The organism is Brevibacillus sp. SAFN-007a (assembly GCF_051967035.1).
In the GTDB taxonomy this organism is placed as follows: Bacteria; Bacillota; Bacilli; order Brevibacillales; family Brevibacillaceae; genus Brevibacillus.
Map to the genome: position 1 here is coordinate 361183 of NZ_JBQCKK010000001.1, position 56020 is coordinate 417202.

At 56.1% G+C, this 56020-nt stretch carries 55 protein-coding genes, 1 pseudogene, 1 riboswitch and 3 other annotated features (2 of these 60 running past the window's edge); of the genes and pseudogenes, 35 read left to right on the top strand and 21 right to left on the bottom strand.

What is annotated here, in order from left to right:
- Window positions 1-729, bottom strand: the beginning of a protein-coding gene (asnB, locus tag ACTHO6_RS01815; RefSeq protein ID WP_440238715.1) for an asparagine synthase (glutamine-hydrolyzing). 1119 nt of this gene lie to the left of the window's left edge; only the first 729 of its 1848 coding nucleotides appear in the window; it begins with the start codon at window positions 727-729; the stop codon falls past the left edge of the window.
- A 133-nt stretch (window positions 730-862) separates the two neighbouring features.
- Here asnB and ACTHO6_RS01820 point away from each other — a divergent pair, with 133 nt between their 5' ends.
- From ACTHO6_RS01820 to ACTHO6_RS01870, 11 genes are all read left to right on the top strand, one after another.
- On the top strand, window positions 863-2614 hold the full coding sequence (locus ACTHO6_RS01820) for a LytS/YhcK type 5TM receptor domain-containing protein (protein WP_440238717.1): 1752 nt from the start codon (window positions 863-865) through the stop codon (window positions 2612-2614).
- Window positions 2614-3345, top strand: a complete 732-nt coding sequence (locus ACTHO6_RS01825) for a LytR/AlgR family response regulator transcription factor (RefSeq protein ID WP_440238719.1) — start codon at window positions 2614-2616, stop codon at window positions 3343-3345. Before ACTHO6_RS01820 ends, ACTHO6_RS01825 begins: the two co-directional genes overlap by 1 nt.
- Window positions 3346-3484: 139 nt before the next feature.
- Window positions 3485-3835, top strand: coding sequence for a DUF485 domain-containing protein (locus ACTHO6_RS01830; protein WP_440238721.1), 351 nt, complete (start codon window positions 3485-3487; stop codon window positions 3833-3835).
- On the top strand, window positions 3832-5358 hold the full coding sequence (locus ACTHO6_RS01835) for a solute symporter family protein (RefSeq protein WP_440238723.1): 1527 nt from the start codon (window positions 3832-3834) through the stop codon (window positions 5356-5358). Before ACTHO6_RS01830 ends, ACTHO6_RS01835 begins: the two co-directional genes overlap by 4 nt.
- A 134-nt stretch (window positions 5359-5492) precedes the next feature.
- Window positions 5493-7010 (top strand): solute symporter family protein, encoded by a 1518-nt coding sequence (locus ACTHO6_RS01840; protein WP_440239398.1) that lies wholly within the window; start codon window positions 5493-5495, stop codon window positions 7008-7010.
- A 44-nt stretch (window positions 7011-7054) separates the two neighbouring features.
- Entirely contained in the window at window positions 7055-7366 is a 312-nt protein-coding gene (locus ACTHO6_RS01845; protein ID WP_440238725.1) for a hypothetical protein, read from the top strand.
- Window positions 7367-7559: 193 nt separating this feature from the next.
- Complete coding sequence (locus ACTHO6_RS01850) at window positions 7560-8435, top strand: patatin-like phospholipase family protein (protein WP_440238727.1); 876 nt, start codon at window positions 7560-7562, stop codon at window positions 8433-8435.
- 122 nt (window positions 8436-8557) lie between these two features.
- On the top strand, window positions 8558-9619 hold the full coding sequence (locus ACTHO6_RS01855; protein WP_440238729.1) for an HD-GYP domain-containing protein: 1062 nt from the start codon (window positions 8558-8560) through the stop codon (window positions 9617-9619).
- 115 nt (window positions 9620-9734) lie between these two features.
- Window positions 9735-10604 (top strand): universal stress protein, encoded by an 870-nt coding sequence (locus ACTHO6_RS01860; protein WP_440238731.1) that lies wholly within the window; start codon window positions 9735-9737, stop codon window positions 10602-10604.
- Between the two features lie 154 nt (window positions 10605-10758).
- Entirely contained in the window at window positions 10759-11601 is an 843-nt protein-coding gene (locus ACTHO6_RS01865) for a deoxyribonuclease IV (protein WP_440238733.1), read from the top strand.
- Between the two features lie 51 nt (window positions 11602-11652).
- A complete protein-coding gene (locus ACTHO6_RS01870; protein ID WP_440238735.1) occupies window positions 11653-12054 on the top strand; it encodes a hypothetical protein in 402 nt (133 codons plus the stop codon).
- 86 nt (window positions 12055-12140) lie between these two features.
- Here ACTHO6_RS01870 and argS read toward each other — a convergent pair whose 3' ends face one another.
- Entirely contained in the window at window positions 12141-13856 is a 1716-nt protein-coding gene (gene argS / locus ACTHO6_RS01875; protein ID WP_440238737.1) for an arginine--tRNA ligase, read from the bottom strand.
- Between the two features lie 75 nt (window positions 13857-13931).
- Window positions 13932-14187 (bottom strand) — a binding site (T-box leader).
- A gap of 43 nt (window positions 14188-14230) precedes the next feature.
- Window positions 14231-14725 carry a hypothetical protein gene (locus ACTHO6_RS01880; RefSeq protein WP_440239400.1) on the bottom strand — a complete coding sequence of 165 codons (495 nt, stop codon included), beginning with the start codon at window positions 14723-14725 and terminating at the stop codon, window positions 14231-14233.
- Between the two features lie 79 nt (window positions 14726-14804).
- Here ACTHO6_RS01880 and ACTHO6_RS01885 point away from each other — a divergent pair, with 79 nt between their 5' ends.
- The gene (locus tag ACTHO6_RS01885; RefSeq protein WP_440238739.1) at window positions 14805-14963 is read left to right on the top strand and encodes a hypothetical protein; all 159 of its coding nucleotides are present in this window, start codon (window positions 14805-14807) and stop codon (window positions 14961-14963) included.
- A gap of 18 nt (window positions 14964-14981) precedes the next feature.
- Here ACTHO6_RS01885 and ACTHO6_RS01890 read toward each other — a convergent pair whose 3' ends face one another.
- Entirely contained in the window at window positions 14982-15089 is a 108-nt protein-coding gene (locus ACTHO6_RS01890; protein ID WP_440238741.1) for a YjcZ family sporulation protein, read from the bottom strand.
- Between the two features lie 203 nt (window positions 15090-15292).
- A riboswitch (SAM riboswitch) is annotated at window positions 15293-15393 on the top strand.
- Between the two features lie 118 nt (window positions 15394-15511).
- On the opposite strand from ACTHO6_RS01890, the gene metH reads away from it, so the two are divergent.
- Both metH and ACTHO6_RS01900 read left to right on the top strand, forming a co-directional pair.
- Complete coding sequence (gene metH, locus ACTHO6_RS01895) at window positions 15512-18958, top strand: methionine synthase (RefSeq protein WP_440238743.1); 3447 nt, start codon at window positions 15512-15514, stop codon at window positions 18956-18958.
- 43 nt (window positions 18959-19001) lie between these two features.
- Window positions 19002-20867: a bifunctional homocysteine S-methyltransferase/methylenetetrahydrofolate reductase gene (locus tag ACTHO6_RS01900; protein WP_440238745.1), complete on the top strand. Its 1866-nt coding sequence runs from the start codon at window positions 19002-19004 to the stop codon at window positions 20865-20867.
- A gap of 78 nt (window positions 20868-20945) precedes the next feature.
- On the opposite strand, the gene ACTHO6_RS01905 is transcribed toward ACTHO6_RS01900, so the two are convergent.
- The 3 genes from ACTHO6_RS01905 to ACTHO6_RS01915 all read right to left on the bottom strand — a co-directional run bounded on the left by ACTHO6_RS01905 (window position 20946) and on the right by ACTHO6_RS01915 (window position 24228).
- Entirely contained in the window at window positions 20946-21932 is a 987-nt protein-coding gene (locus tag ACTHO6_RS01905) for a phosphotransferase (protein WP_440238747.1), read from the bottom strand.
- 78 nt (window positions 21933-22010) lie between these two features.
- Window positions 22011-22625: a mismatch-specific DNA-glycosylase gene (locus ACTHO6_RS01910; RefSeq protein ID WP_440239402.1), complete on the bottom strand. Its 615-nt coding sequence runs from the start codon at window positions 22623-22625 to the stop codon at window positions 22011-22013.
- 82 nt (window positions 22626-22707) lie between these two features.
- Complete coding sequence (locus ACTHO6_RS01915; protein ID WP_440238749.1) at window positions 22708-24228, bottom strand: carboxypeptidase M32; 1521 nt, start codon at window positions 24226-24228, stop codon at window positions 22708-22710.
- A gap of 191 nt (window positions 24229-24419) precedes the next feature.
- On the opposite strand from ACTHO6_RS01915, the gene ACTHO6_RS01920 reads away from it, so the two are divergent.
- From ACTHO6_RS01920 to ACTHO6_RS01930, 3 genes are all read left to right on the top strand, one after another.
- Window positions 24420-26018, top strand: a complete 1599-nt coding sequence (locus tag ACTHO6_RS01920; RefSeq protein WP_440238751.1) for a peptide chain release factor 3 — start codon at window positions 24420-24422, stop codon at window positions 26016-26018.
- Between the two features lie 123 nt (window positions 26019-26141).
- Window positions 26142-27293 carry an MFS transporter gene (locus ACTHO6_RS01925; RefSeq protein WP_440238753.1) on the top strand — a complete coding sequence of 384 codons (1152 nt, stop codon included), beginning with the start codon at window positions 26142-26144 and terminating at the stop codon, window positions 27291-27293.
- A gap of 144 nt (window positions 27294-27437) precedes the next feature.
- Window positions 27438-29372, top strand: coding sequence for an AraC family transcriptional regulator (locus ACTHO6_RS01930; RefSeq protein WP_440238755.1), 1935 nt, complete (start codon window positions 27438-27440; stop codon window positions 29370-29372).
- Between the two features lie 53 nt (window positions 29373-29425).
- Here ACTHO6_RS01930 and ACTHO6_RS01935 read toward each other — a convergent pair whose 3' ends face one another.
- Together ACTHO6_RS01935 and ACTHO6_RS01940 are read right to left on the bottom strand one after the other, a co-directional pair.
- Window positions 29426-30235, bottom strand: coding sequence for a DUF817 domain-containing protein (locus tag ACTHO6_RS01935; RefSeq protein ID WP_440238757.1), 810 nt, complete (start codon window positions 30233-30235; stop codon window positions 29426-29428).
- Window positions 30232-31077 carry a sulfurtransferase gene (locus ACTHO6_RS01940; RefSeq protein WP_440238759.1) on the bottom strand — a complete coding sequence of 282 codons (846 nt, stop codon included), beginning with the start codon at window positions 31075-31077 and terminating at the stop codon, window positions 30232-30234. The genes ACTHO6_RS01935 and ACTHO6_RS01940 overlap by 4 nt, the downstream gene beginning before the upstream one ends.
- A gap of 96 nt (window positions 31078-31173) precedes the next feature.
- Between ACTHO6_RS01940 and ACTHO6_RS01945 the strand changes: the two genes are divergently transcribed.
- Window positions 31174-31782: a DUF502 domain-containing protein gene (locus tag ACTHO6_RS01945; protein ID WP_440238761.1), complete on the top strand. Its 609-nt coding sequence runs from the start codon at window positions 31174-31176 to the stop codon at window positions 31780-31782.
- A gap of 90 nt (window positions 31783-31872) precedes the next feature.
- On the opposite strand, the gene ACTHO6_RS01950 is transcribed toward ACTHO6_RS01945, so the two are convergent.
- A complete protein-coding gene (locus tag ACTHO6_RS01950) occupies window positions 31873-32118 on the bottom strand; it encodes a hypothetical protein (RefSeq protein WP_440238763.1) in 246 nt (81 codons plus the stop codon).
- A 169-nt stretch (window positions 32119-32287) separates the two neighbouring features.
- Window positions 32288-32725, bottom strand: a complete 438-nt coding sequence (locus ACTHO6_RS01955) for a DUF2621 domain-containing protein (RefSeq protein ID WP_440238765.1) — start codon at window positions 32723-32725, stop codon at window positions 32288-32290.
- 174 nt (window positions 32726-32899) lie between these two features.
- Between ACTHO6_RS01955 and ACTHO6_RS01960 the strand changes: the two genes are divergently transcribed.
- The 3 genes and pseudogenes from ACTHO6_RS01960 (at window position 32900) to ACTHO6_RS01970 (ending at window position 34893) form a co-directional block, all read left to right on the top strand.
- Window positions 32900-33274 (top strand): ATPase, encoded by a 375-nt coding sequence (locus tag ACTHO6_RS01960; protein ID WP_440238767.1) that lies wholly within the window; start codon window positions 32900-32902, stop codon window positions 33272-33274.
- A 98-nt stretch (window positions 33275-33372) separates the two neighbouring features.
- Complete coding sequence (locus ACTHO6_RS01965; protein WP_440238769.1) at window positions 33373-34335, top strand: tetratricopeptide repeat protein; 963 nt, start codon at window positions 33373-33375, stop codon at window positions 34333-34335.
- A 169-nt stretch (window positions 34336-34504) separates the two neighbouring features.
- A pseudogene (locus tag ACTHO6_RS01970) lies at window positions 34505-34893 on the top strand (VOC family protein).
- 89 nt (window positions 34894-34982) lie between these two features.
- Here ACTHO6_RS01970 and ACTHO6_RS01975 read toward each other — a convergent pair.
- The 3 genes from ACTHO6_RS01975 to ACTHO6_RS01985 are packed head-to-tail and all read right to left on the bottom strand — an operon-like array spanning window position 34983 to window position 37571.
- Entirely contained in the window at window positions 34983-35789 is an 807-nt protein-coding gene (locus ACTHO6_RS01975) for an ABC transporter permease (protein WP_440238771.1), read from the bottom strand.
- Window positions 35770-36573 carry an ABC transporter ATP-binding protein gene (locus tag ACTHO6_RS01980; RefSeq protein WP_440238773.1) on the bottom strand — a complete coding sequence of 268 codons (804 nt, stop codon included), beginning with the start codon at window positions 36571-36573 and terminating at the stop codon, window positions 35770-35772. The genes ACTHO6_RS01975 and ACTHO6_RS01980 overlap by 20 nt, the downstream gene beginning before the upstream one ends.
- A 5-nt stretch (window positions 36574-36578) precedes the next feature.
- On the bottom strand, window positions 36579-37571 hold the full coding sequence (locus ACTHO6_RS01985) for an ABC transporter substrate-binding protein (protein ID WP_440238775.1): 993 nt from the start codon (window positions 37569-37571) through the stop codon (window positions 36579-36581).
- A gap of 132 nt (window positions 37572-37703) precedes the next feature.
- Between ACTHO6_RS01985 and rnz the strand changes: the two genes are divergently transcribed.
- From rnz to ACTHO6_RS02000, 3 genes are all read left to right on the top strand, one after another.
- Window positions 37704-38663, top strand: coding sequence for a ribonuclease Z (gene rnz / locus ACTHO6_RS01990; protein WP_440238777.1), 960 nt, complete (start codon window positions 37704-37706; stop codon window positions 38661-38663).
- A 167-nt stretch (window positions 38664-38830) separates the two neighbouring features.
- Window positions 38831-39442, top strand: a complete 612-nt coding sequence (locus ACTHO6_RS01995) for a YczE/YyaS/YitT family protein (RefSeq protein ID WP_440239404.1) — start codon at window positions 38831-38833, stop codon at window positions 39440-39442.
- A 130-nt stretch (window positions 39443-39572) separates the two neighbouring features.
- Window positions 39573-39662 (top strand): YjcZ family sporulation protein, encoded by a 90-nt coding sequence (locus ACTHO6_RS02000; RefSeq protein ID WP_007785194.1) that lies wholly within the window; start codon window positions 39573-39575, stop codon window positions 39660-39662.
- 81 nt (window positions 39663-39743) lie between these two features.
- Here ACTHO6_RS02000 and ACTHO6_RS02005 read toward each other — a convergent pair whose 3' ends face one another.
- Window positions 39744-39983, bottom strand: coding sequence for a stage VI sporulation protein F (locus ACTHO6_RS02005; protein ID WP_440238780.1), 240 nt, complete (start codon window positions 39981-39983; stop codon window positions 39744-39746).
- Window positions 39984-40174: 191 nt separating this feature from the next.
- Here ACTHO6_RS02005 and ACTHO6_RS02010 point away from each other — a divergent pair, with 191 nt between their 5' ends.
- Entirely contained in the window at window positions 40175-41110 is a 936-nt protein-coding gene (locus ACTHO6_RS02010; protein WP_440238782.1) for a S8 family peptidase, read from the top strand.
- An 80-nt stretch (window positions 41111-41190) separates the two neighbouring features.
- Here the strand turns inward: ACTHO6_RS02010 and ACTHO6_RS02015 are convergent, their stop codons facing one another.
- Window positions 41191-41517, bottom strand: coding sequence for a hypothetical protein (locus tag ACTHO6_RS02015; protein ID WP_440238784.1), 327 nt, complete (start codon window positions 41515-41517; stop codon window positions 41191-41193).
- Between the two features lie 71 nt (window positions 41518-41588).
- Here ACTHO6_RS02015 and ACTHO6_RS02020 point away from each other — a divergent pair, with 71 nt between their 5' ends.
- A complete protein-coding gene (locus ACTHO6_RS02020) occupies window positions 41589-42041 on the top strand; it encodes a DUF188 domain-containing protein (protein ID WP_440238786.1) in 453 nt (150 codons plus the stop codon).
- Window positions 42038-42706 carry a phosphatase PAP2 family protein gene (locus tag ACTHO6_RS02025; protein WP_440238788.1) on the top strand — a complete coding sequence of 223 codons (669 nt, stop codon included), beginning with the start codon at window positions 42038-42040 and terminating at the stop codon, window positions 42704-42706. Before ACTHO6_RS02020 ends, ACTHO6_RS02025 begins: the two co-directional genes overlap by 4 nt.
- Before the next feature lie 5 nt (window positions 42707-42711).
- Here ACTHO6_RS02025 and ACTHO6_RS02030 read toward each other — a convergent pair whose 3' ends face one another.
- Window positions 42712-43596 carry a LysR family transcriptional regulator gene (locus ACTHO6_RS02030; protein ID WP_440238790.1) on the bottom strand — a complete coding sequence of 295 codons (885 nt, stop codon included), beginning with the start codon at window positions 43594-43596 and terminating at the stop codon, window positions 42712-42714.
- 133 nt (window positions 43597-43729) lie between these two features.
- On the opposite strand from ACTHO6_RS02030, the gene ACTHO6_RS02035 reads away from it, so the two are divergent.
- Window positions 43730-44947, top strand: coding sequence for an MDR family MFS transporter (locus ACTHO6_RS02035; protein ID WP_440238792.1), 1218 nt, complete (start codon window positions 43730-43732; stop codon window positions 44945-44947).
- Window positions 44948-45256: 309 nt separating this feature from the next.
- On the opposite strand, the gene ACTHO6_RS02040 is transcribed toward ACTHO6_RS02035, so the two are convergent.
- The gene (locus ACTHO6_RS02040) at window positions 45257-46690 is read right to left on the bottom strand and encodes an amino acid permease (RefSeq protein WP_440238794.1); all 1434 of its coding nucleotides are present in this window, start codon (window positions 46688-46690) and stop codon (window positions 45257-45259) included.
- Between the two features lie 218 nt (window positions 46691-46908).
- A complete protein-coding gene (locus ACTHO6_RS02045) occupies window positions 46909-48321 on the bottom strand; it encodes a sigma-54 interaction domain-containing protein (protein ID WP_440238796.1) in 1413 nt (470 codons plus the stop codon).
- A 94-nt stretch (window positions 48322-48415) separates the two neighbouring features.
- On the opposite strand from ACTHO6_RS02045, the gene ACTHO6_RS02050 reads away from it, so the two are divergent.
- The 3 genes from ACTHO6_RS02050 (at window position 48416) to ACTHO6_RS02060 (ending at window position 50155) form a co-directional block, all read left to right on the top strand.
- Entirely contained in the window at window positions 48416-48556 is a 141-nt protein-coding gene (locus ACTHO6_RS02050; RefSeq protein ID WP_440238798.1) for a hypothetical protein, read from the top strand.
- Window positions 48531-49742 (top strand): ornithine--oxo-acid transaminase, encoded by a 1212-nt coding sequence (locus ACTHO6_RS02055; protein ID WP_440238800.1) that lies wholly within the window; start codon window positions 48531-48533, stop codon window positions 49740-49742. The genes ACTHO6_RS02050 and ACTHO6_RS02055 overlap by 26 nt, the downstream gene beginning before the upstream one ends.
- Before the next feature lie 275 nt (window positions 49743-50017).
- Window positions 50018-50155 (top strand): sporulation histidine kinase inhibitor Sda, encoded by a 138-nt coding sequence (locus ACTHO6_RS02060; protein WP_440238802.1) that lies wholly within the window; start codon window positions 50018-50020, stop codon window positions 50153-50155.
- Between the two features lie 157 nt (window positions 50156-50312).
- Here ACTHO6_RS02060 and ACTHO6_RS02065 read toward each other — a convergent pair whose 3' ends face one another.
- A complete protein-coding gene (locus ACTHO6_RS02065) occupies window positions 50313-50816 on the bottom strand; it encodes a hypothetical protein (RefSeq protein ID WP_440238804.1) in 504 nt (167 codons plus the stop codon).
- A gap of 271 nt (window positions 50817-51087) precedes the next feature.
- Here ACTHO6_RS02065 and ACTHO6_RS02070 point away from each other — a divergent pair, with 271 nt between their 5' ends.
- From ACTHO6_RS02070 to ACTHO6_RS02085, 4 genes are all read left to right on the top strand, one after another.
- Window positions 51088-52257, top strand: a complete 1170-nt coding sequence (locus ACTHO6_RS02070; protein ID WP_440238806.1) for a MalY/PatB family protein — start codon at window positions 51088-51090, stop codon at window positions 52255-52257.
- A gap of 106 nt (window positions 52258-52363) precedes the next feature.
- Window positions 52364-53296, top strand: a complete 933-nt coding sequence (gene glsA, locus ACTHO6_RS02075; RefSeq protein ID WP_440238808.1) for a glutaminase A — start codon at window positions 52364-52366, stop codon at window positions 53294-53296.
- Between the two features lie 93 nt (window positions 53297-53389).
- Window positions 53390-53671 carry a YlaN family protein gene (locus ACTHO6_RS02080; RefSeq protein WP_440238810.1) on the top strand — a complete coding sequence of 94 codons (282 nt, stop codon included), beginning with the start codon at window positions 53390-53392 and terminating at the stop codon, window positions 53669-53671.
- A gap of 102 nt (window positions 53672-53773) precedes the next feature.
- Window positions 53774-54014 (top strand) — a binding site (T-box leader).
- A gap of 41 nt (window positions 54015-54055) precedes the next feature.
- Window positions 54056-54305: a binding site (T-box leader), on the top strand.
- 57 nt (window positions 54306-54362) lie between these two features.
- The gene (locus tag ACTHO6_RS02085; RefSeq protein WP_440238812.1) at window positions 54363-55703 is read left to right on the top strand and encodes a sodium-dependent transporter; all 1341 of its coding nucleotides are present in this window, start codon (window positions 54363-54365) and stop codon (window positions 55701-55703) included.
- A 92-nt stretch (window positions 55704-55795) separates the two neighbouring features.
- On the opposite strand, the gene cax is transcribed toward ACTHO6_RS02085, so the two are convergent.
- Window positions 55796-56020, bottom strand: the end of a protein-coding gene (gene cax / locus ACTHO6_RS02090; protein ID WP_440238814.1) for a calcium/proton exchanger. The gene runs 819 nt beyond the window's last position; the window shows 225 of its 1044 coding nt (coding positions 820-1044); its start codon lies off the right edge, out of view; the stop codon is at window positions 55796-55798.

The following is a 56020-nucleotide window of genomic DNA, read 5'->3' on the forward strand; positions in this document are numbered from 1 at the left end:
TCTGACACGCGCTGTCGTCGTGTCCAGATCGTCGGTGTGCGGTCGGCTCTCCAGTTGCCAGTATCGTTCCTGTTTGACCCGGTCGCGTGTGACGGTGAGGAAGCAACCCGGTCGTACCTCGTGCACGTTGTGGAACACGCCGTGACCCGGCGTGCGCGCGGGGCTGATGCCAAACACTTCCGCCAGCCCTTCCCGCGACAGCTCCGGCCGTACGTCGGGGTGTGCCAGCAGCGCTTTTAACTCGGAAGCGAGCAGAAAGGAGCTGCCGCGTTGCGCGTAAAACAGCGGTTTGACCCCCATCCGGTCGCGTGCGACAAACAGATGCTGTGCCCGTTCGTCCCAGATCGCAAAAGCGAAAATGCCGTTCAGTTTGGAAAGGCAGCCTATGCCCCATTCCAGGTACGTATGTAACAGCACCTCTGTATCGGAATGAGACTGGAAGGCATGCCCGCAGGCGAGCAACTCCTGCCGCAAGTCCTCCGTATTGTACAGTTCCCCATTGTAAATGATCGTGCAGGCATGTTCGCTTTTGAGAGCCGTCATCGGCTGTTGCCCGCCAGCCGGGTCTACCACGACGAGTCGGCGATGACCGAGGGCGGCCTGTGGAGTCAGCCAAAAGCCTTCGGCGTCCGGTCCGCGATCCGTGAGGCACCGGGTCATTTTTTGCAGGACCAGACGCTCCTGGGAAAGGTCTTTTTCCCAATCAATCCAACCTACGATTCCACACATCTTCCCATCACCCTTCCCATGAAGCATTGCACACTCAGCGTATGCAAAAAGCCCAGCTTGATTGTCTGTCCAGCAGGGAATTGCGAGCAAAACGCTGAATTTATAGAAGATTTCCAAAAAACAGGAGGAAGCCGTGGACAATCTCACGCTGCTGCTCATCGAACGGATGGGCATTCTCTTGACGCTCGGATTCATTCTGACAAGAATTCCGCTGTTCCGCCAGTTGCTCGATCGGGAGTTGCACCTTGGAACCTCCATCGCCTTTTCGATGATGTTCGGCTTGTTCGGCATCGCGGGCACATATGCAGGCGTGGTGGTTCGCGGAGGAGGGTACATCCCGAGCTTTTGGATCTTTCCGCTTGCAGGGGAGGAGATCGTGGCGAATTCCACGCTGGTCGGCGTCGTAATCGGAGGACTTCTGGGCGGGCCGATGGTCGGGCTGGGCGCGGGAATGATTGCCGGGATGCACTTGTATCAGTTGGGCGGGTTCGCCGCCGTTCCCATGGGCTTATCCGTTCCGCTCACCGGACTGTTGGCTGGCTATGTGGCGCGGTTTTTTTCGCAGGAGCGGGTGATCTCGCCCTCCAAAGCGCTATTTATCGGCATGTTTGCTCCCGTGATCCAGATGTCGCTGCTGTTGATTATGTCGGGACCGCCGGAGCTGGTTCGCACGATGGTCAATGTCATCGGCATTCCGATGGTGCTGACGAACAGCATTTCGATTGCCATTTTTACGACGATGATTCGCGTCGCCCTGCAAGAAGAGGAGCGCTCCGCTGCCTTGGAGGCGGAGCGTGCGTTCACGATTGCCCAGCGCATTTTGCCGCAGTTGAAGATGGGGCTGACGCCGCAGACAGCGCAGGCAGCGGCGCTCGTGCTGCAACGCGAGGCGAAAGCGATCGCGGTAGCCGTGACGGATCGGGAGCGCGTGCTGGCCCACGTCGGGGCCGGAGCCGACCATCACTTGCCCGGAGAAACGATTCAGAGCGATCTGGAGCAGCGTGTGCTGGCCAGCGGCTCGATTGGCAAAGGCGTGGGCCGGGAGCTGCTCGGCTGCAAGCGCAAGCAATGTCAACTGCAAGCCGCCATTCTCGTCCCAATCAAGGAAGGGGGGAGCGTCGTCGGCCTAATCAAGCTGTATTTTCGCCGTCCCCAGCAAATCGGCAAAGTCCAGGAGGCATTGGCAAAAGGGCTGGGCAACCTCATCTCCAACCAGCTGACGCTCTCGCTCGCCGAGCAGATGAAGGGACTGATGAAGGACGCGGAGCTGCGGATGCTGCAAGCGCAAATTCATCCGCACTTTTTGTTCAATACGCTCAATTCGATCGTGACCTTGATCCGGATCGACCCGCAGCTTGCCCGTCATATGACGATACAGCTAGGCGTATTCATGCGCTTTAATTTGAAGCTCACGTCAAGTGCGCTGGTCACGGTCGGCCAGGAGCTGGAGCACCTGCACGCTTATTTGGAGATTATCCGCATCCGGTTTTCCGAGCAGTTCGCCGTGCATACGTCGGTCGATCCCGGCGTGGAAGACGCGCTCATGCCCCCCGGCACCTTGCAGCCGCTGATTGAAAACTGCATCCACCACGGCTTGCGCGACATGGGAGCAGGCGGGGAAATCAGCCTGCGCGTAAAGCGGCAGGGCCATGCCGTCGTGTTCACCATCGAGGACAACGGCAGAGGGTTTCCGGAAGAGCTGCTTCCTCTCCTGGGCAAAATCCCGATGGAGCGCAAGGAGGGAAACGGTATCGGGGTTCACAACGTCAACCAGCGGCTCATCAGCCTGCAAGGTCCGGATGCCCAGCTGCATTTTGCCAACAGACCTGAAGGCGGCAGTTCCATTACGTTTGCGATTCCCATTCAAAAAGAGGTGAGTGCCTGATGCCGATTCGCATCATGATTGCCGAAGACGAACGACTTGCACGCGAAGAACTGAGCTACTTGCTCCAGCAGGAGGGGGATGTCGAACTGCTTCCTTTCGCAACCAACGGCCGAGAACTGCTGGAAATGGTCGACGAGCACGAGCCGGACGTCGTGTTTCTCGATATGAAAATGCCGGAGCTGGAAGGGGCACAGGCAGCGAGAATGCTGGCCGCCCGCAAGCCGCAGCCGCTCATCGTCTTCTGTACGGCGTATGAGACGTTTGCCGTAGACGCCTTCAAGCTGAACGCCGTCGATTATTTGCTGAAGCCGACGGAGCCGAAGCGGCTGGTGGAAACGATGCAGCGCATCCGCGAGCGATTGGTCAAGCCAAAGCAGGAGCCTGCTGCCCCCAAGCGCTCCAAGCTGCTTGTGGAGGACAACAGCCGGCTGGTCGTCATCGACCCGGATACGATCGTCTACGCGGTGCGCGAAGAACGGCTCGTGCGCATCATCACCCAGACCGATACGTATTCCACGCGGATGACGCTGACCCAGCTTGTGGAGAAGCTCGCCGGCTACGATTTTTTCCGTACGCACAAAAGCTATCTGGTCAACTTGCGCTATGTGAGCGAACTGGAGCCGTGGTTCAACGGCGCCTACAACCTGCTGCTCAAAGGCGGCGAAGCGAAGACGCGCATTCCCGTGTCCCGAACCTCGGCCAAAGACTTGCTGAGACGCCTCGAAGAATGAGGCGTTGCAGATCGCGATGCAAAATCAGCCGTTGGCGCACGCCCCCGGACATCTTGCGCGAAAAGCCACACGAACAGAGCAGGATTTCCTACAATAGAGGAAGCGCTTACAATTTTTGTTTGTAGAGGGGGAGGTTCCAATGAGCAAGCCGCTTTCGGTGCCGAACGCACAGGGCCAGAAGCAGGATAGCAGTGATTACACAGCGATCATCCAATCCGACACCTTCAAGGAGCTGTTGCGCCGCAAACGAGCGTTCATCCTGCCATCTTCCATTTTTTTCTTTGTGTTTTACTTTACGTTACCGATCTTGACCTCCTACTTCACCGTGCTCAATCGACCGGCGATTGGCGCGATTTCGTGGGCGTGGGTGTTCGCCTTTGCCCAGTTCATCATGACCTGGGGCCTCTGTATTTTGTACACCAAAAAGGCCGCGCGCTTTGACGAGCTGGTGGAGAAAATCAAGCAGGAGACAGGGGGCAGGGGTGAATGAATGTAACGGCCTTTCTACTTTTTTTGGCGATTGTTCTGCTTACGCTGGTGATTACGTATTACGCTTCCAAGCGGACGAATACGACCAGCGAGTTTTACACCGCGGGCGGCGGTCTGACCGGCTGGCAAAACGGACTCGCGATTGCAGGCGACTACATGTCTGCCGCTTCGTTTCTCGGAATTGCCGGAATGATTGCACTAAGCGGATTTGACGGCTTTTTTTACAGCATCGGCTTTCTCGTCGCCTACCTTGTCGTTTTGTATCTGGTAGCGGAGCCGTTGCGCAACCTGGGCAAGTACACGATGGCGGACATGATTGCCGCGCGTTTTGACAATAAGCAGGTACGTGGTGTGGCCGCGCTGAACTCCATCGCCATTTCGATTTTTTACATGATCGCCCAGCTCGTGGGGGCGGGGGCGCTAATCAAGCTGTTGCTCGGGTTGGAGTACACGACCTCTGTTTTGATTGTAGGGGCGCTGATGACGGTCTACGTCGTGTTTGGCGGCATGACGGCAACCTCGTGGGTGCAAATTGTCAAAGCCGTGCTGCTCATGGTCGGCACGTTTATCATCTCGCTGATGGTCTTTGCCAAGTTTGATTTCAACCTGATGACGATGTTCGAACAGATGAAGACGGCGACGCCGCTCGGGGAGCAGTTTCTCAATCCGGGCAACAAGTTCAAGGTCGGGCTGGACACGATCTCGCTCAACCTGGCGCTGGTGCTGGGAACGGCCGGGCTGCCGCACATCCTGATTCGCTTCTTTACGGTAAAAGACGCGACGACGGCCCGCAAGTCCGTCGTCTACGCCACTTGGGTGATCGGCCTGTTCTACATCATGACGATTTTCCTCGGCTTTGGCGCAGCGGCGTTTGTAAGAGCGGAAAACATGGATGCGGCCGGGAACATGGGCGCTCCGCTGCTCGCCCAGGCGCTCGGCGGCAACTTCCTCTTTGCCTTTGTATCCGCCGTGGCCTTCGCGACGATTCTCGCCGTCGTGGCCGGACTGGTGCTGACAGCCGCCTCGGCGTTTGCCCACGATTTTTACGGCCATGTCATCCGCCAGGGCAAAGCGACGGAAAAAGAGCAAATGAAGATGGCGAAGTGGGCTTCGGTAGGGGTGTCAATCGTGTCCATCGTGCTTGCGCTGTTTGCCCAAAGTTTGAACGTGGCGTTTCTCGTCGCCCTTGCCTTCGCCGTTGCGGCCAGCGCCAACCTGCCTGTCATTTTGTTCACGATCTTCTGGAGAAGGTTTAACACGACAGGGGCGGTCAGCGGCATGCTGGTCGGGCTGTTCAGCTCGCTGATTCTCGTGGCTTTGAGCCCCAACGTCTGGAATCCGGTTGCCGGAAAAGCGATTTTGGTCGGAGAAGCGCTGTTCCCGCTGCCGAATCCGGGAATCGTCTCCATCCCGCTCGGGTTTTTGGCCGCCTGGATTGGCACACTGCTGTCCAGCTCGCGCAACGATGCGAAGTACGATGAAATTTTGGTGCGGGCGAACACAGGAATAAAGGACTCGGCGTAGAAGCAAATACGCAAGGAAGCTCCTGCCAGACTAAAAGGCTCAGGGTGATCCCTGGGCTTTTTCGTTTGGCGCGGGGAAAGGAGAGCGGGTCCGTGACGACGATCATTTTCTTTTTGGCTGTCATCATCGGGACGATGGCGATTACGTATTCGGCTGCCAAGCAGACGGGCACGACCAACGAGTTTTACGCCGCCGGCAACCGACTGACCGGTCTGCAAAACGGCATTGCCATTGCGGGCGACTACATGAGCGCGGCTTCGTTTCTCGGCATCGCCGGGACGATTGCCATGTACGGCTTTGACGGTTTTGTGTACGCCATCGGGTTTTTTGTCTCCTATCTGATCATTTTGTTTCTGATCGCGGAGCCGCTGCACAACCTGGGGCGCTATACGCTCGCCGACGCGATTGCCGTCCGCTTCGACAGCCTGTGGCTGCGCGGGGTGGTCGCCTGTACGACGCTGTTGATTACGATTTTTTACATGATCGCGCAGCTCGTCGGAGCAGGGGCGCTCATCCACTATTTGCTCGGCGTCCACTACGATACGGCGGTGATGATCGTCGGCAGCCTGATGACGTTTTACGTCGTCTTCGGCGGGATGGTCGCGACCTCGTGGGTGCAGATCGTGAAGGCGATTTTGCTGCTGACAGGGACGCTGATCCTCAGTCTGATCGTCTTTTCCCGCTTCGGCTGGAGCTTGTCGGAGATGTTTTCCCACGTGAGTACGATTACGCCGTGGCAGGAGCAATTTTTGCATCCGGGCAACCAACTGAACGAGCCGCTGGAGACGATCTCGCTGCATCTCGCCCTGATTCTCGGCACCGCCGGGCTGCCGCACATCATTTCCCGCCTGTTTACGGTCAAGGATGCGGTGACTACCCGTTCCTCGATTTACACGGCTACGTGGGTGATCGGCGCGTTTTATTTGCTGACGATTTTCCTCGGCTTTGGCGCAAGCGCCTTCGTCGGCTATGAGGCGCTGAAAAACGTCGGCTTTGGCGGCAATTTGACGGTGACGCTGCTCGCGGATGCGCTCGGCGGCGAATTTTTGATGGCGTACATCGCCGCAGTCGCCTTTGCCACGATTTTGGCCGTGGTGACCGGGCTGGTGCTGTCCGCCTCGTCCGCTTTTGCCCATGACGTCTACAGCCATCTGATCCGGCGTGGGCTGGCGTCGGAAAAAGAACAGGTCGCCATGGCCAAATGCTCGTCGGTGGCCGTCGGCTTCGCCTCCATCTGGCTGGCGATCGGCGCGGAAAAGATGAACGTTGCGATTCTCGTCGGCCTGACCTTTGCCGTCGCCGCCTCGGCCAATTTGCCGCTCTTATTGTTTACGCTGTACTGGCGACGCTTTACCGTGCGCGGGGCGATTTGCGGCGTCTTGACGGGGCTAATCGCTTCCGTCGCGCTTGTCGTGGCCGGACCGACCGTGATGAACCCGGAGACGGGCTTGATTTTGGCCGAACCGCTTTTTCCGCTGACCAACCCCGGTTTGATCTCGATTCCGCTCGGGTTTTTGGGCGCTGTGCTCGGCACGCTCTTGGATTCCCGCAAGCCTGAAGCCGAAGCGCACTACGATCTTGTGCTGCTCCAGGCGTTGACGGGCATCCGGGCTTCACAGGCGCGGGCGGCGCGCCAGGCGGATTCTGCATAAAAATTTGTTCCTGCTCCACCCTAAAGGGGAAGGAGGAGAGGACATTGGACCGGAAAAAGGAAGCAGACGCCGTTTCCCCCGATCAGCCTGACGTGTACGAGCGGGCGCGAATGGCGCTGAACGAGTTGATCGCTGAATTGTGCGAGGTCTTGGACGAGGACGATCCGGAGCCGTTCAAGCGAAAAGGATATGAGATGATCGGGCACTATTTTCGCCAGCCGGTCCATACGGGAGATTTGACCTTGATGGTTGCCTCGGTGCTTTCCGACATTCTCTACAAGCTGGAGTTGACTCAGCAAGGAGAGGACGTCACCATGGTGGGCGATGAATACAGCGTCATGAAGAAAGAAGAGTAAGAAGCGGCGACCCCACTGTACGGGTCGTTTTTTTGTGCATGCCTGATTTTCGGATACGCGCGACCTGATTTCTGTCCCATGGCGTGGAAAAAGGTAGGGATCTTTCCGCTGGCCACTTTTGGCACCGCAGAGCCTGTATGAACCGTGCCCCAGCCAATCATACTAGCCGTAATGACAACAGGCGGGTGATCCCATGGAAAAGGTCGGTCTCGTTCTGCAAGGAGGGGGCATGAGAGGGATTTACACCTCGGGTGTCCTGGATTATTTCATGGAGCAGGGGCTATACATTCCCTACGTCATTGCTGTATCGGCAGGGGCTTGCAACGGAGCGGCTTATCTCGCCAGACAGCCGGGGCTGGGCAAAACGATGCACACCAAGTACATTCGCGATTCGCGTTATTTTCACGCCTGGAACCTGGTGAAAAGACGGCCTCTGCTCGGCATGGACTTCATATTCGACGAGCTTTTGCAAAGGGTGGAGCCGTTTGCCCTGGACCGGTTTTGGGCGGCGGAGGAGGAATTTGTCGTCGTGGCCACCGATTGTGCGACCGGGGAAGCCGTCTACTTTACAAAGAACGAGTGCGACAATCTGTTTCAGGTCATTCGCGCTTCCTGTAGCCTGCCGTTTGTCTCCCCGAAGGTCAACATCAACGGACGTCAGCTTTGGGACGGAGGAATCACCCATCCGATTCCGCTGCAAAAATCGCTGAATGACGGGAACGAACGCCATGTCGTCATTCTGACTTCCTCCCAGTCTCCCGGTTGGGTGACGCGCAATATGTGGCGCGTGGAGAGGCTGTTCGCGGGGGGTAGCCAGATCGGGCAGGCTCTCATTCGCCATTTTCGCGTGTTTTTGGAAGCCACGCAGCAAGTCAGACAGTTGCAGCAGGAAGGAAAGGCGTTTGTCATCGCGCCGCCGACGGGCACCTATATGCGGGGATTTGAACGCCGCCAGGAAAAGCTGCTTCGCTACTATACGCTCGGCTATGAAGATGCCCGCGCCTGCTTTTCCGACTTACTCGACTGGCTGGGGAAGGGAAAGCAGCAGGACACGGGCCGGGCTGAATAAATCACGCCAGAACGACCTCCTATGTGTGCGGCACGGTTCGTAAAAACTTCTGCGAAACAGGTTTTTGCCAGACGTAGAGAGGGAAAAGCATCAGGGGAGAAGGAATCAGGAGGATTGACCCCATGAGATATGTGAGCGTGGATCAAATTGAGCCTGGAGATGTGCTGGCTCGCAGCATTTATACAAGCGAGGGCTTGACGCTTTTGCAGAAAGGGGTACAGCTGACCGTCGGCATGATCAATAAACTGCGCCGTTTTGGCGTGACGATGCTCAGTATCAAGGACCCTTTTTTTGAAGAAGCGAAGGAACAGGAGGTCGTGACAGAGACGACGCGAAAAGATGCCATTCGCAATTTGTCAGGGGCGATTTCGTGCGTGCAGTCCGGAAAGGATTTTGATGTGCGCGGCATTCAAAAATCTGTGGGCAACATCGTCGAGGAAACGCTGCGCAATCGCAAGGTGCTTTTGAACCTGGGGGAAATTCGCACGGCGGACAACGCCCTGTACATCCATTCGCTCAACGTCTGCATGATGGCTACCGTGATGGGCGTCGGTCTTGGCTACAGCACCGCTCAACTGAAAGAGCTGGCGATTGGCGCGCTCTTGCATGACATCGGCAAGCTGGCGGCGGACAAGGAAGCGCCTGCCTACCAGAAAAACAGCGGGACTCATCACCATACGTGGGCAGGGTTTGAAATCTTGCGAAAAAAGCACGAAATGAGCATCGTGTCTGCGCATATTCCTTTGCAGCACCACGAATGGGTTGACGGAACGGGGGTTCCCCGCGGACTCAGCGGTGACGAGATCCATGAGTTCGCCAAAATCGTGGCGATCTGCAATGATTACGACAATCTGATCTCTCCGCTTTCCGAGGAAGAGGAGACGCTGCCTCCCTACGAGGCGTGCGAGCGAATCATGGGCTTGGCGGGAAAGCGCTTCGATCACAGAATGGTCATCCACTTCTTGCGCTCGATCGCCCTGTACCCGATCGGCACGTCGCTCAAGCTGAGCACAGGCGAGGTCGGCGTCGTCATCGACCAAAACCGTGGTCTGCCCGCTCGTCCGGTCGTGCGGGTGATCCGACGGGAGCAGCAGGCGAATCGGCGGATGACGGACGATCACGAGATATGCGATATCGATCTCGGTGCGGAACCTACCATTTTTATCGTGGGCGTATTGGAATAAAGATCAGGGAATTCCCCTACATACATAATCAGGGTGGCAAGTCTACAATAAAAGGAGGCGAAAAGTCGCGGAATTCGACTTTTTGCGACGATGAAAGTGGAAAGGGCGTGTCCGTATGTCCCGTATTCTCGTACCGGTAGATTTCTCTGCACAGTCCATCCAGGCGGTTCGCTTTGCTCTTGCGTACGCCAAAGATAAGCATGAACTGATCCTGCTTCATGCCATTCCTCCGTTTCCATCGCGCAATGTCGTCCGCAAGCTCGGCCAAAAGAGCGTGCAAGATTTTCAATTGGATGAAGCGAGAGAAGACTTGAAAAAGTTTCTGACGATTGTCGAAGAGGCAGGAGTCTCTTACGAATTGGAAATCGAGTTTGGAGAGCCGCATGAAGTGATTGCCAAGTACGCGGCAAGAGGCGAGCATGCCGCGATTGTCATGGGCACGCACGGATACGGCCGGATCACCGGATTCCTGCTGCAAAGCGTCAGCTATCCGACGATTCACGATGCACAGCTCCCTGTCTTCCTCATTTCCGAGGAGACCGATGCCAGCCGCTTCCCCTGGCAAAAAGTGCTGATTGCCGTGGACGGCTCGGAGCAGGCGAAAAACGCGGCGCGAAAAGCGATTGCCTTGAGCCAGGACATTCCGGGGGTTTCCTACCTGCTCTTGAGCGTGGTGACGCCTCCTGTCGCTTATACCGGTGTGTATGGCGCAGGTTGGGAAGACACAGCGACGCTGGGCAAATGGGGCAAAGAAACGGTGCGCACTTGCGAGGAAGTGCTGGAGGCGGCGCAGATTCCGTACGAAAGCAAGGTTGTGATCGGGGACCCGGCGACAGTGATTCGCCAGACTGCCGAAGAGGAGCAGGCAGGTCTGATCGTGCTCGGTCACCACGGGCTTGGCGGCATCGCAGGCACGCTGCTTGGCAGCGTGACCTTCAAAATGATTCACCGTACGAAAACACCGCTTTTGATCGTCAAATCATAGGCTCATTCATGAACAGACAAGCTGTCCGTACTCCGGGCAGCTTTTTTGTACGCGCCGCGCGGATCGGAGTCTGACACTCGCTTGGCGGCCTGACGATTGAGAAGGAAGGGCGAGGGGAAAAATGGGGGAAAGCGAGCGAAGGGGCGAGGAACGCATGAAAATCGGGTGTCACGTCAGCATCCGCCACGGCTATACAGAGGCGGCGAAAACCGCGCACAAGGAAGGGGCTGCTTCTTACCAGTTTTTTCCGAAAAACCCGCGCAGCCTGGGGGTCAAACCGTTTGATCGGGCTGATGCGGCAGCTTGTCGCGCTTTTTGCCAGGAACACGCCTTGTTGTCGATTGCCCACACAGCTTATCCGGTCAACCTCTGCGTGGAGGACGGCGAGCTTGGCGAGGCGACTGTGCGATCGGTCCGCAACGATTTGGAGATTGCCGAGGCGTGCGGGGCGCTTGGCGTGGTTGTCCATTTCGGACAGTACAAAGGAACAGATGTCCTTGCCGGATACAAGCGAATGATTCAACGGGTCAATCACATCCTGGACGGCTGGGACGGACAGGCCAAGCTGCTGATCGAAAACAACGCCGGACAGGGCAACCGGATGGGCACGACGCTGGAGGAGCTGGTGCAGGTGCGGCAGCTTTTGGCCGAGCCGCAGAAGGTCGGGTTTTGCTTCGATACGTGCCATGCGTTTGCCAGCGGGCTGTGGGACGGAAAAAACTGGTGCGAGGTCGTGCAGCGGATGGAGGAACTGGACTATTTGCCCTATTTGTCCGCCGTGCACTTGAACGATTCGGTCTATCCAAGCGGATCGTTTCGCGATCGGCATGCGCGGATAGGAACGGGGAGGATCGGGGACGCGGCTTTTGCCGAGCTGTTGCGTACGCCGCAGTTGCAGGGCTTGCCGCTTGTCCTGGAGACAGCACGGGGATCAAGCGGGGGTCATCGCGAAGAAATCAGCCACGTCCGTCGCCTGGCGAACGATTGGCAGGCTTGACCCGATTGTGGTACAGTGTGAAAGGATGTGGTCAACGAGGGAGGGGTACCTATGGCAAAGCGGATCAAAGTAACGATCCACGATTTTGCTGCGCTGAAAGAGAATTTGAACAACCCGGAGGAACTGGCTCTCTACGAAGCAGCCAACGGGAAGATATACGATGCCGACATCCAGCATGACGGCTACGCGATCGTCGATGTGACAGAGGACGACTACATCGAGCTGGCGCCAGGCGAGTATCAGCTGATGATCGAGGAGTGGACAAACGCCGGACAAATCGGTGAGTGGACGCTGCAAACGAAGTCGGACCCCGCGGACGACACCGCGCTGTTGTACCGGAGCGTCGATGCGTCGGGGCAGGAAGTGCAGCCGCCGCAGTCGCTGCCGAAGCAAGTGGTGGAGCTGGTGGCGAAGACCTGGTTCGGCAAAGCGCCAAAAAAGATCGAGGACTAAGACAAAAAAGCCGGAGCCTCCTGAGAACAGGAAGCTGCCGGCTTTTGTTCTAGCAACCACGGATGGATGAACGGAGCAGGAGGGTGCTACATTTCCTCCGGCGCAGCCAGGCCGAGCAGGCGCAGCCCTTCCTTCAGCACAACCACCACTGCTGCCACGAGCTGGAGGCGGGAGGCTTTCACGTCTTCTTCCTCCGCCAGGATTCGGACGTTGGCGTAGAACTTGTTGAACGATTGGGCGAGGTCGATGACGTACTTGCCGATTTGCGACGGGTCAAACTGGTCGGCGGCCCGCTCGATCACTTCCGGGAAGCTGTTCAGCAAGGTGATGACCGCCCATGCCTCCTTGCTGTCCAAGGCACCCGGAACGAGGCTCGCTGCCGCTTGCGGCTGGTAGTTGCCCTTGCGCAAAAGCGAGCAGGCGCGGGCGTGCGTGTATTGCACGTACGGTCCGGTTTCGCCCTCGAAGGTGAGCATTTCTTCCCAGGAGAAGTTGATGTCGTTCAGGCGGTAGTTTTTCAGGTCGTGGAAAATGACAGCGCCGACCCCGACCTGACGGGCCACTTCCTCTTTGTTTGCAAGCGTCGGGTTTTTCTCCTCGATCACTTTTTGCACATCGGCAATCGCTTGCGCCAAAACTTCCTCCAGCAGGACGACCTTTCCTTTACGGGTGGACATTTTTTTGCCGTCCTTGAGCATCATGCCGAATGGAATATGATGCATGTCTGCCGCCCAGGCGTAGCCCATTTTTTCCAGTACCTTGTAAAGCTGCTGGAAGTGAAGGCGTTGCTCGTTTCCAACGACGTAGAGCGCTTTGGCGAAGTCGTAGGTCTCGTGGCGGTAGAGGGCCGCAGCCAGATCGCGCGTCGCATACAGCGTCGCCCCGTCCGATTTTTTAATCAGGCACGGCGGCATGTTGTACTCGTCGAGGTTGACGACCAGCGCGCCTTCCGATTCTGTCAGCAGACCTTTTTCCTCCAGCAGGGTGACCACGCGATCCATCTTGTCGTTGTAGAAAGCTTCGCCATGCGTGGAGTCGAAGGAGACGTTCATCAGCTCGTAGATTTTCATGAATTCCTTGAGCGATTCGTCGCGGAACCATTTCCACAAACGCTGGGCTTCCTCATCGCCGTCTTCCAGCTTTTTGAACCACTCGCGGCCCTGGTCTTCCAGGCTAGGGTCGTTTTCCGCTTCTTCGTGGAAGCGCACGTACAGGTTGAGCAATTCCTTGATCGGATCGGCTTTTACTTTTTCCTCGTCTCCCCACAGACGGTACGCGACGATCAGCTTGCCGAACTGTGTGCCCCAGTCGCCCAAGTGGTTGATGCGCACAGGCTGGTAGCCGCGTTTTTCCATGATGTTCGCAATCGCGTTTCCGATCACGGTAGAGCGCAGATGGCCCATGGAGAACGGCTTGGCGATGTTGGGAGAAGACAGGTCGATCGGCACGTTGCGGCCCTGCCCGACCTGGCTGCTGCCGTAGGCGCCGCCTTGCTCAAGGATCGTTCCGATCACTTGGGTGGCCACGCTTTCCTGGTCGAGAAACAGGTTGACGTACGGTCCGACCGCTTGGGCAGAGCGCAGCGGCGTTCCCTGGATTTTTTCGGCCAGCTCTGTGGCGATCATCGGCGGCGCTTTGCGGAGCGCTTTGGCCAACTGGAAGCAAGGGAAGGCGATATCTCCCATAGCGGGATTTGGCGGCGTTTCCAGCATGCCGTATACGGTTTCTTGCGGGAAGGTGTCCACACCCAGTTCGGTGAGGGCAGCGGCGATTTTTTCCGCCACTTGATGCTTGTAACTCATTGTGATTCTCCTTTCCAAATGGGAAAAAGCTCAGGTCCGCAAAAGACAACAAAAAAACCTCGACGTCTCCTGGATCAAAGAGACGAGAGGTTCTGCTCCCGCGGTGCCACTCTTGTTGTTTTTGCCTGCATGCGAGTGTCAGGCAAAAACCGCTTTGTGCTGCTGTAACGGGCAGACCCGGCAAGACCCTACGCGATCCAGACTCGCTTGGCTGGATGTTCAGGCCGCATCTCCGAGGGGCGCTTCCTCACAGGGGTCGGCGTCGGGCTTCCACCATCCCCGACTCGCTACAGCCTCATTCCAGGAGTACTATCCTCATCAACGATTCGCTTGTTTATCTAGCATTATAGCCGTTTTTGCTGCCCGGATGCAACTTACTCTTCGGTTTTTTTCAAAATCTTGTCGAGTTCGGCGAAATATTGCTTGGTCAGCTTTTCTTTTTCCTCCGCGCTCATATTTTCCGCGTTCATCCACTGCTGCTTGTAAAGCTCCAGCTGCTCCACCATCGCCAGTTCGGCAGCCGCTTCCTCTTCCAGATCGTAATTCTCGGACGGATCAAACGGAATCAGGCGATTGTCGTTGCCGCTGCGCAGGTAGGGGGATCGCCAGTTGTCCGGGAAGCGGTACGGCTGCTCGCCGAACAACAGTCCCAGGACGTCATCCGAGTCAATCGGCAGGAAGTGGTCGTAGTCGTCTCTGCGGCCCCCTTCCGACAGGTTGATGTGGGACAAAAAGTAGCGCAAATAGTGGTCGCCTGTTGCGGTATGCTTGACGATTGAGTAGGTTTCAAATTCGGAGGTTTCCAGTACTTTCACGGTCTCGATACAGGACAGGAATTCGTCCTTTTCGCGAGCGAACAGAGTGTCCATCATTGATCGTTCCTTTCATGGGTTGGGGTAAGCCTCATGATAGCAAAAGCCTTTCTTTCTGACAATGAAGGCATGTCCGATGAGCAAGTCAACGAGCAGACGCCACCACCTGCTTGCCTGTCACATGGCTGTAGCTTGTCTGTTTGGGCAAAGACGGCGTGAGCGGGCAGGCTTCCTGGCGGCAAGCGACATGAAAAAAGAGGCTATCCCTTCAAGCAGCAGCCTGGGAGGGGGATAGCCTCTTCCTGTCATTTACTTAGCAGTCGTCGTTCGAACACCCAATAATGACCAGCAGGATAAACAGTACGAGCACCAGTGCGAAGCTGTCTCCAAAGATGCCATTTCCGCAGTACGATGTACTCACGTTTGTTCCCCCTCCTTTCCGTTATGCTACAGTCTATACACATACGCACAGATTGGCGTGGGCGGATGCCCGGTAAGAGCAAAAATGGGCGCGAAAGAGCGGGAAGAGCGCGAAGAATAGACAAATTCTCAATTGACGAAGACTTTTCGCGGTGTTAAGATACTTTCAAACCTGAAAGTCAAAAATGGAATAACATGGTACAACTCTTATCAAGAGAGGCAGAGGGACTGGCCTGATGAAGCCTCGGCAACCGGTTAAAATCCGGTGCCAATTCCAGCAAAGCTACGGCTTTGAAAGATGAGAGGATGGTTCAGGCGCAAGTGTATCCGCGGACAAATCCTCTTCTTTCTCAGGAAGAGGATTTTTTGATGCAAAAAAACGGCTGAGAATAAACCGACGCAAGGGAGAAAAGGAGCACGTCAATGAAACCCACTTTTCGCGAACAGCTTTCCCGGAAAATTCTGATTCTGGACGGTGCGATGGGCACCATGCTGCAGCAGGCGAACCTGACCGCCGATGATTTTGGCGGCGAGGCCTACGACGGATGCAACGAGCTGCTGAATTTGACCAGACCCGATGTGATTCGCTCCATCCATGAAAAATATTTGGAAGCGGGCGCGGACATCGTGGAGACCAATACGTTCGGGGCAACCTCGGTCGTGCTGGCCGAGTACGACGTGGCGGACAAAGACCTGGAAGTGAACATCGCCGCCGCCCGTCTGGCGAAGGAAGCCGTCGATGCCTACTCCACAGCGGAATGGCCGCGCTACGTGGCAGGGGCCATGGGACCGACGACGAAAACGCTCGCGCTGACAGGCGGCGTCACGTTCGAGGAGTTGGTCGAGGCTTACTACCGGCAGGCAAAAGGGCTGATTATCGGCGGCGTCGATGTCCTGCTGCTGGAGACGTCGCAGGATACGCTGAACGTCAAGGCAGGCGGGATCGGCATTCGCCAGGCGTTTGAAGAGCTGAAGGTAGAACTGCCGGTGATGCTCTCCGGAACGATCGAGCCGATGGGCACGACTCTGGCCGGACAAAACATCGAAGCGTTCTACGTCTCGCTGGCGCACCTGAAGCCCGTGACAATCGGCCTGAACTGTGCGACAGGGCCGGAATTCATGCGCGACCATTTGCGCACCTTGTCCGGCTTGGCGCAATGCGGGGTGAGCTGCTATCCGAACGCGGGGCTGCCGGACGAGAACGGGCATTACCACGAGACGCCGCAAGGGCTTGCCGCGAAAATGCGCGCGTTTGCCGAGCAGGGGTGGCTGAACGTGGCAGGCGGCTGCTGCGGAACGACTCCGGAGCATATCAGAGCCATGGCGGAGGCGCTCAAAGACTGCAAGCCGCGCCAGGCCGTCCGCGAGGCCGTCAGTGCCGTTTCCGGGATCGAGGTGGTCTACGTTGAGGACGACAACCGTCCACTGCTGGTCGGAGAGCGCACAAACGTCATCGGCTCGAAAAAATTCCGCGACCTGATTGCAGCGGGGCAGTACGAGGAAGCGTCCGACATCGCCCGCGCCCAGGTGAAGCGCGGGGCGCACGTCATCGACACCTGCCTGGCCGACCCGGATCGCGACGAGTATGCGGACATGGAGAAGTTTTTGCCCTTCGTCGTGAAAAAGGTCAAGGCTCCGCTCATGATCGACTCGACGGACGCGAAAGTGATGGAGCTTGGCTTGCGTTATTCCCAGGGAAAAGCGATTCTCAACTCGATCAATCTGGAGGACGGACTGGAGAGATTTGAGGAAGTGGCGCCGCTGATTCGCAAGTTCGGAGCGGCCGTCGTCGTCGGAACGATCGAGGAGGCCGGGATGGCGATTACCCGCGAGAAAAAGCTTGCGGTCGCGAAGCGCTCGTACGACATATTGGTCAACCAGTACGGCATTCCGCCGCAGGATATCATTTTTGACCCGCTTGTCTTTCCCGTAGGGACGGGGGATGAACAATATATCGGCTCCGCGCGGGAGACGGTGGAGGGGATTCGCCTTATTAAAGAAGCGATGCCACAGTGCAAGACGATTCTCGGCATCAGCAACGTTTCCTTCGGTCTGCCCCCGGCGGGACGGGAAGTGCTGAACGCGGTCTTCCTGTACCATACGACACTCGCCGGACTTGATTTTGCCATCGTCAATACGGAGAAGCTGGAGCGCTACGCTTCCATTCCGGAGGAGGAGCGAAAGCTGGCGGAAGCGCTGCTGTTTGAAACCAACGACGAAACACTGGCGGCCTTTACGGAGTTTTACCGCCAGAAGAAAAAGGAAGTGCGCGTGGAAGCTTCCACGCTGACGCTGGAAGAGCGACTGGCCCGCTATGTGGTGGAAGGCTCAAAGGACGGACTGGTCGACGATTTGAAGCTGGCACTGGAAACGTACACGCCGCTGGAAATCATTAACGGTCCGCTAATGGCCGGGATGGAAGAGGTCGGCCGGCTGTTCAACGGCAACCAGCTCATCGTTGCGGAAGTGCTGCAAAGCGCGGAAGTCATGAAAGCCGCCGTTTCGTTTTTGGAGCCGTTCATGGAAAAAAAAGATTCCGCGTCCAAAGGCAAAATTTTGCTGGCGACCGTCAAGGGCGACGTGCACGATATCGGCAAAAATCTGGTGGAGATCATTTTGGCCAACAACGGCTACCACGTTGTGAACCTGGGCATCAAGGTGCCGCCTGAGCAACTGATTGACGCCTGCCGCAAAGAGAAGCCGGATGCGATCGGCCTGTCAGGGCTGCTGGTAAAATCGGCCCAGCAGATGGTCATTACCGCCCAGGACTTGCGTGCCGCGGGCATTGACGTACCGATGATGGTCGGGGGAGCGGCGTTGACCCGCAAGTTCACCTCCAACCGAATCGCGCCCGAATACCGCGGGGTTGTGCTGTACGCCAAAGACGCGATGGACGGCCTCGACCTCGTCAACCGCCTGCAAAACCCGCAGGAGCGGGAGCGGCTGATCGCAGAACAGCAGAATCTGGTCGAAGCGGCTGCGGCCGCACAGCCTGTCGTGCAGGAGAAAAAAGCGCCGCTCCCGGCGCGTTCGGCTATCAGCAGAACGGTTCCGATCCACCTGCCGCCGGATTGCGACCGCCATGTGCTGCGTCAGTACCCGATCAGCCACTTGCAGCCGTACCTGAACTTGCGCATGCTGCTCGGCAAGCATCTCGGCGTGCGCGGCAATGTGGAAAAGCTGCTCGAAGCGGGCGACGAAAAAGTGCTGGAGCTGTACGGCATCGTCGAAGCTCTCTTGCAGGAGGCGAAGCAGCACGGAACGATTCGCGCGCATGGAATCTACCAGTTTTTTCCTGCGCAAGCAGACGGTAACGACATTCTCGTCTACGATCCAAGCGATCACAGCAAGGTGCTGGAGCGGTTTTCGTTCCCGCGCCAGCCGGAAGAGCCGTATCTGTGTCTGTCTGACTTCTTGCGTCCGGTAGAGAGCAAGGAAATGGATTACGTCGGCTTTTTGACTGTGACGGCAGGAGGCGGCATCCGCGAGCGTTCGACCGAACTGAAGGAGCGCGGCGACTACTTGCGCTCGCACGTCCTGCAAGCGCTGGCTCTGGAGCTGGCGGAGGCGTTCGCCGAGCGGATTCACCACATGATGCGCGACGTCTGGGGAATTCCGGATCCGGCAGAGATGACCATGCTGGAGCGCTTCGGCGCCCGTTACCAGGGCATTCGCGTATCGTTCGGCTATCCGGCTTGCCCGAACCTGGAGGATCAGGCGCAGCTGTTCCGTCTGCTGCGGCCGGAGGATATCGGCATTCAGTTGACAGAAGGCTTCATGATGGAACCGGAAGCTTCTGTATCCGCGATGGTTTTTGCCCACCCGGAAGCGCGTTACTTTAACGCGGGTCCGTCGGTGTTTGAAGGATAGACGATCAATCGTCGATATGAAAATTAGGAGAGAAGGGATTGAGTTGACGACGAGCAAGAAAGACTTACGCGCGTATTTGCAAGATCACCTGCTGGTCGGAGACGGAGCCATGGCAACCCAGCTGCATGCGCTGGGTGCCCCGGTTGGTGTCAGTTTTGAAGAATTGTGTATATCCAACCCGCGCGTGGTGCATGAGGTCCATGCGTCGTACTATCAGGCAGGGGCGCGTCTCTTGGAAACGAATACGTTTTCGGCGAACCGGGACGCGCTCAGCCGCTACGGCCTGGAGCACAAGGTAGCGCGGATCAACCGCCTTGCCGTGGCCATTGCCCGCGAGGCGGCCCAGGATGATGCGTATGTAGCAGGCAGCATTGGCTCGATTTTGGCCGGGCGAGTCAAGAAAAAGGTACTGGATGAGTATCGGGACCAATACGAGGAACAGGCGATTGCCCTCCTGCACGCCGGGGTAGACGCGCTGATTTTGGAGACGTTCCTTGATCTGGAGGAGCTTTTGCTCGCCGTCGAAGTCATCCGTCCGTTGACCGATGTGCCGGTCATCGCCCAGCTGGCCACGCTGGAGGTAGGGCGGACGCGCGACGGCTACTCGCTGACGGATGCGTTTCCCCAACTGAAAAAAGCAGGAGCCGATATCATCGGGCTGAACTGTCGGGTGGGACCGGCTGAAATTTTGCGCTCGTTTGAAAGTACGATCTTCCCGGACGATTCGCTGCTGTCGGCGTTTCCCAACGCCGGACGGCTGGGAATGACGGATGGGGAGTACGCCTTCAAGTCGTCTCCCGACTATTTTGCCGAAAGCGCCTTGCGCTTGCGCGACCAAGGGGTTCGCCTGATTGGCGGCTGTTGCGGAACCACTCCTGCGCACGTGAAGGCGATGGCAGACGCGCTCGCCTCGCAACAGCCGAAAGCCCGCGTGAATCCGCCGGTTGCTGCGAGAGAGCGCCCGCACATTTCCGTGGTCAGCACCCGTGAGCGGGAAAAGCCAAGCATTGTGGAACGGGTAAAAACAGGCACCACGATCATCGTCGAATTTGACCCGCCGCGCGATCTCGACGCCGAGCAGTTTTTGGACGGCTGCTGCGAGCTGCACAAGGCAGGGGCGGATGCGATTACGCTGGCAGACAACTCGCTTGCGACGGTGCGGATGAGCAACATGGCTCTCGGGGCGCTGATGAAAAACAAGCACGGGATCGATCCGCTGCTGCACATTGCCTGCCGCGACCGCAATCTGATCGGGCAGCAGTCCCATCTCATGGGACTGCACGCTCTCGGTATCGACCAGATTCTCGTGATTACCGGCGACCCGTCGCGCTTCGGCGATCTGCCAGGGGCCAGCTCGGTGTTCGATGTCACGTCCTTCGACCTGATCCGCATGGTGAAGCAGTTGAACGAAGGCGTTTCCTTCTCGGGACGTCCATTGAAACAAAAGGCCCAGTTTATCGTTGGCGCAGCCTTCAACCCGAACGTCCGCAACATGGCGGCAGCCGTTGCCCGGCTGGAAAAGAAAGTCGAGGCAGGGGCCGATTATATCATGACCCAGCCAGTATACGACGTCGAATCGATTCGGCTGGTACACGAGGCGACCAAGCACATCGGGGTTCCGGTCTTTATCGGAATCATGCCGTTGACCAGCTCCCGCAATGCGGAGTTTCTGCACAACGAAGTTCCGGGCATCAAGCTTTCGCAAGAGGCGCTGGAGCGGATGAAAAAGGTGCAGGGTCCGGCAGCCAGACAGGAAGGAATCGCCATCGCAAAAGAGCTGATTGATGCGGCCGTCCGCTATTTCAACGGCATCTACCTGATTACGCCCTTCAACTACTACGAGATGGCTGCGGAACTGATTGCCTACGTGCGCCAGCAGAGCGCTCTGCTCAAAACGGCCCAGCCCTAGAAGGCTCCCGCTGCCACCCGCTTTTTCACCCTCTGGCCAACAGGCCCTCGCTTCAGACACAGGCAAAGCCCTGGTCGTTTACGCGAGGGCTTTTAGTTGGTCGAGCATGTACGCGGTCTTCAATGCTTCGCGTGTGCAAAATTGGTGAATGGCCGCCGCATCCATCTGCTCGTACTGCTTCATGCGCAAAAAGCGTTCCAGCATGTGCGGAAAGGCGAGATCGACAAACAGCAGGTGCAGCTGCTCGGTAGACAGCGGATTTTCTTGCAAATAGCCGCGCAGCAGGGAGACAAACAACTGCTCGTTCCAGTCCCCCTTCTTGCGCATGGCAAGCGAAAGCACGCGGCTGATGTCTTTGGAAGGAAAGTCGTAGCGGACATCTTCCCAGTCGATAATCGCGATCCGTTTGTTGCGTGCGAGCAAATTGCCGTTGTTGAAATCGCCGTGGCAGAGAAAGTGCCTGTCAAGTGGCGTTTTTTTCCACTTGGCGAAATAGGCGGACGACTTCAACTGCTCCCGTGCCGTCTCTCCGGCCTGGCGAAAATAGGGGAGGTACTCGACGATTGTGGAGAAGCGCGGCTTCTGTTTGTCTTTGTGCCGTTGTTCCCACTTTTCCAGGGCGGCCAGGTCTGTTTTGTATTCCTCCGACCATGTGGGGGCGCCGTTGTACAGCTCGCCGTGCTTGGAGGTAAAGCCGAGCGAGCTTTTGTGAAACCGCCCCAGCACAGCGCCGACCTGCTCCAGTCTGGCGGGCGAGTTGTAGGCGATTTTCGGCCAGGACAGCCACTGATGGAGGACGAACAGATTGCCTTTCCAGACGATCGAACGCTTGCTGCTTTTCGTCCGCTGAATACCGGGGATGAGGATGCCCTTTTTGCGCAAATACGCTTCGGCATTCAGGATGAAATGCTGGCGCTCTTTCGGCAAATATGAGATTTTGCCGATGAATTTGCCTATAGAGGTATCGAAAAAAACAACGAGCGATTTGGGCGTTTCGCGAAGCTTTTCGTGGTGCGATACGGTCAGGGCGTATTTTTGCTCGATCTTGCGGATGAGGTCGTTCATCCGGTTTGCGCCTCCCTTGCGTGTAAGAACGTACGATTATCGTACGCCCGAGGGAGCGCGGAGTTGACACAAACCGGCTCAGTCGCGCGGCACAGGCAGCGGATGCCAGTTCTTTTCCCGCAAAAAGGCGCTAAGCTCGGCGAATCTGGCGATTTTCTCCGCGCGCGTGTAGGACGCATTGGCGCCACTGGTGGACGGGATCACGAACAAATAACTGCCCGCCCAGTCCGTGGTGCCGAAAGCTTTTTCCGGCTGCAAGCCGAGCGAGACAGCCGCTTTCTTTTGGCCCGTGGCATGGCGAAAGGCGGTGATCCCGTTAAAGCAGATGACGCGCGGGCGATAGGTCTGGATCATCTGCACGAACTGCTCGGCCCCTGTCGCGAAGTCGTCGCGGGTGAGGTCTTGCGACGAGCGGGTAGGGCGCGAGACGAGATCGGTGATGCCGTAGTCGTATTCCAAAAGCAGGGCGGTTTCCTCCGGGCGCAACTGCCGGGGAGTAAGCCCGCCTTCGAACAGGCCGCGCCAAAACAAATTCGCCGGGTTCGCGTAGTGGAAGCCGGCCGTTGCCGAGACGCGGCCGGGATTGATGCCGCAAAACAAAACCGCCAGATTGCGGCGGATGTAGGTCGGCAGCCATCGTTTTGTAAAGTCGGCCAAGGCGATTCCCTCCGTTTTTTCCCCATTGTAGCACATCCAAGAATGCTTGCCGAAGCACGCACGAGTAGCGGTCATGAAAAAAGCGCTCCCGGATCGGGAACGCTGTAGGTACAACCTGTTACAGTTTGTAGATGTCGGTATATTTTTTCTCCAGATAATCCATCAGGTACGTGGCGTTGGTGCCCTCCCCGGTGATCGCTTGCACCAGTTCGAGCGGGCTTTTCATTTTGCCGTGCTGATGAATGTTTTCTTTGAGCCAAGCGCGGATGGGCGCGAAATCTCCGTGCGCCACGAGTTCCTCGAAGCCTGCGATCTCGTTTTTCATCGCATGAGCAAACTGGGCGGCGTACACGTTACCGAGCGAATAAGTAGGGAAGTAGCCGAAGCTGCCGCCGGACCAGTGCACATCCTGGAGGACGCCCAGCGTGTCGGTTGGCGGCTCGACACCCAGGTATTCCTTCATCTTTTCGTTCCAGAGCTGCGGCAGATCGGCCACCTGGATCGTCTGGTTGATGAGTCCTTTTTCGATCTCGTAGCGAATCATGACGTGCAGGTTGTACGTCAGTTCATCGGCCTCGGTGCGGATGAACGACGGGGTCACCGAGTTGACAGCGCGGTACAGGTCTTCCGCCGTCACGCCTGCGAACTGCGTCGGGAACGCTTTTTGCAGATCACCGAAAAAGTGCTTCCAGAACGGCAGGCTGCGCCCGATCATGTTTTCCCAGAAGCGGGACTGCGACTCGTGAATGCCCATCGAGGTGCCCTCGCACAGCGGGGTAAACAGCAGCTCCGGGTTGATGTTTTGCTCGTACATGGCGTGGCCCGCCTCGTGAATGCAGCTGAACAAGGCGGAGTTGAAATCGTTTTCATCGTAGCGCGTTGTGATGCGGACATCGCCCGGATTGAAGGTCGTGCAGAACGGATGCACGCTTCTGTCCATCCGGCCCGCCTTGAAGTCGTAGCCGATTTTCTCCAGAACGTAGCGGCTGAACGCTTCCTGCTCGGCAACAGGGAAGTTTTTGCGCAAGAACGAGGTGTCCGGCTTGTGCGGGGAGTCGGCGATCGCCTGGACCAGCTTGACGGTTTTTTCCCGCAAGGTGGCGAAGATCGGATCGAGCTGATCGACGGTCATGCCCGGCTCGTACAGGTCGAGCAAGGTGTTGTACTTGTTCTTGCCGTCGTGTCCCCAATAATCGATGAACGCCAGCTGGAAGTTGACGATTTTCTCCAGGTACGGCTGGAACATGGCAAAGTCGTTGTTGGCCCTGGCTTCTTCCCACACCGTTTCCGCCTGGGAAGTCAACACGACAAACTCCTGGTACTGGGCTGCCGGAATTTTTTTGTTGCGGTCGAACTCTTTTTTGCATTCGAGTACGGTGTGGCGGGTGATGTCATCGAGCGCTTCCAGCGCGGACGGCTCGCTCAGCTCGGCGAGAAACGCTTCCATTTCCGCGGACGTCGCCAGCTTGAACTGTTCGCCAGCCAGCACGCCGATGATTTCGGAGCGGGCATCCATTCCTTTGCGGGGAGCTTGTGTCGCCTTGTCCCAATGCAGGACGGCGAGCGCCTGGTTGTAGCTGGTCATTTTTTTCACATAGGCCCGAAAATCGGCCGCGCGTGTCTCGAGATTCGTCGTCATGAAGTTCCTCCTATTTGCTTGATGTGCATAGCTAGGTAATGAATATGTATGACATGCATTCAAAAAAATTTTACTACATACTATTATAACGGCTTGCAGAAAAATTACTAGGTGGATGCAGGGCACATTTGTCGGTATAATCGTAGAGGAAAACAATCAGGCATCTTATTTGCGATGACAGGAGAATGAAAATGAGTCAAACCAACCCCCAATGGGAACATGAGATAGCAAAACGCCGTACCTTTGCCATTATCTCCCACCCGGATGCGGGCAAAACAACGATGACGGAAAAGCTGCTCTACTACGGCGGAGCCATTCGCGAGGCAGGGATGGTCAAAGGGCGGAAAAACTCCAAGCACGCCACCTCCGACTGGATGGAGATCGAGAAAAAGCGCGGAATCTCCGTGACGTCCAGTGCGATGGACTTTGAATACAAAGGGCACCATATCAATATTTTGGACACTCCCGGTCACCAGGACTTCAGCGAAGACACATACCGCACCCTGACCGCCGCCGATGCCGCTGTCATGATTATCGACGTGGCCAAAGGGGTGGAGGCGCAGACGATCAAGCTGTTCAAAGTCTGTCGGATGCGGGGCATCCCGATTTTTACGTTCGTCAACAAGCTCGACCGCCACGGGAAGGACCCGTTTGAGCTCTTGGAAGAGATCGAGCGCGTGCTGGGCATCCGCTCGTACCCGATGAACTGGCCGATTGGCATGGGCAGCTCCTTCAGCGGGGTCTACGACCGGATGAAATCCCGCGTCGAGCTGTACCAGAACAACACGCAGCACGAAGAAATTTCGTTTTTCCCGGTCGAGGGAGCAGAGGACCCGCTGATCGGCGAGCGCGTCGGTCAGGAGCTGTGGCAGCAGTTGCAGGATGAAATCTCCCTGCTCGACGTCGCCGGGGACGAATTCGATCCCGAACTGATCGCCAAAGGACAGCTGACACCCGTATTTTTCGGCAGTGCGATCAACAACTTCGGGGTGCAGACCTTCCTGGACAACTTTTTGCAAATGGCGCCAGCCCCTTCGGCGAAAAAGAGCAATATCGGCCTGATCGATCCGTACACGAATCCGTTTTCCGGCTTCATTTTCAAAATCCAGGCCAACATGAATCCGGCGCACCGCGACCGCATCGCCTTTTTGCGCATCTGCTCCGGCAAGTTCGAGCGGGGCATGTCCGTGAAGCACGTGCGTCTCGGCAAAGACATCAAGCTGGCTCAGCCTGTGCAGTTCATGGCGCAGGATCGTGAAATCGTCGAGGAGTCGTTTGCTGGCGACGTCATCGGCTTGTTCGACCCGGGCATTTTCCAGATCGGCGATACGCTTTGCGTCGGCCAATCGTTCGAGTACGAGGAAATGCCGCACTTCTCGCCGGAGTTTTTCTCCAAGGTGATGGTGAAAGACGCGATGAAGCACAAGCAGTTCCAGAAAGGCATCATGCAGCTGACAGAGGAAGGGACGGTACAGTTGTTCCGCACCTATCCGATGGAAGAACTGATTCTCGGCGTAGTCGGCGTCCTGCAGTTCGAGGTGCTGGAATACCGTCTCAAGGCCGAGTACGGAGTCGAGATCGTGCTGACGAGAATGCCGTACCAGATCGCCCGTTGGCTGGAAGGCGACAAGGCGGCGCTCGACGCCGTGAAAAACAAGACGGTTACCGACCGTTATGGACGCCCGGTGATGCTGTTTGAAAGCGAGTATCAGCTGCGGGTCGCCATGGAAAAGTATTCGTCGATCAAGTTCCACGAAAGCTCGCTCGGCTTGAAGGCGACACAAGCGTAACCGACACAAAAGAGCAGGATCTCGCGCAAGCGGCGGGGTCCTGTTTTTCTTTTCCGATCCTACTTGGACGACTCCCCTCATATACTGGGACAAAGACGGGCGGGATGAGAGGAAGGGAATGTCGTGAGGGTTCTGTTGTTGGTCGTGTTGTTTCTCGTTGCCTTCGACATGCACGCACAGACGCCGCTATTGGCGCCGTACTTGAATATGTTGGGTGTGTCGGCCGCCATGATCGGCTTTGTGCTGGGCGGCTATGCGGTCAGCAATCTGACCGGAAATCTGTTCGCGGGTCCTTTTCTTGATCGGTTTCCGAAAAAGTGGTTTATCGCCGGAGGCTTGATTCTGGCCGGGTTTATGCTGATTGGTCAGGGCGTCGTGACGCATACGGGCGGTTTTTTTGCTTTTCGGCTGTTGCTTGGCTTTGTCATGGCTTTCGTCTCTCCCGCTTGCTCGGCCATGCTGGGCGAGACGGGCAGAACAGCGCTTGAACAAGGCGAAATCATGGGCAAAAAAGGACTGGTGCTTACGACAGCGGGGATTGTGTCGCCTGCGGTCGGCAGCTTTTTTGCCGTTCAGTTCGGCTACGGCCAATCGTTTGTCATTCTCGGTTACATCATGATCGTTGCTGGCGTGTTTTCCTGGCTCGTGCTTCCGGCCAAAGTGGCTGGCGGCGGCGTTCCTGCCAAGCCGTTGCCCCAGGCGGAAGGGCGGCAGCGCCTGCTGATGATTCTGGAAAATCGTCTGCTGTACCCGGCTTTTTTGGGCGGGTTTGCGATTATGTACGCGCAAGGGACGATCATTTACGAGGTGCCGCTGCTCGTGCAAAAGCAAGGAATGTCGCCAGCCGTGACCGGCATATTGTTCAGCTTGAAAGGTTTGGGGGCGCTGGCGATTCTCTGCCAGTTCTGGCTGCACAAAGTCCCGGCGGAGACGCGCGGCTTCGCCGGACTCGGGGTGCTCAGCGCGCTTCTGTACATGCTGGCGCTCGGGGTGGCGATCCCGATTCAGGTCATGATGTTTTTGTTCGGCGCCTGCTTCGGCATGCTGTTTCCGACGTTTGCCACGATCTTGACGGTACATTCGCCGCGCGAGCTGTACGGCAGCGTGTTCAGCATCTACTCGGCGGTGCTGTCCGTCGGAGCAGTGCTGAGCCCGGTCATCGCGGGCTTGTTGGGGAATTGGCATCATTCGTACTTTATTGCCTTCTTCGTCACGGCAGGAGTGTGTTTGATTGGCGGGCTGCATCGGTTGTTGCTGAGCGGGGTGACGCGCTGAGAGAGCTGTTTCGCACCGCGCCGCTGGCAGGATCCGTGGGTTGATCGGGGGAGCAAATTCCCTTATAATACCGATGTGTTTTTTGAAAATTATTCTCAATGAGAAGCAAACGGCTACGGATGCGAATAGGCAGGTGTCATTTGGGTGAGGGAACAGGATAACAAAAAGATCAAGGATCTGGTTGCGCTGTGGACGAATGCCGCCGTTCACGTCATCGACATACGCCAGTTTGCCTTGCAGGCGCAAGAGACGTGGAGCAGCTACCGCCTGCCGACCTCCAGCTATTTTTACGCTTGCAAAGGACAGGCGCGAGTGTGGCTGGACGGACGCGAATATGCGGCAGACCGCTTCCTGCTGCTCCACGGCGGCAAAGGGGCGGTGCTGGATTTGCAGCCGTCTGAAGAGGGGATTGTGTTTTATCTCATTTTGTACAAAGCAAAGGGGATGCTGCCTCAGCAGGGCAAGCGTCACCTATTGATAGACCGTTCCGATCTGTTTCAGCTGCCGTACGGCTTTGTTCCGCACGAGCCGACGGTATTGTTCCAGCTGGTGGCGGCCATGTCCCGCGAATGGGACGCAAACGAGCGGCTGCGCGTCAAAGGGACGTTTTTGCAATTCGTCCACGAAGTCTTGCAGCAGTTGAGCCGGCAGGACTTGTCGCAAGCCCGGCAGCCGCTTGCCAAGCAGGTCGTCCGTTACCTGGACGAGCATTACACGACGCGGGTTTCTTTGGAGAGCCTCGCCGAGCAGTTTTGCTACAGTGCCCGCTACCTGACCCGTCTGGTCAAGGAAGAAACAGGCCACAGCCCGATCGACTACGTGATCTCGCTGCGAATGGAAAAGGCGAAGGAGCTGCTTGCCCAAACAGACGCGACCATGCAGGAAGTAGCGGCTGCTGTCGGGTATCCGGACGTGCTCTATTTCAGTCGGTTGTTCAAAAAGCATACCGGGATGACGCCGAGCGCCTTTTCCAGGCAGGCTCGGACGGCCCCTGCCGTTCCGGATCGTCTATATGGAAAGTCCGGATTGTCTATTGTGGACGAGAAGCGGGAAAGCTATAGTGTTAACGATAATCGTTATCAACGAAGCTTTGGGGGGATCGTTCGCATGAACAAAAAATCAACGCGCCACATGGCAACTCTCTTCATGGTCAGTCTCGCACTGCTCGTGAGCGCGTGCTCTGGCACGGCAAGTCCGACACCGCAAGCCGGGGGGAGCGTACAAGAGCAGGCCGGAGCGGCCCAGCGCGAATTGACAGACGGGTTGGGCAACAAAGTGACGGTACCTGCGCATCCACAGCGGATCATCGCTTCTTACCTGGAAGACCATCTGGTGGCGCTGGGCGTGAAGCCGGTCGCCCAGTGGTCGGTCGGCAAAGGCGACGTGCAGGGGTATCTGCAAAAAGAACTGGCGGGAGTTCCGGCGATTCCGTACGACCTGCCGCCTGAAGTCGTGATGAGCTACAATCCCGACTTGATTATCATGGACAATGCAGACCTGGTAGCGGGAGACAAATACAGCCAGTACGCCAAAATTTCGCCGACGTATACGATTGGCAAAGAAAAGAACAGCGACTGGCGCAAAGAGCTTCTGATCGTGGGCGAGGTATTGAACAAGAGCGAGGAAGCGAAAAAGGTACTGGCCGATTACGATGCGTACGCGGCCGAGAGCAAAGAAAAGCTGAAGCAGGGAATCGGGGAAAAATCGGCGGCTGCGCTCTGGGTGACAGCGAAAGGCATCTACATGGCGCGTCAGGACTTGTCCAGCGGAGATGTGCTGTACAAAGACCTCGGGTTTAAAGTGCCGAGCGTCGTCCAGGAAATTTCCAAGTCGGGCGAGGCCAACTGGAACGCCGTGTCTCTGGAAAAACTGGCCCAGCTTGACGCCGACTACCTGTTTATCGTCAACAGCAAAGGCGTGTCCAAGGACGAGTTTTTGAAGGAGCCGGTCTGGGCGAACATCCCTGCGGTGAAAAACGGACATGTCTACGACTTTACGACAGAATCAAGCTGGCTGTACACGGGCGTGATCGCCAACCGCCAGATGATCGAGGACGTACTTCAAAACGTACTGAAATAAGCCAAACGAAAACCAAACCACCGTTCGCAGCAGGCGGACGGCGGTTTGGTTTTTTATACGCTGTCAGGCGGTCTCTTTGTTTCCATGGACGTGGCGCCTGCTCGTCGCGCTTTCACATGCTTGAGCTCCGCCACGATGATGAAGCTCACGATGACGAGCAAAAACCACGAGCTGATTTTGCTCAGATGCACCAGCTCCCAGCCGGAGCGCTGGTTCGGATAGGCCCAGGCGCCGAAAAAGGTGGCGATATTTTCCGCGATCCAGATGAAAAAGCCGATCAAAAAGTAGCCGAGCGGAAGCGGCATGGAAAAGCGCTCGTGGGTGACGCGAAAGTATACTTTCGATCGCCAGAACACGAGGAACATGAGTGCCATCAATACCCAGCGCAGATCCCAGATGAAGTGATGGGTGAAAAAATTGAGGTAGATCGCCGCACCGAGCGAGGTTACCCAGATCGGCTTCGGCCAGTTGGTCAGGCTGACGTCCAGGCGACGCCACGCCTGGCACAAATAGCTTGCGACACTTGCGTACATGAAGCCGCTGTAAAGCGGAACCCCGAACACCTTGCTGTATCCGTCCTCCGGATAGCTCCAGGAGCCCATCTGCACCTTGTAGATTTCCAGACACAGGCCGATCAGGTGAAAGACCGTGATGACCTTCAGTTCGTCCCGCGACTCCAGCCCGCTTTTCACCATCCACACCTGAAAAGCCAGGCAGAGCAGCAGCAACAGGTCGTATCGGGGCAGACCAGGGATGGCGACGAATTTGGATACCGCAAGCGAAGCGAAGATGAAGACGGGAAACAGACAAGACAGGGCCTCCTGATACGCGAAGTGCAGCAGGAGGCGAATGAAGCGGATCATTCTTCGATGTCGTCGGCAGGAGTGGGGCCTTTGGCGACAGGCAAATCGTAGGAGCTCCAGTCGCTCCAGCTTCCTGCGTACAGCTTGGCGTCAGTCCGTCCTGCCTGGTGCAAGGCGAGGAGGTTGGTGCAGGCCGTGACCCCTGAGCCGCAATAGACGATGATCTCCCGGTCCGCAAAGTCGGCGATGCGAGCCTGGAGCTGTTCCGGCGGCAGCATGGTCATGTCCGCAGCCAGGTTGTCCTTGTAAAAGAAATGGCGGGCGCCAGGGATGTGTCCGGCCTTCGGATCGAGCGGCTCCAGCTCGCCGCGATAGCGCTCGCCTGCTCGCGAATCGAGCAGCACCGTCTCGGGCTTGCGCTTCTGCACGTCTTCGATGCTCGCCAGCATCTCCGGGCGAGGGCGCGGGACAAACGTGCGCGCCTGCGGTGTCGGCACGTCGGCCGTCACCTCGTAGCCGGCCTTTTTCCAGGCGGCGTATCCGCCATCGAGTACGGCGACGCGGTCGTGACCGAGGTAGCGCAGCAGCCACCAGAGACGTCCAGCCATCGCCATTTCCTGGTCATCGTAGGCGATCACTGTCGTGTGCTCGTCAATGCCCGAGCGGGAAAACAGCGCGGCGAGAGCGGCGGGATCGGGAAGCGGATGGCGTCCGCCATGCGCGCCCTTTTGACCGGACAAATCGCGATTCAGATGGAAATAGAGGGCTCCCGGAATATGATCGGCTGCGTATTCCTGCGCCCCCTGTTCGGAAGCGGACAGCGCAAAGCGGCAATCGGCGATGACGATCCGCTCGTCGTGCAGATGATCGCGGAGCCATTGTGGTGTGACAAGTGCTTGCATCGTTCCCCCTGCTTTCTGATGTTTTCTTCATCATAGCAGATGGCGATTAGATCGAGTACAATATTTGTAAATGTGGCGGTAGAGAGGAGTAACAGGATGAAGCGTGTAGTCCGATACTTTTTCGAAGGCTTGCTGTACGTCATTCCCTTGGCCGTGACGATTTTCATTTTATACACCTTTTTTACAACGGTGGACAGCTGGTTTTACAATCTGGTCAGCAAGCGGTTCCCTCTCCCTTTTCCCGGCGTGGGGGTACTGATTACGATCGTGGGCATTACGATTGTCGGGTTTTTGGCCTCCAACGTGCTGACGCGCGGCTTATTGGCCGTTGTGGACAGCGTTTTTGAAAAAGTGCCGTTCATCAAGCTGATCTATACGGCGATCAAGGATTTGACCGGGGCGTTTGTGGGGGACAAAAAAAGCTTTGACAAGCCAGTTCTGGTCAGGTTGTCCAAGGACTCGGGAGCCAAAGTCATCGGCTTCGTGACAAAAGAAAGCATGGATACATACGGGCTGGCCGACCATGTTGCCGTTTATCTCCCGCAATCGTACAATTTTGCGGGCAACCTGCTGCTGTTTCCAAGCGAGCAGGTGCAGCCGCTCGACATGGACAGCGCCGAGGTGATGGCGTTTCTCATCTCGGGCGGGGTATCGGGCAAAAAAGCGGCCACCAAAGCCGAAAACGAACAAAGCTGCCAGGCATGAGGCAGCTTTGGCGTATCGTTTTCCACGGAACGTGCACAGGGCAGCTTCCGACCGTTTGGCCGTGAAGCTGCCCTGCTGTTGTCGGGTGCCTTAGCTGCTGAAAAAACCGCTGCGGCTGGAATGTTTGCGACGATAAAAGTGATGGCCATACGATTTGTGACCGAGCTTCCACAGCGGGCCGCGATGGCGATAGCCGCTGCTGCTGTATTTGCGGTAGCCGCGCCCGGTCATTTTCCCAAAAAATCGTGCGCCTTTTTTCAAGAGTGCCACGACAATGACGACCGCGACAAGAAACAGCACGAACCCGATTCCTAAAATGGTCAGGATGACTGACATCTGCATCGTCTCCTTTTGTCCGGCCCGCTTGTCGCGGAAAAAGCCTTCCGTACAGCAAATTGCTCTGCGCAGGCCGACGATCCGTATAAGGATGGTTACGGATTAACCGCCAAGAAGTTTCACGCGGGGGAGGGCCGACCTTTGGACGAACGGTACAGGTCCGCATCCGTTAGGCGTTCAAATACTTTTCGTAAGGGGTATAGTCAATTTGCTTGGATTGCAGGTGGGCGATGAGCCATTTGTGGTCGCGCTTGGGAGTCGCGACGATGTATCCTTTGACAATCAGTTCGGTTGTAATGGAGGTCGCTTTCTCTTCCAGGGCAATCTGCCCGATTTTCGCTGCGATCGAGCGCCTGGCCACATCGCGAAACAGCTGCGGTACAGGCTCGACCAACTCGTTAAGCAATGTCAGACCTTCTTCTGTCCACAGCGACCGCGTCTGTTCGATGTAGTAGTCCTGCCAGTCGAGATCGGACTTCCCGTCCTGTTTCGGCATGGACTTGAGGAATTTGCGAAACATGAAGTAGCCGCCGATTCCCATCAAACCAACAAGCACAAACGTCCATGCGATAATAAACAGGGAAAAACCTGTAGACATTTCACTCATGTGCGTACACCTCGTAACCGTAATCCGTAAAAAATGCCTGTCCAGATCAAGTGTACCTTATTTTTCGGCGGGCAACAAACTTTTTGTGCTTGTGCCCATCCTGCGCTTTGCTCTTCCCAAGTACACATACAATTTAGTATGATTAGAATTAATCTTAATGGGGAGTGGACGCTCATGTTCAAGCTTGGACAACGCGTCGTCATTGTTGCCGACACTTTCGAGCAAGGCTTGCCGATCGGCGAATACGGGTATTTGATCGCACGCGACCGCAACCCGGACAGTGCGTTTGCATGGGTCATTCGCATACCCAAAATAGATAAGCAAATTCCAGTGGTAGAAGACGACATCGCCTTGGAAGAAAAACTGCTGGAGGAGGAAGCGGAGCGTGTCTCGCGGGAAGCGTTGCTGGATTTCGCCCTGGCGACGCGCAACGAGGCTCTCTTCAGACAGCTGATGGGCATGTCGGAACAAGAAGAGGCACATGACGAACCAGCGAAGGAATCCATGGAAGAATTTATCCGTAAAGTCAATCTGAAAGCCTGGATATAACGATCGGCGGTTTCCCTTTAGGGGGAAATTCGCTTTTCTTTGCAGGACAGGGCTTGTCCCTGGATACTATGGTGAAGGAATGAAAGCGAGGCTGTTTCATGTCGGAATTTGTGACGTTTACCAATGAATTTGGTCAAACTATCGAGATGTCCCGGGAGGACTACCAGAAAAAAGTGATTCCACACAATCTGGAGCTGTATTGGGACCAAAAAGAAAAGCTTCGCGACTTTGCGATGGAGTTGGTGAAGGAGCAATTTCACGAGCAGGCCGCTGTTGCGGCGGACAGGCTGCTTGAGCTGTACGGACCGATTGAGTCCGCCCTCATTTTCCGCGCCGTTGTTCACATGCAGGCGAGAGAATTCGAGCGGGCGAAGACGATCCTGACCGATTGCCTGGAGCGCTTCCCTTCATCCGGGGCGGCCTGCACGAATCTGGCCAAGATTTACGCGTATGAGGGAGAAGAGGAAAAAGCCTTCGAAATCTTGAATACGGGCCTGCACAAAGACCCGAATCAGGAAAACGGTCTGAACATGTATGTCGAGAGCTTTTTGCAGAGCGGCAAGCGCGAAGAACTTCGCTCCCGTCTGGAAGCGCTCTCTGTCAAGGAAGGAGCCTGGCGGCCACAGCTTCATTTGGCCCGTCTGGCTCTGACCGAGAACGATCTGTTGCATGCGATGAAATGGTACACGGCTGCCATTGAGGGAGCCAAGGATCGCTTCGAAGTGGTCATGACGGTAACGGGCGAGCTGGGGCAGGCAGGCTATGTGTATCAGCTGATCCAGCTTTGCGAGAAGTATTGGACGCCGGAGTTTCCGTATCCGTATGCCGGATTCAACTACGCCAATGCCTTGCTGGCTACCGACCAAAAGGAAAAGGCGATTGCCATTCTGCGCACCATGCAGGAGCATTTGCCGGACAACTACAAGCCGATGGTCGACCATTTCCTCGCCCGGGTGCCCGGTGCGCTGGAAGTGGAGGCGGCGGCACAGCAAAAAGTGCAAGCGGACAGCCAGCCTGGCGATCAGGCGACGAAAAAGAGCTGGTGGAAGTTTTGGAAGTAGCGCCATCCACAAAACCTAGCGCCCGACGTATGGCTGTCGGGCGTTTTTCTATGCGGTTGCGACAACCTGTGCGGCGAACGCAGGCAACAGTCACGCGCGCTTGGCGCAAAAGCCGCGAGCGAACGGGGCCGCCGAGCCAGAAGATCGCCAGTAAAAAGGAGGACGAAGCATGCTGCACCATCTGGAGCTGTATGTAGCGGATTTGAAGCGATCAACGGAATTTTGGGGGTGGCTCTTGGAGGAACAGCTTGGTTATGAGCGCTACCAGCAATGGGCGAGCGGGATCAGTTGGAAGCACGGCAACACGTATCTGTGTTCGTGCAGGCAGAGGAGAGGTTTCTTGATGGGCCGTATCACCGCTGTCGCGTTGGATTGAACCATCTGGCTTTTCAAGCGCGCAGCCGGGAGCAGGTGGAGGCGATTCGCCAGGAGTTGTGGCGGCGAGGCGTGTCGATGCTCTACGAGGACCGCTATCCACACGCGGGCGGCAGGGAGCATTACGCGCTGTTTTGCGAAGACCCGGATCGGATCAAGGTGGAGATCGTAGCGCCGGAGTAAGCGAGGGACGAAAGCGCCCCGGCAAGACACGCCAACAGCGAAACAGCGCGACCATCCCCGGACGATGATCGCGCTGTTTCGTACTCCATCTATTTAAACTGGCTGGTGAGCCGCCGCTCCAAAAAGGCGACGCCTTGATACATCAAGGTGGCGATGACCGCGATGATGGCGAGGCTCATCATGACCAGGGTAAAATTAAACACCTGGAACCCGTAAATAATCAGATAGCCCAATCCTTGCTGGGAAACGAGAAACTCGCCGACGATGACGCCCACCCAGGAAAGGCCGACATTTACCTTCAACGTGGCAAGCAAGGTCGGAATCGTCGCAGGGAGAATGACGAGGCGGAAAATTTGCCGCTTGTTGCCGCCGAGCGTCTGGACGACCTTGATGTAGTTTTGGTTGACCTCGCGAAAGCCGGAGTAGACGTTGATCGTGGTGATGATGATCGAGATCGCGCAGCCCATGGCGATGACAGATAGGAGTCCCGGGCCGAAGCCGACGATGAAGACCGGGCCGAGCGCGACTTTTGGCATGCTGTTGGCGATCACGAGATACGGCTCCAGCACCCGCGAGAGAAACGGGGACCACCAGATGACCGTGGCGATGACCGCGCCGAGCAGCGTGCCCAACAGAAAGCCGATGACCGTTTCCCACACCGTCATCCCTACGTGAGGAAGCAGGCTGCCATCCAATAGCTGGGACCAAAACTGTGCGCCGATTTTGGAAGGGTAGCTGAAGATGAGCGCATTGATCGTGTTCGTGCGGGCCAGTAGCTCCCACAGGCCGAGAAAGACGAGAAACAACAGGCATTGCGTGGAAAACACCCAGTAGCGGACCGTTGCTTCCCGCTTCAAGTAGTTGCGGTGGATGGCGTCAATGTCCTTTGGCTGCATCGGATACCACCTCCATCTCTTTCCAGACGCGATGGAACAGGTCTTGGAAGCCATCCTGATTGCGGGCGTCGAAAGGCAGGGAGTCGCGAATGGCGGCAGGGACAGCCAGTTCGCGGCTGACTCGCCCCGGATTGCGCGAAAAGATGTAGATGCGGTCGCCCATGGCAATCGATTCGGAGAGGTCGTGCGTGACCAGAATGGCGGTTTTTTTATGCTTGCGCAAGGTGGAAAAGATCAGGTCCTCCAGCTTCAGCTTCGTCTGATAGTCCAGCGCGGAAAACGGTTCATCGAGCAGCAGCACATCCGGTTGACAGGCAAGGGTGCGGACGAGGGCGACCCGTTGTCTCATGCCGCCGGACAGCTGCTGGGGAGACGCTTTGCGCACGTCGGCAAGCTCCATTTCATCGAGCAGGTGCAAGGCGTACTGCTCCGTCTCCCTGGAGCGGATTCCCTGGATGTCGAGACCGAGAAACACGTTGTCTTCAATGGAGCGCCAGTTGAACAAATAGTCCTGCTGGAGCATGTAGCCAACCTGCGGGGACGTTCCGCGGACAGGTTTTCCGTCGATCCGTACGCGGCCGGCAGTGGGCGTCTCCAGTCCCGCGATGAGAGAGAGCAGTGTCGTTTTGCCACAACCGCTAGGGCCAACCATACAGATGAACTCGCCTTCCTCCACGCGCAGGTTGATGTCCTGGACCGCCATGAACGCCCGGGTTGTGGATAAATAGAGGTGGGTCACGTGGGAAAGTTCAATCTTGGCCGGCGTAGAAGGAATCTGGTTCATGACGATTAATTCCCTTCCTTAGACTGTTTGGCGAAAGTGGTATTGACCAACTTGGTGTAATCCGCCCGTTGCTTCAACTCGCCTGCCGCCTCCATGATGGCTTGCAGCTGGTTCCACTCCGCCTCCTCCAGCACCGGATCGGTGGCGTAGGAGCCTTGCTCCAGATACCTTTGTACGGCGTTCTCCAAAATCGGCGGGTCGATCTGCTCGAAGTATTTGGCGATCACGTCCGCCGTTTCCTTGGCGCTATGGCTGGCAACCCACTGTTGCCCTTTGTAGACCGCATTGGTAAACTTTTGGATAGTCGAGGCATTGCTGTCGAGGTAGCTTTGCTTCGCCATGTAGACCGTGTAAGGAACCGTGCCGCTTTCTTTGCCGAAGGAGGCGACGACATATCCGATCCCTTCCTGCTCAAAGCGGGACGCTTCCGGCTCGAACAGCTGTACATACTCGCCGGTTCCCGAAGCAAAGGAAGAGGCAATGTTTTTGAACTCGATATTCTGGATCAGCTCCAGATCGTTTTGCGGATGGATCTGGTGCTTTTTGAGCACGTACTCTCCGACCATTTGCGGCATACCGCCTTTGCGCTGCCCGAGGAAGACGCTGCCTTTGAGCTGGTCAAACGAAAAATGGTCGGTTGGGTGGCGAGCGACGAGGAAGGTGCCGTCTGTCTGGGTCAGCTGGGCGAAGTTGACGACGACGTCCGCTGCTCCTTGCTGGGAGACGTAAATACTCGTTTCCGAACCGACCAAGGCGATTTCGATTCCGCCGGACAAGAGAGCGGACATCACCTTGTCGCCGCCAGGAATCGTGGCCAGCTCCACGTCCAGGCCCTCTTCCTTAAAAAATCCCTTTTCCAGCGCAACGTATTGGGGAGCGTAAAACAGGGAGCGGGTTACTTCGCCAATTCGGATGGTTTCAGAAGTGCTGGAGCAGCCGGTCAAAGCGGCGATCAGAGCCAGACAGGCAGCCAGCCCCAGCACAAAAATTCGTTTCATGATCGGGAGTCCCTCCTTGCTAGGCTGTTGTTTGTTGTAACGTATGCGCCCAGCCAAAAAAGGGTGAATGCCTACAGACCATGACAGGCACACGCTTGCGGGAAGCTCCACGAAAGGAGAAGTGCAACAGTCGTGATCGTGACATTTTTAGGGACGGGATCAGGGGCGCCCACTACGCGCCGCAATGTAAGCGGAATCGGGCTGCGCTTTTTACAAGCAGGAAAATGGTGGCTGTTTGACTGCGGGGAAGGCACGCAGCATCAGCTGCTGCGCTCTCCGATGAAAATCAGCCAGCTGGACAAGATTTTCATTACGCATTTGCACGGCGACCACCTGTACGGCTTGATCGGCTTGCTTGCCTCCCGATCGCTGCGCAACGGGGAAGCCCCTCCGCTTGCCCTGTACGGACCGCCAGGGCTTGACCGCTATTTTCGCGCGATCATGGAGGTCAGCCCGGTGCATTTGCAATATCCGCTTACGCTCAAGATCGTCAGCGAAGGCGTCGTGTACGAAGACGAGGAGGTGATCGTCACCTGCCGCAAAGCGAAGCACCGGGTGCTGTCGTTCGCCTATAGCGTCGTAGAAAAAGACAAGCCGGGAGCATTTCTGGTCGAGCGGGCCAAAGCGGCGGGAGTGCCGGCCGGGCCGTTGTTTGGCGCGTTGAAGCGGGGCGAGCAGATCACGCTGCCGGACGGGCGCGTGCTGGATGGCAAGGACTTTGTCGGCGCGCCGCAGCCTGGCCGCAAAATCGTTTTCAGCGGCGATACGGAGCCGTGCCAAAGTGTCGAAGAGCTGGCAGCAGGAGCTGATCTCTTGGTGCACGAGGCTACGTACGCGGACCACGACAAGGAGCTGGCTGTGCGCAGCGGGCACTCCACAGCGAAGGAGGCTGCCGAGCTGGCCAAGCGGGCAGGCGTGAAGGCGCTCTGTCTGACGCACTTCAGTCCGCGCTATGAAGATGAGGACGGCGATTTTTCCATGGCGGACCTGCTGGCGGAAGCGCAGGCGATTTTTCCGCAGACGCAGCTCGCAGAGGATTTGGGCAGCATCGCGGTAAAGCGTGTGCGAAAAACGGTGGAAGAAACCGAGTAACGCTGCTATCATGAATGAACCATGGCTTCCGGCTCGCAGCAATCAGGCGTGCAGCCTGTCCGGGAAGACGTTTTTCGCCGGAAAAGCGAGCGCGCATAACGGGAGAGGAAAGGGGAAAGACGGTGTCCGATAGGCGGATCAGCAGGTCGATTGTCGTGCGTTACGCCATGTTTGTACTGGGGTTGTTTATCGGGGCGTTTGGCTGTGTGCTTGCGATCAAAGCCAACCTGGGAGTGGCGCCGTGGGATACGTTCCACATCGGCTTGCAAAAAACGTTTGGATTCACGATTGGCATCTGGTCGCAGATCGTCGGCCTGGCCGTGATTGTGGCCTCCTACCTGCTGGCCAAAATCAAACCGACCTTCGGCATGTTTTTGAACATGGTCTGTTTCGGGGGCTTTCTCGATCTGATCTTGTGGCTCGATATCGTGCCGGAGCTGTCATCTGTCTGGGCGCGCTTGGCCATGTTGCTCGTGGGCCTCGTGGTCATGAACATCGAAATCGGGATGTATTTGTCGCCTCGCCTGGGGGCCGGACCGCGTGACAGCTTCATGCTGGCGATGAACGAGCGGCTGGGCTGGAGCATTCAGAAGGTTCGGCTGATGATTGAGGTGACGGTCTTGCTTGCGGGGGCAGCACTGGGCGGCCCTGTCTCCATCGGGACGGTGCTGATCGCCCTCTTGACGGGGCCGATGATCCAGAGAACGATTCCGTTTTGGCAGTCTGTGATGAAAAAGCAATACGGCTTGCTGGAGCCGATCGAGCGTCGCGCAAGTTGAGCGGACGCTGTTTTTCCTCCCGGCAACTACACGCGTAACCAGAAATGGGCACTGGATGGGCGAGCGTCCAATCAAGATTGGCTATTCGCACATACAGTATGATTAGTTGCTGACAAAGGAGGGAAAGCGAATGAGTCTGTTCAACGGAGGATTCGACGATTTTGCTTTGATTCTGGTGTTGTTCGTATTGCTGACAATCGTTGCTTGCTCTTGCGACTAACGAGGTAACACCGGCTGCATAGGTTGGCAATAGCAAGAGGGAGAGCGTAGCTGCTCTCCCTTTTTGCTGTCGCAAAATCGGTCAGCCCAGTCTGTCATGCACCTGCTTTTTGACGCTGGCGATTTGCTTGTCGGACAGTTTGACCCCGACAGCCTTGCTGACCTTTTGGATCAGGTCGGCCAGCTTTTTGTCATCCTTCAGATCCTTTTTCGTGATCCCCTTCGCCAATGACTTGATATCGTCCATTTTCCATTTTTTCTTGCTCTTCTTGTTGATTTTTTTCAGGAGATCGCCTGTGTTTTTGCCTTTTGCTTTTGCCATGCCGCACTCGCTCCTCTCTTCCGATGAATTTGCGCCTGCCCTTGCAAATATATGGGAGAAGCCTCCTGTTTGCTTGGACAGAGCGACCGGGTCAATCGCCTATTTTGTCGGCTATGTGCGAATGCCCAAAGAGACACAGGCGGCTGCGACATAAGATGTGGCAACGCCATGCATGACAGGAGGCTAGCAGGTTGAAAATCATCAGCTTTCAGCGGGGGATGCCCTTTCACGAAATTTTGACCGATTTGCAGAAAAAAGTGATGACCAAAACGGAAAGACTTCCTTGGCGATGCTACGATGACTGGGGTTGTCTGTGCATCAAGGAACACATATACGAGCAGCACTGCGAGCATTTTCGCAGGTATGAGGCGATGGTAGAGGAGAACGTGACGGTAAACGTGCACGCCAAGACAGAGACAGAGGGCGAAGACGAAATCCCGTGGGGCGTCCGCTATGTCGGAGCAGAGCGGCTGTGGCGCAAAGGCAGGGGGGAGGGCGTGAAAGTCGCCGTCATTGACACGGGAATCTCCCGCGATCATTTTGACTTGAAAGGCCGGATCAAAGGCGGCGTTCATTTTGTACGGGGCAAGCAAAACGGGCACGGCACGCATGTGGCCGGCATTATTGTGGCGGAGATGAACCAGCGCGGGATTGTCGGTGTGTCTCCCGAAGCCCACCTGTACGACGTGCGCGCGTTTGACCACGAAGGCAAAGCGTCGCTGTCGACGATTTTGCAGGCGTTGCAGTGGTCGATCGCCAATCAAATGGATATCATCAATATGAGCTTCGGCATGCCGCAGTACAGCGAGGCGTTGGCGCGCGCGGTGGAAAAGGCGCACGAGCACGGCATCGTCATGGTCGCTTCTGCGGGAAATAGCGGGGGAGAGGCAGAATATCCGGCCAGGTACAAAGGCGTCATGGGGGTTAGCGCCATCGATCAGTCGGGCAGGCTGGCGTCGTTCAGCGCACGCGGCAAAGGGGTAAACAGGAAAGCGCCCGGCGTGGAAATTTTATCGACCTGGCCCGGCAACCAGTTCAAAAAGCTGAACGGAACCTCCATGGCTGCCCCGCACGTTACCGGTCTGATGGCGCTCGAAATCGGCCGCAAGCGAAACAAAAGGAAATAGGCGAAGACGCAACAAGCTCCATGGCAGCGAGGTGGCCACGGAGCTTGTTTTGTTTGTTTCGGTTTGCTTTCCCCGCAGGATTACTGATGGACTTTGGTGTCATGATCTTGCTGGACGCGAAACCATATATTAAGATCATTAATGACGCTGGCTAATTCATGGATTTCGCTGTTCAGCTCACAAGAACGGGCGAAATTTTCCTCTTCGGACAACTGCTTGGTCTTTTCGATAATGACAGCTTCCACCCGCTGGATCTGATCCGGGATGGTCGCGCGGATTTCTTCCCACTCCATCAAAATGTCCGCGCGTTCCGCATGCGAATAAGCCTCCCAGGGCATATCCAATGCAGGAAGGCGAATGCCTAATCGTTCATCGAAAACAAAATAATTGCGCAAAGGTGAACTCACTCCTCTCCTCCTCCATCATACCAAAAACGGGACAGCGCGGGGAGAGAGAAAAGCGCACGAAAGGAATTGGCATGCAAAAAGGACGCGTTCTCATTGATGCCGACGCCTGCCCACGCCAGGCGCTCGCCATCGCACAGGAGCTGTGCAAGGAGTTCGGCTGGCTCTGCCTGACCTTTGCCAGCTACCATCATCAGATTGGCTCTGCGCATCACGTAACGGTCGATGCAGGGCCGCAGGCGGTCGATTTGCGGCTCGCCAACGAAACCCGTCCGGGGGATGTGGTCGTAACACAGGACATCGGACTGGCCGCGCTCGTTCTCGGCAAAAGGGCGCGAGCGCTGACGCCGCACGGACTGCTCATGGAGCCGGAGCGGATTGCGTTTCATTTGGAGGAGAGAAACGAAAAAGCCCGCTATCGTCGCGGGGGAGGAAGAACGCGAGGGCCGTCGGCACGCACGCGTGAAGATGACCGGCGCTTTGCGGCTGTGCTGCGTTCGTTGTTGGAAGGAGGGGAACACGCATGAACGGGACGGTCAAAGACAAAGGATTGCTTGTTGGCGGCATCGTCTTTGCGCTGCTCGGAGTCTGGATGTTTCGCCAGTACATAGCAGGCCAGGTAGCGGGGATGGATCAGGCGGGTTTTGCGTTTGTCGCCGACGTCCGCTCGGATGCGGCTACGAGCTTTTTCCAGCTGCTCACGGCTTTGGGAGACGCCACGATCCTGGCGCCGCTCTGCGTCGTGCTGATCGTGGCCTTTTCCGTCAAAGGACACAGGCTGGAGGCAGCCGTGATCCTCTTGACAGCAGGGGGGAGCGAGATCGCAAACGAGCTGTTGAAGCGGGTGTTTGCCCGTCCCCGACCTGTCGGCTTCCATCTGGTGGAGCTGCCGGATTCGTTTTCGTTTCCAAGCGGCCACGCGATGATCGCTCCTTGCTTTTACCTCATGCTGGCCTTCCTGATCGCTCGCTGGTATCGGGAGAAAAGCTGGTCGGCGTACATACAGCCGGTTGCGCTCGTCGTCGTCCTGCTGCTGGCGGCAAGCCGCGTATACCTCGGCGTGCATTACTTGAGCGACGTGCTTACGGGATTTTGCCTGTCGCTGTGCTGGTATTTTCTCGTGCGCTGGGGCTATGAAAGAAGGTTGGGGCGACGAGGGGCCATCGTCGATTCCCTCCCGCAATCGCGCTAGACTTGCTAGGTGGTCGAATACCCTAATTCACTCATGAGACTCAGCCATTTTTCCACGCTGGGTTTATTTTTTTTGTCTTTCGGCAGAACGATGTACGCAGAGCGCTTCGGAGGTTTGTTTCCGGTAATCGGCAGTTCCTTGAGCGTTCCGGCAGTCAGCTCTGCCTTGACAGCGGACCGGGTCAACAGGCTGACGCCCAGCCCTTCCTTGATCAAATCGATGGCCAGCTCCGCCTTGTCGACGGTCAGCTTGGGCACGTAGTTGCGCGGCAGCGTCTGTCTGATCCACTCGTTGAAGGGCGGTCCCCAGTTCATGTAGATGAGCGGCAGGTGGCGAAGCTCGCGCGAGTCGACGTGAGTAGCCTTCGCGACGCTGCTCTGCGGACAGCAGACGAGGACGATTTCATCGTCCCAGGTGGGAATGACCTCAAAGTTCGGCAAAGACGGCGGCACGTACACGATTCCGATCTGAATGACGTTGTCGAGCAAATACTGGATGACGTCGGAGGAATGCCCGGTTTTGGTGCTGATGGCGATTTGCGGATAGCGGTAATGATACTCTTTCAGAATCGGTTCGAGCGTAGACGTCCAGATGGCGTTCAGGCTGCCGATGGACAAGTAATCTTCATAAGGCTGAAGAGAAGCTACTTCGCTCAGCGCCTCGTGGGACAGCTTGAGGATTCTTTCGGCGTAGGGCAAAAGCGTCAAGCCCGCCTGTGTGATTTCCACACTTCGCTTGTCGCGGATGAAAAGCGGCTTCCCGACTTTTTCTTCCAGTTGCTTGATTCGCATGGTCACCGTAGACTGGACGAGGTGGAGCATCTCCGCAGCCTTGGTGAAGTTTTTGGTCTGTGCCAACGTGTAAAAGGCACGCAGTTGTTCGAAGTCCATAGCGTGTGTTTCCCTCTTATCTAAATATTTGATAACTATATACAAAAACGTTCGTTTCCCAAATTATACCCTGTTCTTTACGCTGGGGATATCCCTAAATCAGGAGAGGCAGAGGGGGAGCGAGGGGTATCGAATGAAGAAGGAAATGTGGAAAGAAACGCCGTTTTCCGTCAAGCTGCTCTTGACGACATCCTTTTTGATGAACCTTGGGTTTTATGCCCTGATTCCGTATTTGACCTTGTATTTGACGGGCAGTATGGGGTGGACGCTGGCGATGGCGGGACTCGCGCTCAGTGTGCGGCAGTTTTCCCAGCAAGGCTTGGCGTTTTTGGGCGGGATCATGGCGGATGCCTTTGGGTACAAGGGAGCCATGGTTCTGGGGATGGTCGTGCGCGCGGTCGGATTTGCGCTGTTCGCATTCTGCACAGAGACGTGGCATTTTTTTGTCGCAGCGATTTTGTCCGGCATGGGCGGGGCGTTGTTTGACCCGGCTGGCTCGGCAGCGTTTGCGATTTTGACGCCGGATGCCATACGTAAAGAAGTGTTTGCCTTTCGCAATGTACTCGGCAATATTGCGGTGGTTGGCTCGCAAATCGTGGGAACCGCACTCTCGGCCGTTGATTTTACGTACTTGTCGCTGTTTGCCGGAGCGATCTTTGGCTTGTGCGCCGTCGTCTCCTTCGTTTTCCTGTCGCCGATCCCTGTCACCCGTACGCGGCAGAGCGTTTGGGAGAGCGTGTTTACAGTGATGCGGGACAAGCGTTTTGTCCGTTTTACGGTCATCCTGATGGGCTACTACTACTTGAACATGCAAATCTTTTTGACGATACCGCTCTTGGTGGAGCATGGAACTGGCAGCAAGGCTTCGGTAGGGATTGTCCTGGCTGCGATGTCGTTGTTCGTCATTCTTTTCCAAATGAAGGTGACGCAATGGCTGGAAGGTTATCCGCACCGACTGACCTTGATCGGGCTTGGCACACTGGTGATGGGAGTGGGACTGTTCCTGTTTGCGTTTGCCGATTCGCTGTGGATGCTGCTCATCGACGTCTTCCTGTTTGCGCTGGGTACGATGATTGCGGTGCCAAACCTGGTCGATGTGGTTCCCCGGTTTGCGCCAAAAGATTTGGTCGGCGCCTATTACGGCTTCAACGGATACTCGATCGCCGTCGGCGGGTCGCTCGGCCAGATTGCAGGCGGCTGGGTATACGATATGGGAACGAAGCTGCAGGCGGGATGGCTTCCCTGGACGATCTGCCTGGCTGTGGGTCTGCTGGTTGCCTGGATGCTTCATCAGATGGAGCAAGATACGTTCAAGATCGGCAGGAATTTGACAAAAACCGCGCAATCGTAAGCTTTTTGGCGAGAAAAGGCGAAAAGTTACGGGGCGCAAATTGAAACAAATTCCCTGGGTGGTGCGTATATAACGTAGAAAACGATAATGATGGGCGCGAAGAAAGCGAGGGATTCTCCTATGGAAGATATGAACAAACTGAAACGAATGTTGCTGGTGACGGGCTCTTTTGGATTTGCCGTCTTTACTATGGTCGTCATCACAGAAATTGTGCGAATCTCCCTGTAGCCGTGCCAGCGAATCGCAACAAGAAAGCAAAAAAGCTTGCCCTCCTTCTGCGGGAGTGCAAGCTTTCTTTTTTCCTCTGCTTTACAGATTGTTCGCTTTGCGGTAATCGGCCAGACCGTTTTCTGTCTGCGGCTCCAGCTGGTTCTTGAAGCGAAGCTGGTAGACCAGAATGGCAATGAGGATGAACGGAATGCCGCAGTAGAGCGCGATCCGCTGTTCCGGATCGAAGGCCAGGCTCACGAGTACAGTCAGGTTCAAAATCAGGGAAACCAGAGGCAGTACAGGGTACAGCGGCGTACGGAACTTCAGGTCTTCCAGCTTGCCGCCGTTTTTCAGGTAGTGGCGACGGAAAGCGAGCTGGGAGGCGGAAATCGAGATCCAGCCTACCTGAGCACCCAGGCCGGCGATGGACAGAAGCACCATAAATACGGTATCTTCCGCGAAAAAGCCGGACAAAAGCGACAGCAGGGAGATGGAAAAGGTAATCAGCAACGCATTCATTGGAATTCCTTTGCGGTTGACAATCGCAAGCTTGCGAGAAGCCATTTTCTCGTTGGACAGGGAGTAGAGCATCCGGGTCGCGGCGTACAAGCCGGAGTTTGCCACAGACAACAGCGCCGTCAAGACGACGAAGTTCATGATGTCTGCCGCATAAGGGATACCGATGCTGTCAAACACGACGACAAACGGACTTTCGATGACGCCGGCTTGCTCGTGCGGGATCATCCCGGCCACGATGGAAATTGCCAAAATAAAGAAGACGAGCGTGCGCCAAACAGTTGTGCGGATGGACTTCGGAATGGTTTTTTCCGGTTCCTTGCTTTCGCCTGCTGCGATACCGATCAATTCGGTCCCTTGGAAGGAGAAGTTCACGGTAATCATGGTCATCAACAGACCGGTAATCCCGAACGGAAGCAGCGGACTGTCGGTGAAATGGGAAAACATCGGAGCAGGTTGTCCATTTTTCATGTCAATGAAGCCAAACATAGCCGCTCCACCCAAGATGATGAACAGGATGATAGCGCTTACTTTAATGCTGGAAAACCAGAATTCGGACTCACCGAACGCACGGGCAGAAAGCGCATTCAGCAGGAACAGAAGGACACCGAAGATGGCGCACCACATCCAGACAGGGGAGTCGGGAAACCAGCGCTGCATCAACAGGCCCGAAGACAGAAGCTCCAGGGCAACCGTTACGGCCCAACCCAGCCAGTACAGCCAGCCGACTGCGAAGCCGAGGGACGGGCTGACGAACCGGGTCATGTAGGTTTGGAACGAACCCGCCACAGGCATCGCGACCGCCAGTTCGCCGAGGCACAGCATCGTCAGGTACATGATAAAGCCGCCGACCAGAAACGAAAGAATCGTGCCTACAGGGCCAGCTTGGCTTAACGTATAGCCGGAACCGAGAAACAGTCCGGTCCCGATTACGCCCCCCAGAGAAATCATGAAGAGGTGCCTACTGTTCATACTGCGTCTTAGTTCATTGTGCTGTTCATTGCTGCTTGGTGTCATAAAACCCTCTCCTTCACGCGAGAAATATTCATTCGATCTATGAATGCGTTTTCAAGCGTGCTATATGATCTGCAAGAATGATACCAAAAATTTCAGCGCAAGAAAATCATCTTTGTCAGGTAGTTTATGGGGAATGGAGCAAAAAAAATAGGCGCTTCGGTGCAAAAAAAATAAAAAAACGCCAAGAAATTTGGCGTTTTAAGCAAAAAACAGGCCGATTATCCCTTGATTCCCAATTTGCGCAGACGATACTGCAAGCTTTGCCGACTGATTTGCAGTTCTTTGGCCGCGCGTGAGATGTTGCCGTTGTGACGGTCCACGACGTGATGAATATAAGCGGTCTCAAACTCCTGCATCGTTTCCTTCAACGATTTGCCTTCCTCGATAAACGGGAGGGAGCCGGGAGCTGCTTGTCCGGTGACGGCGGCACTGGCGGCAGGAGAACGGCGCAAGTAGTGCAGCGGCAAGTGCTCGTAGCGAATCGTGGTTTCGTCGACCATCAGATTCATGGCCCCTTCGATGAGATGCTGTAGCTCGCGGACGTTGCCGGGCCAGTCGTGCTCCTGGAAAAATTGCAGGACGTCGCTCGCGACGCCGGTCACTTCCATTTGAAACAGCTCGTTGTATTTTTCAATAAAATGCGAAACGAGCATCGGGATGTCTTCCTTGCGCTCGCGCAGCGGAGGCAGGAAAAGCGTCACGACGCCGAGACGGTAGTACAAGTCTTTGCGCAGGTGAGACTTGGCGATGGCCTCCACAGGGTCTTCATTGATCGCGGCAATGATGCGCACGTCGATCGCCCGATCCTTCGTGTCCCCGATGCGCCTGATCGACTTCTCCTGCAGGGCGCGCAACAATTTGGCCTGGAGAGGCATACTAAGCGAGTTGATTTCGTCCAGAAAAAGCGTGCCGCCCTCTGCTTGCTCAAACAGGCCTGGTCTCTCCACCGCTCCGGTAAAAGCGCCGCGCGCCGTGCCGAACAGCAAGCCTTCAATCAGGCTGTCGGGGAGCGCCGCGCAGTTTTGCGAGATGAGCGGGCCGGATGAACGGAGACTGGCATTGTGAATGCTTTGGACAAACAGCTCCTTGCCTGCTCCGGTCTCGCCGACGACCAGCACGGAGGAGGAGGTGCGCGCTGCCCGCTTGGCGTTTTCGATCACATCGAGAATCGCTCCGCTTTTTCCGATAATCTGGTCAAACGTGTAGCGGGAGCCGTTTTTCGCCAGCAAGTTTTCGCGGATGAGCCGCTCCATCTTTGTCACATCGTTGGCGATCTCCATCGCGCCGATGATGTGCCCGTTCTCGATGATCGGGTACGTATTGTTGATGGTGGTGATTTCTTTTTGCTTGTCGTTGAAATACGTTTGCCGCGTATTGAGTATGGGATTTCCTGTCCGCAAGCAGGTGAGCAGCGTGCTTTCCTGTCCGCTGGGGAACTGGAAAACTTCTGACAGAGGTTTGTGCAGGACGTCCTGCCTTGCCATCGACTCCAGCTCGGTCATCTTCTGGTTGTACACGATGGTCGTTCCGCTGGCGTCAATGACGTGGACGCCTTCGTTCATTCTGTCCAGGATATGCTCGTAGATGCGTAAAAGCGTGTAGCGGGAGTTCTCTTGCCTTGAAGACGACACAAAGGGTCACCAGCCTTTCTTCGTGACAGTATCATATCATACAACGATCAGTGTGCAAAATGTTTATGCACCTGCAAAATATTGTGGAGAGGGCATGCAAAAATTTTTTGCTGAAGACGGCCTGTTCGTCGTCTTTCCTCTGATTTTTGATAGTGGCATCATTCTTGCTTGGTTAAAAGTAGCAAGTGAAATCGAAGGAGGCTATCGGCATGACAAAAACAAAAGCAGTCATTGACCAAACCGAAAAATACGGCGCACACAACTACCATCCGCTACCGATTGTCATCTCCAAGGCAGAAGGCGTATGGGTAGAAGACCCGGAAGGCCATAAATATTTGGATATGCTGAGCGCGTACTCCGCGCTGAACCAGGGGCACCGCCATCCGCGCATCATCCAGGCGCTGAAAGATCAGGCAGACAAAGTAACGCTGACCTCCCGCGCTTTTTACAACGATCAGTTGGGCGAATTTTACGAGAAGCTGTCCGCATTGACAGGCAAAGAGATGATCCTGCCGATGAATACGGGCGCGGAAGCAGTGGAAACCGCTCTCAAAGCCGTTCGCCGCTGGGCTTACGACGTGAAAAAGGTGCCGGAAAACCAGGCGGAAATCATCGTCTGTGAAGGCAACTTCCACGGCCGTACCGTGACCATCACGTCCTTCTCTTCCGCAGAGGAGTACAGACGCGGCTTCGGACCGTTCACGCCTGGCTTCAAAATCATTCCGTACGGCGACATTGAGGCGTTGAAGCAAGCGATCACGCCAAATACCGCCGCGTTCATGCTCGAGCCGATTCAGGGCGAAGCGGGGATCATCATTCCGCAAGAGGGATTCCTGAAACAGGCACAAGAAGTATGTAAAGCAAACAACGTGCTGCTCGTCTGTGACGAAATCCAGACCGGCTTCGGACGTACAGGCAAGCTGTTCGCCAGCGACTGGGAAGACGTCAAGCCGGACATGTACATCATGGGGAAAGCGCTCGGCGGCGGGGTGTTCCCGATCTCTGCCGTCGCAGCAGACAAAGAAATCCTCGGCGTGTTCGAACCAGGTTCCCACGGCTCTACCTTTGGCGGCAATCCGCTGGGCTGCGCCGTAGCCGTAGCGGCGATGGACGTTCTCGTGGACGAAGGTCTCGTACAGCGCTCCCTGGAGATGGGAACGTATTTCATGGAAAAATTGCAGGAAATCCGCAACCCGATCATCAAGGAAATTCGCGGCCGCGGTCTGTTCATCGGTCTGGAGCTGACGACTGCTGCCCGTCCTTACTGCGAGAAGCTGAAAGAGCTGGGTCTTCTGTGCAAGGAAACGCACGAAACGACCATCCGCTTTGCACCGCCGCTCGTGATTAGCAAGGAAGAACTCGATTGGGCGATCGAGCGCATCAAGCAAGTGCTGCACGTCTCCGAAACAGCAAACGCGTAACCAAGACAAAACAGCCTTCCGGCAAGGAAGGCTGTTTTTTTGCATGGGGACGAGTAAGACAAGTCGGGTTGTAATCGTTCGACAAAATCCGACTTCCTGTGGATAAAAGTGGAAGAAAAATCCACATACATACAGCGGCGTTTTTCTTTGTTACACACAGACTGCCCACAAGTTACTCACAGCATTTCCACATCGTTTGTGGATATCAGAACGGTTGTTCGATACTCGATCATCTGGTAGAATGAACCCATACGAAAGGATGGAGGTGAGCAAGGGTGAAATACTTGAGCGACCAGATGCTGATAGAAGTATATCATCGTGCTGTCGACCTTCAGCTAGATTCCGCTTTTATTGATTTGCTTCGGGCAGAGCTGCAGACGCGGAACATTCGCATCACACAGGCCAGCGCCTAAGAGCAGCACACATAAGAACCAAACGACAAAAGCCATCCTTGGCGATGAATGGCACCCGGATTGTCAGAGACTCCTGGCAAACGGAAGGGGCCGTTCAGGGAAAGGATGGCTTTTTCTGTCGTTCATCGGTAGGGCAGTTTTCTTTCGCTGTGCGCCGTCAGGCAGTGAAAAACTCCAGTGCCGTGATTCCGGTAATGGGCGCTTCTTTTTTCAGCAAGGCTTCCGGCGAGTATAGGTACACCGGTCCGTTCTCCTTGATCGGCTTGCCGGCTTTGGCAAACTGCAGGATGGCCCGCTTCGCTTCGGACAGGGGGAGGACGATCGGGTCCGCGTTCTCGCGATGCAGCCGGACGTGCGTCGCCTCTGGCAGCGGTGCCGCGTTCGCGATAAACGGCTCGAGCCGAATCCCGTAGTCTCCGTCCAGCACCTTGCGCTCTTCTGCCAAGCTTTTGCGCTCCGAGGGCAGCTGGGCGCCTTCTCTCAGTTCCTTGTCCCATTGCGTTCCTGTCCCTTGCAAATAGTGCGTCTGTCCGGACAGGGACGTGTCCTCTTCCCCCGTATACGTGTTCAAATCAAACTTGCGCTCGTCGAAAACCCAGACAGTCGGGTCCAAAGTGATCGGGTACGTGACAGCCCCTTTGAACACGATAACATCAGACATGAAGCATACCTCCGTAATCTTTCAGCGTCATCTAGCATTGTACTATACCTGTTCGCGAATGGGCAAACCATCTGCCAGGATGAGACGTCACGGATTGGAGCAGATGCTGTGCCCTTTTCCGAGCGCAGGGTGCGTTTGCCAGGCCGAGCGACATGCAGGGGAAGTCTTGGACAATCGCTGCCGAAGCGGTTATGCTGAACAAGAGAAGGAAAGTGTGGCCGAAACGATGCGAACAGGCAACGGGAAGCATGCAAAAGGCGGGAGGGACACCATGTACGACTTTGAAACGAGAATCGAGCGCAGAGGAACGGACAGTGTGAAATGGGACATTGACAATCCGAAGGTGAACGGCGATGGCATGCTGCCGATGTGGGTGGCCGACATGGATTTTGCCTGCCCGCCGGAAGTGACGGAGGCGATCGTGCAGCGGGCGGCGCACCCGATCTACGGCTATCCGCTGAAGAGCGCCGCTTTTTTTGAGAGCCTGCAGGCGTGGATTCGCAAGCGGTTCGGCGTCGAGGTAGAGACGAGTTGGATGGCGGGCATCCCGGGGGTCGTTCCTGGCATCCATGTAGCGATTGAAGCATATACATCACCAGGAGAGCGCGTCCTGATTCAGACGCCGGTGTACCATCCGTTTTTCCGTGCTGTCGAAAACCGGGGGCGGGAAGTCGTGCGCAGCTCGTTGCGCGAGCAGGACGGTCACTACGAGATGGACTGGGACGATCTGGCTGCCAAGCTGAGCGATCCCAAGGTAAAGCTGATGCTTTTGTGCAGCCCGCACAATCCGGTCGGCAGAGTGTGGACGAAGCAGGAGCTGGAGCGGCTGGGCGCCTTGTGCGTAGAGCATGGCGTACTGGTCGTGGCCGACGAAATTCACGCCGACCTGGTCTACCGACAAGGCAGCCACACGCCATATTACTCGCTTGCCCCGGAGCTGGCCAGACAGAGCGTCACGTTTTTGGCCGCTTCGAAAACGTTCAATCTGGCCGGACTGTTCACGTCGTATATCCTGACGGAAAACAGACAGCTGCTGCGTGATTTTACCGCGACCGCTTCCAAAATGGGCTACGAAAACATGAATGTGTTCGGGTTGGAGGCCACGATTGCCGCTTATCGGCATGGAGAGCCATGGCTGAATGAGCTGCTTTTGTACCTGCAACAGAACGCGACGTACATTCATCGCTTTCTGGCCGAGCACGTACCGGACGTCCGCATGCCCGTACCGCAAGCCACGTACCTGGGCTGGATGGATTTTCGGCGTCTGGGTCTGAAACAGGCGGAGTTGAACCGTCTGCTTCGCGACAAGGCCAAGCTCGGGCTTCATGACGGAGTTGTTTTCGGACAGGAAGGAGAAGGGTTTCAACGGATCAATTTTGCTTGTCCGCGCTCTGTTGTCACAGAAGCGATGGAGCGTTTGAAGCGCGCGCTCATGGAATAGGAATCGGGAAAAGGGAGCGGTCCTGCGTCCCACAATTTGACAGCCACCGCATTCAAATCTACAATCTATTCATATACGTCGTGAATAGGAATAGAGGGGATGGCGGATGGAACTCGGGCGGGCCTCGATTCAACTGGCTGAGGCAGTGAAAGCGGCCAGGGATGTGACGGGACAAGGCAAGGTGGCCGTGTATATTCCCGAACTGGCAAAAGTGGACCCGCACCTGCTCGGTGCTGCGGTTTGCCTCCCCGACGGGACGATTTTGGCAGCGGGAGATGCAGAGGTTCCGTTTACCCTGCAAAGCATCTCCAAAATATGCTCGCTGATTGTCGCGCTGTGCCAGAACGGGGAGAAGCATGTGTTTGAGCGAGTAGGCAAGGAGCCGACAGGGGACCCGTTCAATTCGATTATCAAGCTGGAGACGATCAAGCCGCACAAGCCGCTCAATCCGATGATTAATGCCGGGGCGATCGCCGTTGCGGGGATGATCCGGGGCAACAGCGTGGAGCAGCGGCTGGACGCTGTACTCGGTCTGCTGCGCAAGATGACGGGAAATTCCGCGCTGTCCATCAACGAAGCGGTGTACGGTTCGGAGAAACGAACCGCTGCCCGCAATCGGGCGCTCGCCTGGTTTTTGAAGGACAGCGGCGTCCTGGAAACAGATGTGGAAGAGACGCTGGATTTGTACTTCCGGCATTGCGCCATCGAGGTCACGGCCAAGGAAGTAGCGAGAGTGGGCATGGTGCTTGCTGCCGACGGCGTGATCCCGGAGACAGGCGAGAGAGTGATTCCCCTAGAGGTCGCCCGCATCTGTAAAACCTTTATGGTAACATGCGGCATGTACAACGCTTCCGGAGCATTTGCCATTGATGTCGGGATTCCTGCGAAAAGCGGCGTGGCCGGAGGCATTATGGCTGCCGTGCCGCAGCGAATGGGGATCGGGGTCTTTGGTCCTGCTCTGGATGATAAAGGAAATTCGGTTGCCGGAGTCAAGCTGCTTGCGCTTCTCGCGAAAGAATGGAATCTTGGTATCTTTTAGCTACTTGCAGTTGATCCAGCTTCTCCCCTTTTCAAACGGCCCAGAATCGCGTACTATGTATGATAAGGATGGAGGCAAACGGAGGGATAGGTTTTGACAGAAATTAAAGTTCCTGATCTGGAACAGAAAGCGCTAGCACTGCTCAAAGCAGACGCAGACAAGATTTACAAGCTCATCGACGTACAGATGGAAAACCTGACCATGCCGCAGTGCCCGCTGTATGAAGAAGTGCTTGATACCCAAATGTTCGGGCTTTCTCGGGAAGTAGAGTATGCAGTTCGCCTTGGACTGATTGCGGAAGATATTGGTCGTGAAATTATGGGTTCATTGGAACGCAAACTGGCGACTCTTCATGAACTGTTCAATCAAAAGTAAGGCGAGGAGAGCGGCCATCATCCTCGCTTTTCGTTTTTCTAAAAAAAGTCTTGCGCATTTGTAACGTATATATTAAATTAATACTCATGTATTTACTATAAGTAAAATGCGATGACGGAGACCAGTACACGACAGACACCGCTTGACAGGGAGAAGCTGCCCCGGACTGCAAGCAGCTTTGAAGCGAGATTCGTGGAATTCCCTCCGGAGCAGCCCTCTGAACGGTAGAGCCAAGTAGGAGGAAACGGGTCATTTCCGTTAACGATGAGCAAGTGAAGTGCCGGGAGCGCGAGGGTTCCTGGTGCTTAATCAGGGTGGTACCGCGAACAGACTCGTCCCTTTTTTGGACGGGTTTTTTCTGTTCGTCTGCCTTCCTGCACAAAGAAAATAGCGATGAAAGAGACTAGTATACGAAAAGTTGCTGCCTGACAGGGAAGTGCTGCCATAGACTGAGAGCAGCCGCAGGTGAGCCTTCGTAGAATTCCCTCTGGAGCTGACCTCTGAACGCAAGGCGCCGCAAGTAGGAGAGTCCGGGTCATCCCCGTTATCAATGACGAGGCGAGACATGTCTTCGCGCCAGAAGGCGATGTCTAAGTAGGGTGGTACCGCGAGAAACGAACAACTCGTCCCTTATGGGGGCGGGTTTTTTTGTTTGGTTTGTAGCAACATGTTTGGTTGAGGAGTGAATGATATGAAAACGCAAGCGGAACAGTGGACGAGCCGGCTTGGCTTTATTTTGGCCGCAGCAGGTTCGGCTATTGGTTTGGGAGCGATCTGGAAATTTCCGTATATGGTAGGGACGAGCGGAGGCGGCGCGTTTTTTTGCCTGTTTCTGATCTTTACGCTTATCATTGGCATGCCGCTATTGCTTGGCGAGTTTACGATTGGCCGCAGTACGCAAAAAGAAGCGATCAGCGCCTACCGGGCGATTGCGCCAGGGACGATGTGGCATTGGATCGGCCATCTTGGCGTCGTGACCTGCTTTTTGCTGTTGTCCTTTTACAGTGTGGTCGGAGGCTGGATTCTCACCTATCTGATGCGCGGACTGACGGGACAATTGATGGGAGCTCAGTATGACCAGCTTTTCGCAGAGGTCATCTCGGCTCCGGTGGGTGCGGTGGCTGCCCAATTTGTCTTCATGCTGATTACGGCCTGGGTAGTTGCCCGCGGCGTGCAGAGCGGGATCGAATCGGCCAACAAATACATGATGCCGGCCTTGTTTCTTCTGTTTCTCGTATTGATGTTCCGTTCCTTGACTTTGCCGGGGGCGATGGAAGGCGTTTCGTTTTTCCTCCGTCCTGATTTTTCCAAGATGAGTGCGGAATCGATCCTGTACGCGCTGGGGCAGTCGTTCTTCTCGCTCAGTGTCGGCGTATCGGTGATGGTCACGTACAGCTCGTATTTGGCGAAGCAGGAAGGACTGGTTCGTTCCGCAGGCTCGATTGTCAGTCTGAATCTGCTCGTATCCCTGTTTGCCGGCTTGGCGATTTTCCCAGCCGTCTTCTCCCTCGGTTTGGAGCCTACGGCTGGTCCTGGTCTGTTGTTTATCGTCTTGCCGTCTGTCTTTGAAAAAATTGCGTTTGGCGGTCTGTTCCTGTTCATCTTCCTGGCCTTGTTCCTGTTTGCGACCCTGACTTCTGCCTTTTCCATGCTGGAAATCATTGTGGCTGCCCTGGCAAAAGGGGAGGAACGCAAACGGAAGCGTCTGTCGTGGATCGTGGGCTTCTTGATTTTCGTGGTCGGCGTGCCCTCTGCGTTATCGTTTGGTGTCTGGAGCGATGTGACCGTGTTTGGGAAGTCGATCTTCGACGCCTTCGATTATCTCGTCAGCAATATTTTGATGCCGCTCGGGGCTTTGCTGATTGCCATTTTTGTTCCGCTGAAAATGAAGAGAGAGGTGCTGATGGAAGAACTGCGTGCCGATCAGTCGCCACTTGGCAAGCGTCTGTTCGTGATCTGGCTATTGTTGCTGAAATACGTCGCGCCTCTGGCCATCGTGCTGGTCTTCATGCAGATGCTTGGAATCTGGTAGCGCTGGTCGCGGCAACCCCATCAACCAAAAAGGAGTGCTAGGCAACGACTGCCGCGGCACTCCTTTTTGGCATGTCTGACAGACGGTGCTTGTCAGGCGAAGAAGAAGGCGGTTCCGAGAATAATGTAGACCGTGAGCAGCAGAACGCCTTCGAACCAGTTGGTCGCTCCATCCCTGGTGATCGAGATGGTAATGAAGGTCGCTACCCCAATGGCAGCCAGTTCAAAGGGCGTAAAGACGATGTCCATCGGTTTGCCGAGCAGCAGGCTCGCCAACACGAGCGTGGGCGCGACGAACAGGGCAATCTGCAGGCTCGA

Coding starts and splice junctions, on each gene's coding strand:
- ACTHO6_RS01825 (WP_440238719.1), top strand. CDS start 2,614: ATGCCGATTCGCATCATGATTGCCGAAGACGAACGACTTGCACGCGAA.
- ACTHO6_RS01830 (WP_440238721.1), top strand. CDS start 3,485: ATGAGCAAGCCGCTTTCGGTGCCGAACGCACAGGGCCAGAAGCAGGAT.
- ACTHO6_RS01835 (WP_440238723.1), top strand. CDS start 3,832: ATGAATGTAACGGCCTTTCTACTTTTTTTGGCGATTGTTCTGCTTACG.
- ACTHO6_RS01840 (WP_440239398.1), top strand. CDS start 5,493: ATGGCGATTACGTATTCGGCTGCCAAGCAGACGGGCACGACCAACGAG.
- ACTHO6_RS01850 (WP_440238727.1), top strand. CDS start 7,560: ATGGAAAAGGTCGGTCTCGTTCTGCAAGGAGGGGGCATGAGAGGGATT.
- ACTHO6_RS01855 (WP_440238729.1), top strand. CDS start 8,558: ATGAGATATGTGAGCGTGGATCAAATTGAGCCTGGAGATGTGCTGGCT.
- ACTHO6_RS01860 (WP_440238731.1), top strand. CDS start 9,735: ATGTCCCGTATTCTCGTACCGGTAGATTTCTCTGCACAGTCCATCCAG.
- ACTHO6_RS01865 (WP_440238733.1), top strand. CDS start 10,759: ATGAAAATCGGGTGTCACGTCAGCATCCGCCACGGCTATACAGAGGCG.
- ACTHO6_RS01870 (WP_440238735.1), top strand. CDS start 11,653: ATGGCAAAGCGGATCAAAGTAACGATCCACGATTTTGCTGCGCTGAAA.
- argS (WP_440238737.1), bottom strand. CDS start 13,856: ATGAGTTACAAGCATCAAGTGGCGGAAAAAATCGCCGCTGCCCTCACC.
- ACTHO6_RS01880 (WP_440239400.1), bottom strand. CDS start 14,725: ATGGACACTCTGTTCGCTCGCGAAAAGGACGAATTCCTGTCCTGTATC.
- ACTHO6_RS01885 (WP_440238739.1), top strand. CDS start 14,805: ATGAGCAAGTCAACGAGCAGACGCCACCACCTGCTTGCCTGTCACATG.
- metH (WP_440238743.1), top strand. CDS start 15,512: ATGAAACCCACTTTTCGCGAACAGCTTTCCCGGAAAATTCTGATTCTG.
- ACTHO6_RS01905 (WP_440238747.1), bottom strand. CDS start 21,932: ATGAACGACCTCATCCGCAAGATCGAGCAAAAATACGCCCTGACCGTA.
- ACTHO6_RS01910 (WP_440239402.1), bottom strand. CDS start 22,625: ATGTGCTACAATGGGGAAAAAACGGAGGGAATCGCCTTGGCCGACTTT.
- ACTHO6_RS01915 (WP_440238749.1), bottom strand. CDS start 24,228: ATGACGACGAATCTCGAGACACGCGCGGCCGATTTTCGGGCCTATGTG.
- ACTHO6_RS01920 (WP_440238751.1), top strand. CDS start 24,420: ATGAGTCAAACCAACCCCCAATGGGAACATGAGATAGCAAAACGCCGT.
- ACTHO6_RS01935 (WP_440238757.1), bottom strand. CDS start 30,235: ATGATCCGCTTCATTCGCCTCCTGCTGCACTTCGCGTATCAGGAGGCC.
- ACTHO6_RS01940 (WP_440238759.1), bottom strand. CDS start 31,077: ATGCAAGCACTTGTCACACCACAATGGCTCCGCGATCATCTGCACGAC.
- ACTHO6_RS01945 (WP_440238761.1), top strand. CDS start 31,174: ATGAAGCGTGTAGTCCGATACTTTTTCGAAGGCTTGCTGTACGTCATT.
- ACTHO6_RS01950 (WP_440238763.1), bottom strand. CDS start 32,118: ATGTCAGTCATCCTGACCATTTTAGGAATCGGGTTCGTGCTGTTTCTT.
- ACTHO6_RS01955 (WP_440238765.1), bottom strand. CDS start 32,725: ATGAGTGAAATGTCTACAGGTTTTTCCCTGTTTATTATCGCATGGACG.
- ACTHO6_RS01960 (WP_440238767.1), top strand. CDS start 32,900: ATGTTCAAGCTTGGACAACGCGTCGTCATTGTTGCCGACACTTTCGAG.
- ACTHO6_RS01965 (WP_440238769.1), top strand. CDS start 33,373: ATGTCGGAATTTGTGACGTTTACCAATGAATTTGGTCAAACTATCGAG.
- ACTHO6_RS01975 (WP_440238771.1), bottom strand. CDS start 35,789: ATGCAGCCAAAGGACATTGACGCCATCCACCGCAACTACTTGAAGCGG.
- ACTHO6_RS01980 (WP_440238773.1), bottom strand. CDS start 36,573: ATGAACCAGATTCCTTCTACGCCGGCCAAGATTGAACTTTCCCACGTG.
- ACTHO6_RS01985 (WP_440238775.1), bottom strand. CDS start 37,571: ATGAAACGAATTTTTGTGCTGGGGCTGGCTGCCTGTCTGGCTCTGATC.
- ACTHO6_RS01995 (WP_440239404.1), top strand. CDS start 38,831: ATGTTTGTACTGGGGTTGTTTATCGGGGCGTTTGGCTGTGTGCTTGCG.
- ACTHO6_RS02000 (WP_007785194.1), top strand. CDS start 39,573: ATGAGTCTGTTCAACGGAGGATTCGACGATTTTGCTTTGATTCTGGTG.
- ACTHO6_RS02005 (WP_440238780.1), bottom strand. CDS start 39,983: ATGGCAAAAGCAAAAGGCAAAAACACAGGCGATCTCCTGAAAAAAATC.
- ACTHO6_RS02020 (WP_440238786.1), top strand. CDS start 41,589: ATGCAAAAAGGACGCGTTCTCATTGATGCCGACGCCTGCCCACGCCAG.
- ACTHO6_RS02025 (WP_440238788.1), top strand. CDS start 42,038: ATGAACGGGACGGTCAAAGACAAAGGATTGCTTGTTGGCGGCATCGTC.
- ACTHO6_RS02030 (WP_440238790.1), bottom strand. CDS start 43,596: ATGGACTTCGAACAACTGCGTGCCTTTTACACGTTGGCACAGACCAAA.
- ACTHO6_RS02035 (WP_440238792.1), top strand. CDS start 43,730: ATGAAGAAGGAAATGTGGAAAGAAACGCCGTTTTCCGTCAAGCTGCTC.
- ACTHO6_RS02040 (WP_440238794.1), bottom strand. CDS start 46,690: ATGACACCAAGCAGCAATGAACAGCACAATGAACTAAGACGCAGTATG.
- ACTHO6_RS02050 (WP_440238798.1), top strand. CDS start 48,416: ATGCAAAAATTTTTTGCTGAAGACGGCCTGTTCGTCGTCTTTCCTCTG.
- ACTHO6_RS02055 (WP_440238800.1), top strand. CDS start 48,531: ATGACAAAAACAAAAGCAGTCATTGACCAAACCGAAAAATACGGCGCA.
- ACTHO6_RS02065 (WP_440238804.1), bottom strand. CDS start 50,816: ATGTCTGATGTTATCGTGTTCAAAGGGGCTGTCACGTACCCGATCACT.
- ACTHO6_RS02070 (WP_440238806.1), top strand. CDS start 51,088: ATGTACGACTTTGAAACGAGAATCGAGCGCAGAGGAACGGACAGTGTG.
- glsA (WP_440238808.1), top strand. CDS start 52,364: ATGGAACTCGGGCGGGCCTCGATTCAACTGGCTGAGGCAGTGAAAGCG.
- ACTHO6_RS02085 (WP_440238812.1), top strand. CDS start 54,363: ATGAAAACGCAAGCGGAACAGTGGACGAGCCGGCTTGGCTTTATTTTG.